Genomic DNA, 55,732 nt, shown 5'->3' on the forward strand with positions numbered 1-55,732 from the left:
TCGCGGTCCGGGCCGCGCACTCGGGCCCGGGCGACAGCCCCGGCAGCGGCGCGCTGAGCGTCCTCGCCGTGATCTGCGGGGTGCTCGCGCTCGCGGCGGCGCTGGACCTCGCCGTCGTGACCCGCCGTCTGCGGCGGGCGCCCGGCGAGAGGTCCCGGCGCCTGATGAGAGGTTCCGGCGGTCGGCCGGACCGCCTCAGCGGTTGACCGACCGCATCCCGGCCTCGTCGTAGCGCTCGCCCGACGCCTGCGGCAGCTCGGCGTCGATGCGGGCGAGGTCCTCCTTGGACAGCTCGATGTCCACCGCGGCCGCGTTCTGCTCCAGATAGGTGCGGCGCTTGGTGCCCGGGATCGGGACCAGGTCCTCGCCCTGGGCCAGCACCCAGGCGATCGCGAGCTGGGCCGGGGTCACGTCCTTCTCCGCGGCGATCTCCTTCACCTTCGCCGCCAGCCGCAGGTTCGCCTCGAGGTGGGCGTCGGTGAAACGGGGGCTGCTGCGACGGTAGTCGTCGGCGTCCAGCTCGTCGGGGGAGGAGAAGCGGCCGGCGAGGAAGCCGCGGCCGAGCGGCGAGTACGGCACGAAGCCGATGCCGAGCTCCCGGCAGGCCGGCAGCACCTCGGCCTCCACGTCCCTGCTCCACAGCGAGTATTCGCTCTGCACGGCGGTGACCGGGTGGACGGCGTTCGCCCGCCGGATGGTCTCCGCGCTCGCCTCGCTCAGCCCGATGTACCGCACCTTGCCCTCGGCGACGAGTTCTCCCAGGGCACCCGCCGTCTCCTCGATCGGCACCTGCGGATCGACCCGGTGCTGGTAGTACAGGTCGATGTGGTCCGTGCCGAGGCGCTCCAGTGAGCCGTGGACCGAGCTGCGCACATGCTCGGCGGAGCCGTCCTGCCGGCCCACCGAGCTCATGTCGCCCGGCACCGCGTCGTCCATCCGGTAGTTGAACTTCGTGGCGATCACAAACTCGTCCCTGTGCCCCCGGATCGCCTCGCCGACCAGGGACTCGTTGGTCAGCGGCCCGTACATCTGAGCGGTGTCGAGGAAGTCGACGCCCAGCTCGAGGGCGCGGCGGATGGTCGCGATGCCCTCGTCCTGGTCGGCGGTGCCGTAGAAGGCGGACATTCCCATGCAGCCGAGGCCGATGGCCGATACCTGGAGATCCCGCAGACTGCGCTGTCGCATGTGCTGTCCCAGCCTTTACGCACACTTCGGTCGGCGTCCGTACGGCCGTCACGGCCCACGGACGGAGAGAAACACCCCACCATTCAGCGACGGATCGGGCCGCCCGGCATCCCGTGGGGGACGCCGGGTGACACGGTCTCGCGCGGTGGGACGTTCATGACGCTACGACCTGAAGTGCGCTCGAACGCAAGCGCGGGGCGTCCAGGTGTCAGACGCCCAGCCGGACCGGCAGCTCGAACAGGTCGTTCTGCGTGACGACCGGCTTGTTGCGCGGCTCGGCCGCCGGGACCGCCGGCTCCAGGCCGGGGAAGCGGGCGTACAGCGCGGGCAGCGCCACGCCCGCCTCCAGCCGGGACAGCGCCGCGCCCGGGCACACGTGCGGGCCGTGCCCGAAGGAGATGTGGCGGTTCCTCGTCTCGCGGGTGATGTCGAACTCCCCGGCGTCCGGGCCGTGCGCGTTCTCGTCGCGGCCGATCGCCCCGTACGACACGATCAGCGCGTCACCGGCCGGGATCACCCGGTCGCCGACCGGTACGTCCTCGGTCGCGAACCGGATCAGCACGTGCGAGGTCGGGGTCGACCAGCGCAGCGTCTCCTCGATCACCGCCGACCGGTCCGCCTCGCCGGACAGCACCAGGTCACGCTGCCCGGGGTGGGGCGTGCGCGGCCGTGGCCACCGCGGCGCTGAGCACGACCGCCGCCGCGCCGGCGCCCCAGGCGAGCGGGGCCCGCACCGGACCGGGCGCCGCCGCCACCGCCATCCAGACGACAAGCGCCGACAGGGCGGCGGTCGCCGTGAGAGCGACGAGGAACGTGCGGGGGACGGGACGGTCGCCGGGAGGCGTGAGCGGGGTCATCGGTCCGGGGGGATCCTCGCGGCAGAGAGGGGCAAGGGAGGGCGGGCGGAGACGTCCGGGTGGCGGAAGAGGACACTCGAGGGTGAACTGCCGGTCACTATACGAGAGTTAGTGATCGGAAAGGAAGGAATCCGGGTGCGTTCCGGGTACCGGACGGTCACCGGCCTGGAGCAGCGACCGGTGCCGCCTGTGGCGCCGCCCACCTCGTCCGTGTGATGGTTCTCGCACGTCGAGACGTATGGGCACCCCCTAATGTTGCCGCGACGTACGGCAGGGCATGGCTGACACCATGGTGTTTGTCGCCGCCAGGCAGCTGAAGGGATCCAGGATGTTCCGCAAGGTGCTGGTCGCCAACCGTGGAGAGATCGCGATTCGGGCGTTCCGCGCGGGCTACGAACTCGGTGCGCGCACGGTCGCCGTGTTCCCGCACGAGGACCGCAACTCACTGCACCGGCTGAAAGCCGACGAGGCGTACGAGATCGGGGAACCGGGGCATCCCGTGCGGGCCTACCTCTCCGTCGAGGAGATCGTGGGCGCGGCCCGCCGGGCGGGCGCCGACGCCGTCTACCCCGGGTACGGATTCCTGTCCGAGAACCCCGAACTCGCACGCGCCTGCGAGGAGGCGGGCATCACCTTCGTCGGCCCGGACGCGCAGACGCTCGAGCTGACCGGCAACAAGGCCCGCGCGGTCGCCGCCGCGCGCGCCGCCGGCGTACCCGTGCTCGGCTCCTCCGCGCCCTCCAACGACGTGGACGAACTGGTGCGGGCCGCCGAGGAGGTCGGCTTCCCGGTCTTCGTCAAGGCGGTCGCCGGCGGTGGCGGGCGCGGTATGCGCCGGGTGGAGGACCCCGCCCAGTTGCGCGAGTCCATCGAGGCCGCCTCCCGCGAGGCCGCGTCCGCGTTCGGTGACCCGACCGTCTTCCTGGAGAAGGCCGTCGTGGACCCGCGCCACATCGAGGTGCAGATCCTCGCCGACGACGAGGGCAACGTCATCCACCTCTTCGAGCGCGACTGCTCGCTCCAGCGCCGCCACCAGAAGGTCATCGAACTGGCGCCCGCGCCCAACCTCGACCCGGAACTGCGGGAGCGGATCTGCGGCGACGCGGTGCGCTTCGCCCGCGAGATCGGCTACCGCAACGCGGGCACCGTGGAGTTCCTGCTGGACCGCGACGGCAACCACGTCTTCATCGAGATGAACCCGCGCATCCAGGTCGAGCACACGGTCACCGAGGAGGTCACCGACGTCGACCTGGTCCAGGCCCAGTTGCGCATCGCCTCCGGTCAGAACCTCGCCGACCTCGGCCTCTCCCAGGACACCGTCACCCTGCGCGGTGCCGCCCTGCAGTGCCGCATCACCACCGAGGACCCGGCCAACGGCTTCCGCCCGGACACCGGCCGGATCAGCGCCTACCGCTCCCCGGGCGGCTCCGGCATCCGCCTGGACGGCGGAACCACCCACGCGGGTACGGAGATCAGTGCCCACTTCGACTCGATGCTGGTCAAACTGACCTGCCGGGGGCGGGACTTCCAGGCCGCCGTCGGACGCGCCCGGCGTGCCGTGGCCGAGTTCCGCATCCGCGGTGTGGCCACCAACATCCCGTTCCTGCAGGCGGTCCTGGACGACCCCGACTTCCAGGCGGGCCGGGTCACCACCTCCTTCATCGAGCAGCGCCCGCACCTGCTGACCTCCCGGCACTCCGCCGACCGCGGCACCAAGCTGCTCACCTACCTCGCCGACGTCACCGTCAACAAGCCGCACGGCGAACGGCCCGAACTGCTCGACCCGGTCACCAAGCTGCCCTCGCTCCCGGCCGGCGAGCCCGCGCCCGGCTCCCGGCAGCGGCTGGTCGAACTCGGTCCCGAGGGCTTCGCCCGGCAGCTGCGCGAGTCGCCGACCATCGGGGTCACCGACACCACCTTCCGCGACGCCCACCAGTCGCTGCTGGCCACCCGGGTGCGCACCAAGGACCTCCTCGCCGTCGCCCCGGTGGTCGCCCGCACCCTGCCGCAGCTGCTGTCCCTGGAGTGCTGGGGCGGCGCCACCTACGACGTAGCGCTGCGTTTCCTGGCCGAGGACCCCTGGGAGCGGCTGGCCGCCCTGCGCGAGGCCGTGCCCAACATCTGCCTCCAGATGCTGCTTCGCGGCCGCAACACCGTCGGCTACACCCCGTACCCGACCGAGGTGACCGACGCCTTCGTGCAGGAGGCCGCCGCCACCGGCATCGACATCTTCCGCATCTTCGACGCCCTGAACGACGTGGGCCAGATGCGGCCCGCCATCGAGGCCGTGCGCGAGACCGGCACCGCGATCGCCGAGGTCGCCCTCTGCTACACCGCCGACCTCAACGATCCCGCCGAACGGCTCTACACCCTCGACTACTACCTGCGGCTCGCCGAGCAGATCGTGGAGGCCGGCGCCCACGTCCTGGCGATCAAGGACATGGCCGGACTGCTGCGCGCCCCGGCGGCCGCGAAGCTCGTCACCGCGCTGCGCCGCGAGTTCGACCTGCCCGTGCACCTGCACACGCACGACACGGCGGGCGGCCAGCTCGCCACCTACCTCGCCGCGATCCAGGCGGGCGCCGACGCGGTCGACGGCGCGGTGGCCTCGATGGCCGGCACCACCTCGCAGCCCTCGCTGTCGGCGCTTGTCGCCGCCACCGACCACTCGGAGCGGCCCACCGGCCTCGACCTGGGCGCCGTCGGCGACCTGGAGCCCTACTGGGAGGGCGTGCGCAAGATCTACGCCCCGTTCGAGGCGGGCCTCGCCTCCCCGACCGGGCGGGTCTACCACCACGAGATCCCCGGTGGTCAGCTGTCCAACCTGCGCACCCAGGCCGTCGCCCTCGGCCTCGGCGACCGCTTCGAGGACATCGAGGCGATGTACGCCGCCGCCGACCGGATCCTCGGCCGGCTGGTCAAGGTGACCCCGTCGTCCAAGGTGGTCGGCGACCTCGCCCTGCACCTGGTCGGCGCCGGGGTCTCGCCGGAGGACTTCGAGGCGACCCCCGACCGGTTCGACATCCCCGACTCGGTGATCGGCTTCCTGCGCGGCGAGCTGGGCACCCCGCCCGGCGGCTGGCCCGAGCCGTTCCGCACCAAGGCCCTGCGGGGCCGGACGGAGGCCAGGCCGGCCCCCGAGCTGTCCGCCGAGGACCGCGACGGGCTGGCCAAGGAGCCCCGCTCGACCCTCAACCGGCTGCTGTTCCCCGGCCCGACCCGCGAGTTCGACACGCACCGCCAGAGCTTCGGCGACACCAGCGTGCTGGACAGCAAGTCGTTCTTCTACGGCCTGCGCCCGGCCAAGGAGTACGCCGTCGACCTGGAGCCCGGTGTCCGGCTGCTGATCGAGCTGCAGGCGGTCGGCGAGGCCGACGAGCGCGGTATGCGCACCGTGATGTCCTCGCTGAACGGCCAGCTCCGTCCCATCCAGGTGCGGGACCGGGCGGCGGCCTCGGACGTTCCGGTGACGGAGAAGGCGGACCGGGGCAACCCCGGTCATGTGGCGGCGCCGTTCGCCGGTGTGGTGACGCTCGCGGTGTCCGAGGGTGACGAGGTGGCGGCCGGTGCCACCGTGGCCACCATCGAGGCGATGAAGATGGAGGCGACGATCACGGCGCCGAAGGCGGGCCGGGTGTCCCGGCTGGCCATCAACCGGATCCAGCAGGTGGAGGGCGGCGACCTGCTGGTGGAGATCGCCTGACGGCAGCGCCCGCTCGCCGTGACCGGATGTCCGGCCGCGGCGAGCGGGCGCCAGGGGACCGGCTCGGCGCCGGCCGGGAGGCGCCGGTCAGCTCGGGAGCGGGTAGCTCACGATCTGGTCGAAGCCCTCGGGCCGGGCGCCCTCGTAGGTGAGGGTGATCCGGGTGAAGCGCTTGACGCCCGGGTGCTTCTTCCACGGGGCCGGGCTGTCCAGCCGCACCGTCACCCGGTACGAGTGGAACTTGCCGGCCGCGCAGTACGGCTTGCAGTCGTTGACCGCGTTCAGACCCTCGGCCATGGCCGCCCGGGAGCCCCACTTGGTCCAGTTCAGGTCCAGCAGGCGGCTGTTGCCGTCGCCGCAGGCCAGGATGTAGTCGGCCGGGCGGACGGTGCGCTGGAAGGAGCAGTCGACCAGCACCGGCTGCGTGCGCCGGGCCTGCGGGGCCGACGTGTCCGGCGGCGTCGCGGAGGCCGTCGTCATGGCCGCCGTGAGCATGGCTCCCGCCGCGAGCGTGACTGCCGTTCCCACCATTGATCCGCGCATGGCCGCTCCCACTGCCGTTCCGTGTCCGACCGCGTGCACATCGACGCTACGACCGTACGCCCGGATGTACCAATCGCGCAGGTCGCGCCGCGTGTCCGCGGTGCGGACAGCCGTTCGACGTCAGGTTTGGACCGAACACGTCAAGCGGATCAGCAGGTGCCCTCGTCCTGCCAGGGACCCCACTCGGAGGCGCCGGGCACCTCGTTCTGGGTCCACCACTTGGCCTTCCAGTTGTGCTTGCCGTACGAGACCTCGTCGTCCTTGGTGTACACCGCCGTCGAGCTCCAGGCGGTCTTGCAGGAGGTGCCCGGGGTCGGCGTCGGAGTAGGAGTCGGGGTGGGGGTGGGTGTCGTGGTGGGCGGGGTGACGCCCGCGAACTTCACCGAGTACTTGGCGAAGTCCCAGGAGTTCTGCGCCACGCTCGAGCAAGTGCCCGAGGTGCGGCCGCCATTGTCGGCCGGTGTGCACTGGCGGTCACGGTTCAGGGACCAGAACGTGAAGCGGTCCATGTGGTGACCGGTGGCGTAGTCCAGCACGGTCTGGAAGTCGGCCGGTGTGAAGTACTCGCCGGTGTCGCTGCGGCCGTTCATGCCGGAGAAGCCCTCGTGGGCGTAGGCGGTCGCCTGGTCCCAGCCGAAGGTCGACCGGAGGATCGAGTTGAAGTTGGTCAGCGCCGTGGTCTGGCTCGCCGCCCCGTTGAAGCCGCCGTCGAACGGCATGATGGAGAAGTTGTTCGGGGTGAACCCCTGCGACTTGGCCTCCAGCAGCATCTGCTTGCCGAACCAGCCGGTGCCGTCCGCCGTGCCGGCGGTGGTCACGGAGACGTACAGCCCCGGGTTGTTCTGCTGGAGGATCTTCGCGGCACCGATCTCGTTCCTGATCGCGGCGCTGTTCTCGTACTCCGGCTCCTCCAGGTCGAAGTCGATGGCGTGCAGGCCGTACTTGGTGATCACCTGCTGGTAGGCCGCGGCCGTGGCGGCCGGGTCCGCGCACGCCTGACCGAGCTTGGTGCCGCCGTAGCCGCCGATGGAGACGGAGACGTCGCCGCCCTTGGCGCGGATGCCGCTGATGACCGACTGGACGGCCGTGTCGGAGGAGACGGGGGAGGTGCCGCCCCAGGTGGGGGAGCAGCCGCCGCCGTTCGGGGCCAGGACGAAGGCGAGCTGGAACGCCTTGAGGCCGGTGGCGTCCATGATGGCGGCCGCGTTCGGCGGGTCGTTGTCCAGCGGCATCAGATAGGGAGCCGCGGCGTACCACCGGTCGCTCAGCGCGGTGGTGGCGCCGGAGGCGCCGGTGGTGACGAGGGCGGTGGTGCCCGCGGCGGCCAGTCCGACGGCGGCCGCCGCGCCCAGACATGCGCGAAGAGGTCTCACTGCGTGCCTCCAGGGGGTGGGGGTGGGGTTGCCCAGCGGGGAGTCGCCCCAGCCTCCGGGAGCTGTTGCGGTCACGTCAATGAGTTGGTCTAGTCCAAAGAGGTCTTTGGACTAGACCATGCAATCTCTTTACTCATGGTGCGGGCGCGGCCGTGGGGACCGGGCTCAGGCCTCGCTCTTCCGCAGCACGATCTGGGTCTGTGTGGTCTGGCCGACCAGCCGGCCGCCGTCGTCCCGCAGATCGGTCTGCACCACCAGGAGGGTGCCGCCGACATGCAGCGGCCTGGCCGTGGCGTGCACGTGCCCGGCGGTGACCGCCCGCAAGAAGTTGGTCTTGGACTCCACGGTCGAGGTGCCGGTGGCCCCCGTCGGCAGGTTCAGATACGCGCACACGGCGCCGACGGTGTCCGCCAGCGCCATCAGCGCCCCGCCGTGCAGCGCGCCACCGGCCGTGCAGACCTCCGGGGACCAGGCGAGACTGCCGGCCGCGCGCTCGGCGGTGGCCTCGCGCAGCTCGATGCCCAGACCCGCCGCGAACGGCATGGCTGCCAGCAGGTCGGCGGGCCGCGGAGCGGCCGGCTCGGACAGGGACATGGGGTACCGCCTCTCGTGGGTGCCGTGCAGCTCCGCACGTCGATCAGGCAGTGTGCCGGCGGTGTCCGGCACGGGCCCGGATCATGGTCGTCATCGCGCCAGTCGGCCCCCGGCCGCCCGGACGGCCGTCCGGACACGGGTTCGGCGCCGTCCGCACGGACTCGTGCCCGATTTCGCGTACCCATGGCGGAGCGTCCGCCGCCGGAGGCACCCTTGACAGGGTGCGTACGGTTTCGCGAACTTTGAGCATCGGCGCACGGCGGGGACCCGCACACGGCAGCGGCGAATGGCAGGACGCGCCCGGCGCGTCATGGGGGGAGCGGTCGCCCATGCGATCCATGAGCCACGATCCACACACCTCACCGGCCCCAGCCCGGCCCGGCGGGCCACCGGCGGAGCGGGCCGAAGGGCGGTCGAGCTGAGGTGGACATCACCATCCACAGACCCGGGGACCTGACCTCCGCGCTGCGCGGGGCCTGGCACCGGGCGATGGACGAGTCGCCCGAGTACGCGAACCCTTTCCTGGCCCCGGAGTTCACCCTCGCGGTCGGCCGCCACCGCGGCGGCGCGCGGGTCGCGGTTCTGCGGGAGGACGGGCAGCCGGTCGGATTCCTCCCCTACGAGCGCGGCCCTCTCGGCACGGGCCGGGCCATCGGGCTCGGGCTGTCCGACTGCCAGGCCCTCGTGCACCGGCCCGGAGTCACCTGGGACGCCGGGGAACTGCTGAGCGCCTGTGGCCTCAGCATCTTCGAGTTCGACCATCTGGTCCAGGAACAGCGCCCGTTCGGCCCGCACGTCACCGGAACCTTCGCCTCGCCGGTGATCGACGTGAAGCCCGGCGACGGAACGTACGCCGAGTGGCTGCGCGGGGCCTATCCGGGGCTGGCCAAGACCACCCTGAAGAAGGAACGCCGGCTCGGGCGGGACATCGGCGCGGTGCGGTTCGAGTTCGACGAGCGCGATCCACGCGTCCTGCGCACCCTGATGCGCTGGAAGTCCGCCCAGTACCGCCGGACCGGGCGCATGGACCGCTTCTCGCGGCCCTGGATCGTCGACCTGGCCGACCACCTCTTCCACGTCCGCGAGGAGCACTTCACCGGAGTACTCTCCGTGCTCTACGCCGGCGACCGCCCGGTCGCCGCCCACTTCGGCCCGCGCTCCAGCACCGTACTGGCCGCCTGGTTCACCGCCTACGACCCCGAACTGCACTACTACTCGCCGGGGTTGATGATGCATCTGCGAACCGCGGAGGCGGCCGCCCGGCACGGGGTCACCCTCGTCGACCTGGGACGGGGCGACAAGGAGTACAAGGACTGGCTCAAGACCCGGGAACTGCGGGTGGGGGAGGGCTTCGCCGCGCGCCGGCACCCGGTGGCCGCCGCGCGGCGCCTGTGGCGGCGCCCGGTGCGCGGCCTGCGCAACACGGTCCTGGCCCATCCCCGGCTGCGCGAGCCCGCCGACCGGCTGCTGAGGACGGTGGGAGAACTGCGCACCCGCGGCCCGCGCCCCTGAAGGCTGCCGTCCCCTCACGGAAGCGACCGGATGTGGGCGTGCCGGTTTGCCCGCCCGGCCGTCCGTGGCGTAGCTCTGCCATCCGTCGGGGCACACGAACGGAACGGTGGGTGGTACCGATGGCACGCATTCTGGTGATCGGCGGCGGCATCGCGGGCACGGCGGCCGCGCTGGGCCTGCGCAAGGCAGGACACGAGGCCGCCGTCTTCGAGGCGCACCCCGACACCGCCGAGGACATCGGCGCCTTCCTGACCCTCGCGGCCAATGGCATGCGTGCCCTGGCCCAGATCGACGCCACGGACGCCGTCACCGCCATCGGTTTTCCGCTGACTTCCCTGCGCCTGCTCGACAGCGGGGGCGGCGAGGTGGCCCGCGCACCGCTCGCCGGTGCCGACGACCCCGCGCTGCGCTACCGGTGCCTGCGCCGCGGCGAGCTGAACGCGGCCCTGCAGGCCGAGGCCGTCCGGCGCGGAACGCCCCTGCGCCACGGTGCCCGGCTGGTGTCCGTGGACGACGGCGCCGACGGCGTGACCGCGCATTTCGCCGACGGCGGCAGCGCCACCGGAGACCTGCTGATCGGCGCCGACGGCCTGAACTCGGCCGTGCGCCGGCTGGCCGTGGCGCCCGCCGCCCGGCCCCGGTACGCGGGCCAGCGCGTCTACTACGGCTACACGGGCGCGGCACCCGCGCCGGGGCCGAACGGCGTCATCACCATGGTGCGCGGCAGCGGTGCCGCGTTCGGGTACGCGGTCTCGCCGGCGGGGGAGACGTACTGGTTCGCCCGCGTCACCGGCGACCCCCGGCCCGCCGGTGACGCGACGGGCCCCGCACCCGCGGGCCTGCGCGGCGAACTGCTCCCGCTGCTGCGCGAGGACACGACGCCCGCCGGGGACATCGTCGCGGCCTGCGGCGAGACCATCATGGCCACCGAGGCCACCGAGATGCCGCTGGGCACCCCCTGGCACACCGGCCGCGTCCTGCTCCTCGGTGACGCGGCGCACGCGGCGTCACCCGCCACCGGCCAGGGCGCCTCCATGGCCCTGGAGGACGCCGTCGTCCTCGCCAAGGCCCTGCGCGACCTGCCGGATCCACGGACCGCGTTCACCGCGTACGAGCGCCACCGCCGCCCGCGCGCCGAGCACAACATCACCGTCAGCGGCGCCATCTCGCGCGGCACCCCCACCCCGGCGCGCGACGCCTCCGCGGCTCCCGGCGCACCCCGCGAGGACGACACGCTGAACCGCCTGCTGGACTGGGAGACCCCGCTCGCGGAGGTAGCCTCCACGGAGCGCTGAACGAGGGCAACCGGCCCGACGGAAGCGGAAGTTCGGCCGACGGGGGCCCGGGCTATCCTGCCCGCATGGAGAAGATCGGCTCGGGGTCGGACGCCCACCTCGCCCGCAGGGCGGCGCAGGCGGGAGCCGCCGTGGTCCGCGAGATGTTCGGCGGGCGGCTGGACCGCTTCGAGAAGGGGGCCGGTGACTTCGCGACGGCGGCGGACCTCGCGGCCGAGGAGGCCGTCCTCGGTATCCTGCGCACCGCCCGGCCCGGCGACGCCGTCACGGGCGAGGAGAGCGGCAGCAGTGGCTCCGCGGGCGCCCGGCGCCGCTGGCTGGTCGACCCGCTGTGCGGCACCCTCAACTACGCCGTGCGGAACATGCTGGTGGGGGTGAACGTGGCCCTGCGGGAGGACGACGGGATCACCGCGGCCGCGACGGCCGACCCGTTCGGCGGCGAGGTGTTCTGGACCGACGGACACCGCGCCCTGGTCCACCGCGACGGCACGGACGAGGAGTTGACGCCGTCGCCGGACTCCCGGCTGGTGGACGTCAACCTCGACCCGCCGTTCCCGAACGCGCCCGGCTTCCAGGCGGTCCGGCTGCTGGCCGACCCCGGCTTCGGCCGGCGGTTCCGGCCCCGGGTGGTCTCCACCACCCTCGCGGTCGCCTGGGTCGCCGCCGGCCGCAGGGCCGCGTACGTCACCGACGGCGACCTGCGCGACAGCGTGCACTTCGCCGCCGGGATCGCCCTGTGCCGCGCCGCCGGATGCACGGTGACCGGCATCCACGGCCAGCCCCTGCACACCGGCGCCGGCGGTCTGATCGCGGCCGCCGACCCCGAAACCCATGCCGCGCTGCTGGACATGGCCAAGAACCAGACGCGCTAGCGGAGTTGGCGTACGGGCACCCCAGGTCGCGCGTATTTCAGGTTTTGACTTCCGAAGGCTTGCCGCCCGCTTGGCTCACCACTTAAATCAAAACATGAACTAAGCCATGGGGTCAGCTTCCTGACCTCCGCAGCCGCATGGAGCCACCACATGAGACTGAGATCCCTGGGCATCGCGCTGGCCGCCACGGCGGCGCTGATAGCCCTGCCCAGCACCCATCCACCCGCCGCCGCGGCCGAAACCCCGCTGTCGCAGGGGAAGACCGCCACCGCGTCCTCCGAGGAGAACGCCGGCACCTCCGCCGCCAAGGGCGTCGACGGCGACACCGGCACCCGCTGGTCCTCGGCCGCCACCGACGGCCAGTGGTACCAGGTCGACCTGGGCGCCACCGCCACGGTCAGCCAGGTGGTCCTCAACTGGGAGGCCGCCTACGGCAAGGACTACAAGGTCCAGCTCTCCAAGGACGGCAGCACCTGGACCGACCTGAAGTCCGTCACCGGTTCCGACGGCGGCGTCGACACCCTCAACGTCTCCGGACAGGGCCGCTACGTACGCATGCTCGGCGTACACCGGGCCACCCAATGGGGCTACTCCCTCTGGGAGTTCCAGGTCTACGGCACGGCCGGCGGCGGCCAGACCGGCTGCGGCACCGCGAACGCCGCGCAGGGCCGGCCCGCCACAGCGTCCTCCGCCGAGAACGCCGGCACCCCCGCCTCCGCCGCCTTCGACGGTGACACCGGCACCCGCTGGTCCAGCCAGGCCGCCGACCCGCAGTGGCTGCGGGTGGACCTCGGCTCGGTCAAGGACCTGTGCCGGATCGACCTCGACTGGGAAGCGGCGTACGGCAAGGACTTCCAGCTCCAGGCCTCCGCCGACGGCCAGAGCTGGACCACCCTGAAGAGCGTCACCGGCGCGAACGGCGGCACCGCCTCCTACGACGTCAGCGGCACCGGCCGCTACGTCCGGGTCTACGGCACCGCCCGCGGCACCGGCTACGGCTACTCGCTGTGGGAGGTCGCCGTGCACACCGGCTCCACCGGCGAACCACCCGTCCAGGGTGGCGGCGACCTCGGCCCCAACGTCATCGTGGTCGACCCCGCCACACCTAACCTGCAGCAGAAGTTCGACGACGTCTTCAAGCAGCAGGAGTCGAACCAGTTCGGCACCGGCCGCTACCAGTTCCTGCTCAAGCCGGGCACCTACAACGGCATCAACGCCCAGCTCGGCTTCTACACCTCGATCTCCGGCCTCGGCATGAACCCCGACGACACCCAGATCAACGGTGACGTCACCGTGGACGCCGGCTGGTTCAACGGCAACGCCACGCAGAACTTCTGGCGTTCGGCGGAGAACCTCGCCATCAGGCCGTCCAACGGGACCGACCGCTGGGCGGTCGCCCAGGCCGCCCCGTTCCGCCGCGTCCACGTCCAGGGCGGCCTCAACCTCGCCCCCAACGGGTACGGCTGGGCCTCGGGCGGCTACATCGCCGACTCGAAGATCGACGGCACCGTCGGCCCCTACTCCCAGCAGCAGTGGTACACCCGCGAAAGCTCGGTGGGCGGCTGGACCAACGGCGTCTGGAACATGACCTTCTCCGGTGTCCAGGGCGCGCCGGCGACCAACTTCGACAACGGCCCGTACACCACCCTCGACACCACGCCGGTCTCGCGCGAGAAGCCGTTCCTCTACCTGGACGGCTCCGCCTACAAGGTGTTCGTCCCGGCCAAGCGCACGAACGCCCGAGGCGTCTCCTGGCCGGCCAACGCGGGCACCTCCCTGCCGCTCGACCAGTTCTACGTCGTCAAGCCGGGCGCCACCGCCGCCACCATCAACGCGGCCCTCGCCCAGGGCCTCAACCTCCTCTTCACCCCCGGCGTCTACCACCTCGACCGGACGATCGACGTCACCCGCGCCGACACCGTGGTCCTCGGACTCGGCCTCGCCACCCTGGTCCCGGACAACGGCGTCGACGCCATGCACGTCGCCGACGTCGACGGCGTGAAGCTCGCCGGATTCCTCATCGACGCGGGCCCGGTCAACTCCGACACCCTGCTGCGGATCGGCGACCCCGGCTCGAGCGCCGACCACTCGGCCAACCCGACCACCATGCAGGACGTGTTCGTCCGCATCGGCGGCGCCGGACCAGGTCTCGCCACCAACTCGGTCGTGGTCAACAGCGACGACGTCGTCATCGACCACACCTGGCTCTGGCGCGCCGACCACGGCAGCGGAGTCGGCTGGGACACCAACCGCGCCGACTACGGCCTGCGGGTCAACGGCGACGACGTCCTTGCCACCGGCCTGTTCGTCGAGCACTTCAACAAGTACGACGTGTACTGGAGCGGCGAACGCGGCCGCACGATCTTCTTCCAGAACGAGAAGGCGTACGACGCCCCGAACGCCGCCGCCATCACCCACGACGGCATCGTCGGCTACGCGGCCTACAAGGTCGCCGACTCGGTCACCACGCACGAGGCGTGGGGCCTGGGCAGCTACTGCAACTACACGTCCGATCCCACGATCGTGCAGGGGCACGGCTTCCAGGTCCCGGCCACCTCGGGGATCAGGATGCACGACCTGCAGGTGATCTCCCTCGGCGGCAAGGGCCAGTACGCCCATGTCGTCAACAGCACGGGCGCGCCCACCTCGGGGACGGACACCGTTCCCTCCAAGGTGATTTCGTTCCCGTGACGCACGCCCCGCTCCCGCGCGCCCGCCCGGCGCGCGGGAGCGGGCTCACTCCCCGGCCAGCGCCAGACGGGGAGCGCGCCGGTAGGTCTGCCGGTACAGGGACGCGAAGCGGCCCGGGTGGTAGAAGCCCCAGCGGGCGGCGATGTCCGTGACCGTCGTCCCGTCGGTGGGATCGGCGGCGAGCAGGTCGTGATGGGCGTGCGTGAGCCGCACCCGGCGCAGATGGGCCAGCGGGGTCGTTTCCAGATGGCGGCGGAAGGCGTACTGCAGCCCCCGCACGGTGACCCGCGCCGCCCCGGCGATCTCCGCCACGGTGACGGGCCGGTCGGCGTGGTCGTCGATGTACGCCAGGGCGCGGCGCAGCATCGCCGGGTGCGCGTCCGCGCCGTCCGGGCCCGGGGAAGCGGCCAGCGCGGTGTTCGGGAAAGCCGACAGCACGCTCGCCGCCAGGTGCTGCGCGGCCGTGGACGCGACCAGGGGCCGGTCCGCGATGTCCGGGTCGGCGAGCACGTGGTCGCGCAGGTAGCCGATGGTGCGGCTCAGCCGCCGCGCGTCGTCCGCCGAATGCGGCCGGTACCCGGTCAGCCGGACCGGCCGCTCCCCGGGCCCGTCGGCCCCGGCCACCTGGGTGAGCAGATCCGGCTCCAGCATCGTGATGTTGTAGCGGGCGTTGCAGATCCGCCCCGAGTACGGCAGGTCGGGCGGCGCGAACATCACCACGTCACCCGGTCCGAAGGCGTCCTCGACGCCCCGGAAGGCGTGGTCGCGCACGGTGCCGTCGTGCACGACGCACAGACAGATCCTGCCCAGCGGAGTGACGGAGTAGCTCATCTCGAAGTCCAGGGCGAGTTCGTCGACGCTGAACGTGTCGGTGCTGCCCCGGTGGATCCGGGCGCGGCTCGACCCCGGCGTGCTGGTCCCGATGCGCATCCTCGCGTAGGCGTCGCTGAGGAAGGCCTCCGTGGCTGCCAGGTCCGCACTGTCGAAGTTGAGCGTGGCCATGAAGGGCGTATGCCCGCGTTCTCCGTCGGCATCCGCCCCTGACCAGGACGTTTTCGTTTCGTGGACAGGGGCCTGCGACGGCGTTCGCCTGATGGCTGGCGCGGGTGGAGCGGTATGCGCAAGGTGATCGTATGAGGGGACACGACGAACGGGCCGACCGGCTCACCGCACTTCAGGAGGAAGTGAGTCAGCTGCGGCACGCCGTTGTCTCGCATGCCGTCATCGACCAGGCGATCGGAGTGGTCGTCGCCGTCGGCGGCGTGAGCGCCGGACAGGGCTGGGAGGTACTGAGACGGATCTCGCAGCACACCAACACCAAGCTGCGGGAGGTGGCGCGCTGCCTGGTGGAGTGGCCCGCCTCCGGCCTGCTGCCCGAGCCGATCGACCGGGCGCTGGGCGACGCGGTGGAGCGGGTGCGCGACGCGACGGCCCTCGCTCCCGCCGACCGGTACGACGCATGGGCGGTGCGGTGCGGCTCCCCGGAGTGAACGGCCCCGGGGGCCCGGAGCACGTCGCCGCGGGGTTTGGAGCGGACGCCGGGTGCAACACGGTGAGTGCCGCACCGCCGTACCGCCACAACGCCGGCCGGACACCCGTTCACGGCTGCCCGGACACCGGGTCGGCGGGCGCGCGGGGCGTCACGCCCGCACCCGGATCACGAGGAGGACGGCCATGGACCACTCACGCGCACCCGTGCTGGAGGCCCTGCAGGAATTCCGGCGCCGGGGGGACGTGGTCTTCGGGCCGCCGGGCCACAAACAGGGCCGCGGGACCGACCCCCGCGTCGCCGAGGTCCTCGGCCTGGACGTCTTCCGCTCGGACGTGCTCAGCCTGAACGGCCTGGACGACCGGCGCGAGTCGCAGGGCGTCCTCGAACAGGCGCAGGAACTGATGGCCGACGCGGTCGGCGCCGACCGCGCCTTCTTCTCGACCTGCGGCAGCTCCCTGTCCGTCAAGACCGCGATGCTCTCCGTCGCGGGGCCGGGGGAGAAGCTGCTGCTCTCCCGCAACGCGCACAAGTCGGTCATCGCGGCCGTGATCATCAACGGGGTGGAACCGATCTGGGTTCACCCCAAGTTCGACGCCGAGCGGCACATGGCCCACCCGCCCGAGCCCGACGACGTGCGGGACCGGCTGCGGGAACACCCCGACGCCAAGGGCATGCTGCTGATCACGCCCACCGAGCTGGGCTCCTGCGCCGACATCCGCGGTGTGGCCGACGTCTGCCACGCCGCCGACGTACCGCTCATCGTGGACGAGGCCTGGGGCGCCCACCTGCCCTTCCACCCGGACCTGCCGGCCTGGGGCATGGACGCCGACGCCGACCTGGTGGTCACCAGCGTCCACAAGATGGGCGGCGCGATCGAGCAGAGCTCGGTCTTCCACCTCCAGCACGACCGGGTGGCGGCCGACGTGCTCAAACAGCGGGAGGACCTGCTCGGCACCACCAGCGCGTCCTCCCTGGTGTACGCGGCGCTGGACGGCTGGCGGCGCCAGATGGCCGAACAGGGGCACGAGCTGCTCCGAACCGCCCTGCGCCGCGCCGAGCGGCTGCGGGCCGCGCTCGACGAACTCCCCGGGCTGCGGGTGATGGGCGAGGAGATCGTCCGCGAGGGCCTGGCCGCGGAGTTCGACCCCTTGAAGATCGTCGTCGACGTACGGGACCTGGGCATCACCGGCATGCAGGCGGCGGAGTGGCTGCGGGCCGAGCGGCACGTCGACGTCGGCGGCTCGGACAGCTGCCGCATCAGTGCCTCGATCACCCACTCCGACGACGACGAGACCGAGAAGATCCTCCTCGATGCGCTGCGCTCCCTGGTGGACGGCGCCGACTCGATCGAACGGCAGCGCCCGGTCCGCCTGCCGGAGCCCCGTGCCCTCGAACTCGAACAGGCCGTCCTGCCCCGTGCGGCCTTCTTCGGCCCCGCCGAACAGGTCCCGGCCGAACGGGCCGTGGGCCGGATCTCCGCCGAGACGATCAGCCCCTACCCGCCGGGCGTCCCGGTCGTGGCGCCGGGCGAGGTGATCACCGAGGAGATCGTCGACTACCTGCGCAGCGGCATCGAGCACGGCTTCCTGGTCTCCGACGCGGCCGACCCCTCGCTCGAGTCGTTCCGGGTGCTGACCCGGCCCTGACCGGCGCCGGCCGAACTGCGCGGCCCGCGCGCAGCACCTAGGGTGGCGGGTGCGGGCGGCCGCGTGCCGGCCGCCCGCGGGTCAAGAAACGGCCCTCCTCCGAACCCGCTTTCGGCTGGGGGCGGTTGACCCCGCCGACGGTCCCCGGGTCCGGGCATGTCCGAAGGGCCGGACGCGCGGACGACACGCCGTGCTCCCCGACCCGACTTCACCCCACGGGACAAGCCGCGAGGCTCCCGGTTTCGGACGCCCCGGCCCGGGGACCTCGGAGTGCGGGGCCCCGCCGTGGACCTGGGCCGTGCCCCCCGCGCACCGCCGGTCGCCCGCCTCCCGGGCGTGGTCCGGCCTCCGTGCGCCGAAGACCGCGGACCGCCCGTGCCGGCACGGGCGCCCCAGCGACCAGCGAAGGAATGGTAGTGATGAGCGAGAGCATCCCCGGCAAGCCGGCCCCCGAGACACCGTCGGTCGCCGAGCCGGCCGAACCCCGCGAGCCGCTGCCCCCGAAGCCCGATCAGACCGGCCCGGACACCGTCTCGCCGACCGGGCAGCCCACCGGTTCCGACCAGGCACGGATGGCCCAGAGCGGCAGCTACCTCACCAACGCCCAGGGCACCCGGCTGCACGACACCGACCACTCGCTGAAGGCGGGCCCGCGCGGCCCCGTGCTCCTGCAGGACCACCACCTGCGGGAGAAGGTGATGCACTTCGACCACGAACGCATCCCGGAGCGCGTGGTCCACGCCCGGGGCGCCGGAGCGCACGGGGTCTTCCGGAGCTACGGCACCGCCGCCCGGCTGACCAAGGCGGCGTTCCTCGCCGAGGACGTCGAGACGCCCGTCTTCGTGCGCTTCTCCACCGTGCTCGGCTCCCGGGGCTCCGCCGACACCGTCCGCGACACCCGGGGCTTCGCGACCAAGTTCTACACCAGCGAGGGCGTCTACGACCTGGTCGGCAACAACATCCCGGTCTTCTTCATCCAGGACGCGATCAAGTTCCCCGACGTCGTGCACGCCGCCAAGCCGCACCCCGACCGGGAGATCCCGCAGGCCCAGAGCGCCCACGACACCTTCTGGGACTTCGTCACCCTGCACACCGAGGCCACCCACCACACCCTGTGGAACATGTCCGACCGGGGCATCCCGCGCTCCTACCGGACCATGGAGGGCTTCGGTGTCCACACCTTCCGGCTGGTCGACGCCGACGGCGGCACCACGCTGGTGAAGTTCCACTGGAAGCCGAAGCTGGGCGTGCACTCCCTGGTGTGGGAGGAGGCGCAGATCATCAACGGGGTGGACCCCGATTTCCACCGCAGGGACCTCGCCGACGCCATCGAGGCGGGCGGGTACCCCGAGTGGGAACTCGGCATCCAGACCTTCCCCGACACCCCCGAGCAGACCTTCGAGGGAATCGACCTGCTGGACCCGACGAACCTCGTCCCGGAGGAACTCGCCCCCGTGCAGCCCATCGGGCTGCTCACCCTCGACCGCAACCCGTCGAACTTCTTCGCCGAGACCGAACAGGTCGCCTTCCACGTCGGCCACCTCGTCCCCGGTATCGACGTCACCGACGACCCGCTGCTGGCCGGCCGGCTCTTCTCCTACCTGGACACCCAGCTCACCCGCCTGGGCGGCCCCAACTTCCCGCAACTCCCGATCAACCGGCCGCAGGCACCGGTCAACGACATGCTGCGCGACGGCATGCACCAGACGGCCGTGCACCGCGGCGTCGCCCCCTACCGGCCCAACTCCCTCGACGGGGGCTGCCCGTTCACCGCCGGCGCCGACATGGGCGCGTACATCGAGGCGCCCGTGCGGGTGCCGGAGGCGACCAAGGTCCGGGAGGCACCCGAGTCGTTCGACGACCACTTCAGCCAGCCCCGCCGGTTCTGGCTCAGCATGAGCTCCGTGGAGCGGGAGCACATCATCGGGGCCTACGCCTTCGAACTCGGCAAGTGCTACGAACAGGCCATCAAGGAGCGGGCGTTGCAGGTCCTCGCCAACATCGACCCGGAGCTGTGCGCGGCCGTCGCCGCGGGCCTCGGACTGCCCGCGCCCGAGCCCACCGTGCCCTTCGCCGACGTCGAACCCAGCCCCGTCCTCTCCCAGGTCGGCCGGACCTGGCCCACCGACGGCCGGATCATCGGCGTCATCACCGGTCCCGACGGTGACCTCGGCGGCGTCCGGGCCGTACGCCAGGCCGTGCTGGACAGCGGCATGGTCCCGTTGATCGTGGCGCCGAGCGGCGGCACCCTCGGCGACGGCGCGGACGCCCTGACCGTCCAGCGGACCTACTCCACCGCACGCTCGGTGGAGTTCGACGCCCTGCTGGTGGCCGGCACCCCCGGGGTCGGCGCCGACGCCTTCGGCGCCCGCGACGCCAAGGCAGGCCTGCCCACGGCCCCGCAGGGCACACCCGACCCCCGGGTGGGGCTGCTGCTGGCGGAGGCGTACCGGCACGGCAAGGCCATCGGCGCGGCCAAGGGCGGCGAGACCGCGCTGGAGGCGGCGGGCATTCCGCTCGACGCGCCCGGTGTGGTCGCCGGCGACGGCGCCCCCGCCGTGCTGCAGCAGCTCAGCGGGCTGCTCGGCGCCCACCGGGTCTGGGAACGCTTCCCCGCCGCCGCCTGACCTGCGCCGGTCTCCCAACGGCCTATCCCAACAGGCGGCCGACGTGCGCAGCCGGTGTGATGAGAGGGTCCCTACGTCAACCAGTGAGGCAACACACATGCGTATGCGCAGCTTTGCCACGGCGGCGGTTCTCGCGGGCTCCCTCGCGCTGGCCGGCACGACGGCCGCCCACGCGGCCGACCCGGACCCCACGACCGGCACCGCCAGCAACAGCCCGGGCGTCCTGTCGGGCAACGTCACCCAGGTCCCGGTCAACCTCGGCCTCAACCTGTGCGGCGACAGCATCGATGTCATCGGGCTGCTGAACCCGGCCGGTGGGAGCACCTGCACCGCGCAGTGACACCGTCGCGTGCGCCGGCCCCCTCGCGCGGGGGGCCGGCGCACGGCTGTTCACGTCACCGACGTGCGGCAGAGCAGCAGACAGACGTCGTCGTCGTGCTCGGAGTCGTGCAGCATCGGCTTCAGCAGCGACTCGGCCGCCGAGTCCAGATCCTCCAACTCCGCGGCGCCGAGCGTCTCCAGGGCCCGGGCCAGCCGGTCGATGCCCGCGTCGATCCCCGCCGCCCGCCGCTCCACGAGACCGTCCGTGTAGAGCGCCAGCGTGGACCCGGCCGGCAGCCGCACGGTGTGTTCCTCGTACTCGTACGCCAGGGGCACGCCCAGCATGATCCCCGGCTTGAGGTCCAGGACGCTCACCCCGCCGCCGGGATCCCGGGTGACGGCCGGCGGGTGGCCGGCCGCGGCCCACACCACGGCCGGATCGCCCGGGGTGAAGCGGGCGACCGCGCACGTCGCGTACAGCTCCGGCTGCTGGTGCCGGAGCATCCGGTGCAGCAGGGTGAGGATGCGGGCCGGGCCGTTGCCCTCGACGGCGTACGCCCGCAGCGCGGTACGCAGTTGCCCCATGATGACCGCCGCGCGCAGCCCGTGCCCCGTGACGTCCCCTATCACCGCGAGGACGCTGCCGTCGGGCTGCGGGAACGCGTCGTACCAGTCGCCGCCGATGTTCAGGCCCCGGGTCGCGGGCAGATAGCGCGCGGCCAGTGACACGCCCCGGACGTCGGGCAGTTCGGTGAGCTGGGCGCGTTGCAGCGCCTCGGCGACGTCCCGGTGCTGCTCGTACTGGCGGGCGTTGTCCAGCGCGATCCCCGCGCGCCGGCCCAGCTCCAGCAGCATCACGGTGGTGTCCGGGTCGAACCGCTCGCCCGGCGCGGTCAGCGTCAGCACGCCCTGCACCGTGCGCGCGCCCAGCGGGATGCACAGCAGCGGCCGGTCGGGGAAGAGGGCGGAGGGCGGCAGGTCGTCCACGCCCGGCAGCTCGCCCGGGTGCCGGGCCGCGTGCTGCGGGCGGCCCGTGCGGGCCGCGGTGACGGTCGCGGCCGCCCGGTCGCCCGAAGGCGTGCGCTCGTCGTCCGGGAGCCAGATGTCGACGTCGGCGGCGTACTCCGGGACGAGCAGGTCGGGCAGTCTGCGCAGGATGTCGTCGTGTTCGAGGGACGCGTTCAGGGCGGCGCTCGCGTTCGCCAGGAAGGTCAGCAGCTGCCGGGCGTTCTCCGCCGCGGTGCGTGCCGCCCGCTCGGCGTCCAGCAGTTCGTGCTGCGCCAGCGCGGCCGCCTCCAGCTCGGCGTGCAGCGCCAGCACCCCCTGGTTCGTCTGGTGGAGCTCCTCCCGGTGGAAACTGACCATCTCCTCCGTCTCGGCAAGGTTCTCCAGTACGGCGTCGGCGTCCGCGTCGGCGTCGAGCAGCGCCTCGGCGAGCCGTGCGCCGTCCAGCTCGGCGGGCGTGGGCAGCGGTGACGGCACCGGGCGGGGACAGATCAGGGTGTGCCGCCACGCTCCGGGCCGGCCCGGTTGACGTACCGCGATGTGCAACTGCCCGGAGGCGTCGGAGCGGACGGCGACCTCGGCGCCGCCGTCCTCGAGACAGTGGCGCAGCCGCGCGGTGAACGCGGTCAGGAAGCGGGCGCGGTCGAGCGCGGGCAGGCCCGCGTCCGACGTGAGCCGCGCGAGCACGGCCCGGGCGCGGGCCGCGTCGGCGGCCGAGTCGATGGTCCAGAGGTCACGGGCGGCTGTCATGGGAGCTGGTCCGGCGGTCGGGGGCCAGTACGGCCACACTGGTGTCGTCGCGTACGGGGCGGGCGGGACTGCTCGCGTCGCGCAGGATGGTCGCGGCCACCACCGACGGGTCACGGGCGAGCAGGCCGGGGTCGTCGGGGGGCGACCAGCGGCTGGGCAGCCCGTCACTGTGCACGACGAGCAGGCTGTCCGCGTGCCACGGCATCTTCCGCAGCGGAACGTGCGCCGGGAAGTACGCGCCGACGATGCCCGGATGGGAGATCAGTGACGTCCAGGTGTCTCCCGTGCGCAGCCGGGCGCCGGCGTTGCCCACCCCGGCGAAGAGCAGTTCCCGCCGCTCGGTGTCCACCTGTGCCACCACGGCGGCCACACCCCGGGTGCGCCGCAGGCTGGTGTGCAGGCGGCGCAGTATCTCCACCGGTGGCAGATGCGCGCCGGCGTGCAGCTCCTCCACCGCCGCGGTGGAGGCGTGGGCGGCCTTGGCGCCGTGCCCGAGACCGTCGGCCAGCAGCAGCGTCAGCAGGGAACCGGAGCGTGCCCAGCCCCAGGAGTCCCCGGAGTGCTCCGCCTGGTCGAGCGCGACGTTGATCCCGCCCGCCGGCACCTCCCGCGCCGAAGCGCCGGCGCGGGCGGCCTCGTGGTCGACACGGGCCGTCGCCACCGTTCCGCGGCCCGGGACGCTGTACAGATGGAAGGCGTTCGCGAGCCGGCGGCAACTGCCCAGGCCCGCCCCGAGGGACCCGTCGGCGGTGGTGAAACCGTCCCGCAGGGCCGTGCCGACGTCCGCGATGCCCGGCCCCTGGTCGAGCGAGCACAACTGCACCGACGGCGCGCCGCCGGCCGGGCCGTCCACCAGGTTCAGCACCATGCGGCCCGCGTCGGCGTACTTGAGCAGATTGGTCGCCAGCTCGGTGGCGACCAGCGCGGCCGCCGCGGTGCGCTCCTGGCCGAGGCCCGCGGCGGCGCTCGCGGCCTCGGCCGCGACCCGGACGTCCCGCACCCGTGTCGAGTCGTGCACCGGGATCTCCCACGCCCGCCCCATCACATCCCCGTCCTGGACGGCGGAACCGGAGTGACCCAGGCGACGGCCGTGACCGTGGTGCCCCGGCCGGGCTCGGTGTCCACGGCGAACTCCTGCACGAGCCGTCTGGCACCGCTCAGTCCCAGACCCAGGCCGCCGCCGGAGGTGTAGCCGTCGGTCATCGCCAGGTCCAGGTCCCGGATGCCCGGGCCCTCGTCGGTGAAGCGCATGCGCAGCCCCGGGACGCCACCGTGGTCCAAGGGGGTGATCTCCGCCCTGCCGCCGCCGCCGTGCACCAGCGTGTTGCGGGCCAGTTCACTGGCCGCGGTCACCAGCTTGGTCTGCTGCACCAGGCCGAAGCCGAGCTGCGCCGCGTACTGCCGCACCTGCTGCCGGACGAGGGCCAGATCGACGTCCGAGCCGATGGGCAGGCAGGTCGAGCAGGCCCGGTCGGACGACGCCGGGATCATTTCCCCTCCGGCGACAGAAGTTCCATGGCGCGGTCGACATCGAGAGCGGTGGTCAGACCGGGCAGCGTGAGCCCCAGTTCGACCAGGGTGATCGCCACCGCCGGCCGCATGCCGGCCAGCACCGTCCGGGCCGCCAGCAGCCGGGCCGTCGAGGCGATCTCCGCGAGCACCCGGCCGAGGAAGGAGTCCACGATGTCGACACCGGAGATGTCGATCACCACACCGGTCACCCTGCTGGTGGCGATGCGGCTGGAGATGTCGTGCTGGAGCTGTTCGGCCATGCCGTCGTGCAACTCGCCCTGCAGCGAGACGAGCAGCACGTCGCCCAGTGCCAGTACGGGCACCTGAGCCTGACCGGAAAAGGGCTGGCTCACCGCGCGCCCGCCCCGGCGTCCGTGCGGGCGGAGACCTCGATGCCCTGCCGGCCGAGCGCGTAGGCGAGCGCGTCGGCCAGCGAGGCGCGGGTGAGCACGGTCCCGAGGTCGATACCGAGCTGCACGATGGTCTGCGCGATCGCCGGCCGGATGCCGGAGACGATGCACTCCGCCCCCATCAGCCGTGCGGCGGCCACCGTCTTCATCAGGTGCTGCGCGACCAGCGAGTCCACCGTGGGCACACCGGTGATGTCCAGGATCGCGTACCGGGCCCGCTGCTCGACGATCGCCTCCAGCAGGGACTCCATGACGACCTGGCTGCGCGCGCTGTCCAGGGTGCCGATGAGCGGCACGGCGACGGTGCCCTCCCACAACTGGATCACGGGCGTGGCCACTTCGAGCAGTTGCTGCCGCTGCCGGTGGATCAGGTCCTCACCCGCGTGCAGCGCCGTCTCCATCACCACCAGACGCAGGGTGCCCATGATCAGGGTCAGGGCGAGCGCCCCTTCCTGCGCCTCGGGCCCTGCCGGGTCGGGGAACTCCTGGCGCAGCAGCTCCACCGCCGGGTCGCGCAGCGCGGCCACTTCGGAGGAGATCTGCGCCGGGCTCGATCCCGTACGGGACCGCGTCGCGGCCATCCGGCCCAGTTGCTCGCGCACCGTGCCGAAGCCGGGGGCGTCGATGTCCTCGAACCGGCCGCTCATCGCCACGTCCGAGAGCGCGTCCAGCACGGCCTTGCACGCCTCGACCGCCTCGTCGCGGGAGACGGTGAACACCGAGCGGAACAAGGGGGCGTCCGCCCAGCGCTGCGCGATCTGCTCCTGACGCCGCTCCAGAAAAGCGCTCACCACACGAGACGCCGACTCGGCCGCATCCTGCTCCGGCACGTACATCCTCTCCCTTCCGCACAGCCCGGTTCCGCCCCCGTCCGGCCGGTTCCGGGCCGATGGCCTCCATACGACAGACAGCAGGGCCCGTGCCGGCGAGCGGCCGAACCCCGGACGGCCCGGCGGCCGAAGCCGCCGGGCCGGTGTCGGAGGCCGTCTACCCCGGATCGGGGAGACCTCTCCGTACTGTTAGGCACATCACTCGTGCGTGCGACGGATCAGATCGCCCCGCCGCCCGGGCCGCCCATCTCGCCGCGCCACGCACCGGTCTCCCGGCCGCCGCGCTGCTCGATGAAGTCCTTGAACCGGTGCAGATCCCCGGAGACCCGCCGCTTGACGACACCGAGCTTGTCGCCGACCGTCTCGGCCAGGCCCTCGGGCTCGAACTCCAGTTGCAGCATGACCTTCGTGGTGGAGTCGTCGATGCGGTGGAAGGTGACGACGCCGGCCTGCTTCGCCTCGCCGTCGACGGTGGTCCAGGCGACCCGCTCGTCCGGCCGCTGCTCGGTGATCGCCGCGTCGAACTCCCGCCGTACCCCACCGACGTTGGTCACCCAGTGAGTGAGGGAGTCGGTGCGCTGCTCGATGCGCTCCACCCCCTCCATGAACTCGGGGAACGTCTCGAACTGGGTCCACTGGTTGTAGGCGGTGCGCACCGGGACGCCGACCCGCACGGATTCCTCGACCTGCGACATACAGGAACACCTCTCGTTCTCGTCGGCTGTACGAGGAGCGGGTTCCTCTTTGCCGCCAGGTCATGCACACGATCCCGCGAACGGGGGACATGCGGGCGGGCGGCGGGCCGCGGGCGGCGCCCGTCAGTCCCGGGCCGGGGCCGGCGTCTCCCGGGGTTCCGCGGCCGGTTCGCGCTCCGGTGACTCGCGGCCGGTGCGCCGGCGGCGCAGCAGCAGCCGTCTCGCGGGCCGCTCCACCGCCTCGTACAGCACCCAGGACAGCGTCAGTGACACGGTGAAGGCGACCGCCGTCACCCCCAGTCCCGCGAGCAGGCCGAAGTGCGGTTTGGTGCCCAGCAGTTGGGTGCCCGCGCGCAGAACCAGCAGGTGGATCATGTAGAAGGCGAACGACAGTTCCCCGAGCCGTACCAGCCGCCGGCGCCGCCACAGCGACGGCAGCCCACGCAGGTCCGCGACGGCCGCGGCCGGGATGAGCAGGGCGAACCCGGCGATGGTGCAGACGGTGGCCGGGTAGCCGGGCGTCACCTGGGACACCAGGAAGTAGCCGATGACCGCCAGCGCCAGCGAGGCCTCGAGTCCGGGCCCGCGCCACCGGCCGAGCAGCACCAGCCGGGCCGTGACGGCGCCGAGCACGAACTCCGGCAGCCGGGCGGCGGGCATCGAGTACAGGGCCTGTTCCGTCCAGTGGTGCGCGTCCGCCCGGGCCAGTACCAGCACGGCCACCACCGACAGTGCGCCCAGCGTCGTCGCGCCCCGGGCGCCCAGCCGGCGCAGCAGCAGGAACAGCAGCGGGAACGCGGCGTAGAAGAACGCCTCGCAGGCCAGCGACCAGCTCACCGGGTTCAGCGTCTGCCACCAGGGACGCCACCACGAGTGCACCAGCAGCAGGTTGGACAGCGCCTGTCCGGAGGTCGGTCTCGCCTGGTGGGGCAGCGCGTAGGCCATGAGCAGGGCGATGCCCAGGGTGACCAGGTGTACCGGGTAGACACGCGCGATCCGCCGCCGCCAGAAGGCCGGCGCGCGGTCGTGGGGCCGCGCGGACCACGTCAGCACAAAACCGGACAGCACGAAGAAGAACGACACACCCGTGGCACCCGCCCCGAAACCCCACAGGACGATACGGCCGGGCTCGCCCCCGAAGTAGCCGAAGTTGTTCACGTGCAGTCCGAAGACCAGCAGTGCCGCGACCCAGCGCAGCCCGGTCAGGGACGGCAGGGCGGGCCGGGCGGTCGGCGGGGCGGAGCCCGCCCTGGTCTCGCCGGTTCGTGCGGGCGGCGTCCGGGTCGTCCGGGGCGTCGCCGTGGTCATCACATCACCTGCCGCAGGAGGGTTGCGTGGGGCATAAAGGGGAACGTTGCCCGTTCGCCCCTTTGCAATCACATCACGTTGCAAACATCACACTGCTGCCGAACGACTGGACCCGCCGTATGCGACGGACGGCCGCACCCGGGCATCCTTACGAGTGAAGAGCCCGCGTCCCGGCGAAGCCGGCCGCGGGCCCGGCGGCGGTGCCGTGACCGGCGCGCCGGCGACCCGCGGCCTGCCGGCGGCAACGAGGCGCGGATGCACGTGAGTCGACCGCCTCGCCGGCTCCTGCTCGGCGCCGGTGCCGGCGGGGGAGTGGGGCGAGGCCGGCGTTCGTTCCGCCGACGGGCGAGCGGGAGCGGCGAGCGAGTGGGCGAGCGGACGCGCCGGGAAGACCGGCGGCCCGGGCGCGGGGGCGCGGCGGCGACGCGGCGATGGCATCGCGCCGGGGCCCGAGGCTCGGCTCACAGCGGCGGAGAGGGCAGGATTCGAACCTGCGTGGACCCCTGGCGGGGCCCGACCTCAAGACGTGCTCTCGGTCCCCGATCAGCCACTCCGGGCACCTCTCCCTGCTCCCGGCCCGGTCTCCCGCGCCGTTCACACGCATCACTGTGGCAGCGGCCGCTGACCGTGCCCTGACATTCCGCTGACGTCGATCGCCCCGCGCTCACCCGTTCGGAGGACCCGTCGGCTCGGCGCGCCGCCCGGCGAGCCGTACGGCCACATGATGCGTTTACACGACGCCACCGGAGACGCCGGGCAAAGCGACGCACGGACGAACACCGGGCGTCGGCACGAGACCAGAATTGCATCGTTCGTTTTATTGAACCGTTCGTGTTTACAGGGGTAGGTTCGGCCCATGACCGCATCCGGTACTCCGACCACCGCCGAGGATCTGCGCGGTGCCGGCCTGCGCGTGACGGCGGCCCGTGTCGCGCTGCTGGAGACAGTCCGGGACGGTGACCACCTCGGCGTCGAGGCGATCGCTTCCGGGGTCCGCGACCGTGTGGGCCACATTTCCCTGCAAGCCGTCTACGAGGCACTGCACGCGCTGACCGCGGCGGGCCTCGTACGGCGGATCGAGCCGGCCGGCAGCCCCGCCCGGTTCGAAGGACGCGTCGGCGACAACCACCACCACATCGTGTGCCGGTCGTGCGGTGCCCTCGCCGACGTCGACTGCGCGGTGGGCGAGGCGCCCTGCCTGACCGCGTCCGACGACCGCGGCTTCTCGATCGACGAGGCCGAGGTCGTCTACTGGGGCACCTGCCCCGACTGTTCCACCGGCCTTTCCTGAGTTCCTGAGTTCCTGAGCACAGAGTTCCGTTCCGTTCGGAAGGATTGCCATGACTGAGAACCACGACGCGATCGTCACAGACGCGAAGTCGGAGGAGACGAGCGGCGGCTGCCCCGTCGCGCACGGGCGTGCCCTGCATCCGACCCAGGGTGGTGGCAACCGTCAGTGGTGGCCGGAGCGGCTCAACCTGAAGATCCTTGCCAAGAACCCTGCCGTCGCCAACCCGCTGGGCGCGGACTTCGACTACGCCGAGGCGTTCAAGTCGCTGGACCTTCCGGCCGTGAAGCAGGACATCGCCGAGGTGCTCACCACCTCCCAGGACTGGTGGCCGGCCGACTTCGGCCACTACGGTCCCTTCATCATCCGGATGGCCTGGCACAGCGCGGGCACCTACCGCATCAGCGACGGCCGCGGCGGCGCCGGCGCCGGCCAGCAGCGCTTCGCCCCGCTGAACAGCTGGCCGGACAACGCCAACCTGGACAAGGCCCGCCGGCTGCTGTGGCCGGTCAAGAAGAAGTACGGCCAGAGCCTGTCCTGGGCCGACCTGCTGGTCCTCGCCGGCAATGTCGCCCTGGAGTCGATGGGCTTCGAGACCTTCGGCTTCGCCGGCGGCCGCGAGGACGTGTGGGAGCCGGAGGAGGACGTCTACTGGGGTCCCGAGACCACCTGGCTCGACGACAAGCGCTACACCGGCGACCGCGAGCTGGAGAACCCGCTCGGCGCCGTCCAGATGGGCCTGATCTACGTCAACCCGGAGGGCCCCAACGGCAACCCGGACCCGATCGCCGCGGCCCGCGACATCCGTGAGACGTTCCGCCGCATGGCGATGAACGACGAGGAGACCGTCGCCCTGATCGCCGGCGGCCACACCTTCGGCAAGACCCACGGCGCCGGCCCCGCCGACCACGTCGGCCCCGACCCGGAGGCCGCCGGCTTCGGGGAGCAGGGCCTGGGCTGGCGGAGCAGCTACGGCACCGGCAAGGGCGCCGACGCCATCACCTCCGGCCTGGAGGTCACCTGGACCACCACGCCCACCCAGTGGAGCAACGGCTTCTTCGACAACCTCTTCGGCTACGAGTGGGAGCTCACCGAGTCCCCGGCCGGCGCCAAGCAGTGGAAGCCGAAGGACGGCGCGGGCGAGGGCACCGTCCCGCACGCCCACGACTCCTCGAAGAGGATCGCCCCGTCGATGCTCACCACCGACCTGGCGCTGCGCCTCGACCCGGTTTACGAGCCGATCTCCCGCCGCTTCCACGAGAACCCGCAGGAGTTCGCGGACGCCTTCGCCCGCGCCTGGTACAAGCTGACCCACCGCGACATGGGCCCGAAGTCGCTCTACCTCGGCCCGGAGGTTCCCGAGGAGACCCTGCTCTGGCAGGACCCGCTGCCGGAGCGCGAGGGCGAGCTGATCGACGACGCCGACATCGCGGCGCTCAAGACCAAGCTGCTCGACTCGGGCCTGACCGTCTCCCAGCTGGTCACCACCGCCTGGGCGTCCGCGTCCACCTTCCGCGGCAGCGACAAGCGCGGCGGTGCCAACGGCGCCCGCATCCGCCTCGAGCCGCAGCGCGGCTGGGAGGTCAACCAGCCCGACCAGCTCGCGCTGGTGCTGCGCACCCTGGAGGGCGTCCAGCAGGAGTTCAACGCCTCCTCCGGCGCCAAGCGGGTCTCCCTCGCGGACCTCATCGTCCTCGGCGGTGCCGCGGCCGTGGAGAAGGCCGCCAAGGAGGGCGGCTTCCAGGTCGAGGTGCCCTTCACGCCGGGCCGGGTGGACGCCGGTGAGGAGCACACCGACGCCGAGTCCTTCGAGGCGCTGGAGCCGACCGCGGACGGCTTCCGCAACCATCTCGGCAAGGGCAACCGCCTGCCGGCCGAGTTCCTGCTGCTGGACCGGGCCAACCTGCTGACGCTGAGCGCCCCGGAGACGACCGTCCTGGTCGGCGGCCTGCGGGTGCTGGGCGTGGGCCCCGAGGGCTCGCAGCTCGGCATCCTCACCACGACGCCCGGCTCGCTGACGAACGACTTCTTCGTCAACCTGCTCGACCTGGGCACGACGTGGTCGGCGACCTCCGAGGACCAGACCACGTTCGAGGGCCGGGACGCCGCCACGGGCGAGGTGAAGTGGGCCGGCAGCCGCGCCGACCTGGTCTTCGGCTCGAACTCCGAGCTGCGCGCGCTCGCCGAGGTCTACGCGGGCGACGACGCCAAGGAGAAGTTCGTGAAGGACTTCGTCGCCGCCTGGGACAAGGTCATGAACCTCGACCGGTTCGACCTGGCCTGACCGATCCACCGAGGGCGCCCGGCCCGGCCCGTAGGGGTCGGCCCGGGCGCCCTCGGCGTGCGCGGCCCTGCCCCGCCCGCACCCCGGCCGCGCGGGTGCCGGCGACGAAGACCGTCGCCGGTACTGCGGTCACGGCGGTCGGGGTGCACGATGGTGAGGTGGCGATCCGGATCCCGATCCGGATCCTCCGGACGCCGAGCGGGCCCGCGCGTCCCGGCACGACGCGGCCGCCGGCAGGCGAGAGGAGGCGGCGGCCGATGACTCGGACACCTCCCATGACGGTGACCCGGGACCGGCTGTGGCGCTGGCGGCGCAACCCACTGCGCCGGCACAGCGACATCGTCGAGGGCTGGGTCGTGCTCGCCACGTGGATCCTCGCCCTGCTGGGCGCCGTCCTCGGGGGCTGGGCGGCGGCGCACTCCGTGGATTCGACGCTGACCGCACGGCGGGCCCAGGTGCACGCCGTCTCCGCGGTCCTCACCGACGGCGCGGTGAAGACCCCGGCCGCCGGCAGCGGCTACGACGACGGCCGGGTCTGGGCCACGGCCCGCTGGACGGGCCCGGACGGCAAGGTGCACATGGACCGGGCGAAGGTCCTGCCGGGCGCTCCGGCCGGAACCCAGGTCACGGTGTGGACGGACCGCACGGGCCGGGCGGTGCCCGCGCCCGCCTCCGCGGCCGAGGCCATGCTGCAGACGGTCCTCACCGGCGCCCTCGTCGCCCAGGTCACCGGCACGACGGTCTGGGCCGGCGGCTGGCTGGTCCGCAACGCGCTGGTGCGGCGCAGGCTGGCCGAATGGGACGAGGAGTGGAAGCGCGTCGGACCCGAGTGGCGCAACTACAGCGGCGGCCGAGGCTGACCGGCCCCGCGCACCGGCCCCTGCCCGTCCACGCCTCGCCCCGCGCCCCGGCCCGCGCCTGTCTCGTCCGCGCGTCGCCTGCCTTGGTCTGCCTGTCCGCGCCCCGCCCGCGCCTGCCCGTCCGGGCCTCGCTCCGCGCCCGCGTCTGCCCGGCCGCGCCCCGTCTGCCCGTCGGTCCCTCACCGCGTCCGTGCCTCAGCCGCGCCGTCCCCAACCGCCTCCGTGCCTCACTCGCGCGGCCTCTCACCCGCGCAGCGCCTCGAAGGCCTGGCGGGCGCCGATGCCGATAGCCAGATCGATGTCCGGCGCCTGCGCGGCCCGCCGGTCGGCCCGGGTGAGCGCGGCGACGGCCACCCGGGTCACGGAGTCCGCCTCGACCACACCGATCTCGTGCCGCAGATGCAGGAACGTGCCCGTCTTGCCGCTCAGCCGCAGGCTGTCGGCGCGCAGTTCGCTCGCCAGCCGCTGGGTGAAGACCTGATGGCCCATCAGCCGCCGCAGCTCGGCCGTGGCCCGGGGATGCGCCACCTCGTCGCGCCACACCCGCCCGAGCAGGCCGACCAGCGCCGAGACGGTGCCGAGGTTGGCGTGCGCGGGGTCGAGCGTCTCGATGGTGTGCCGGCCCGCCCGCTCGTCGCGGACGGCCAGTTCCAGGGCGAGGGAGAAGTCGTTGCCCGCGGCGCCGGCGGCGCACTCGTACATGTGGTTCATCCGGTGCCGCACCTGGATTCCGGCGCAGCCCCAGGCACGCAGCCGGGCGTCGACGGCGGCCACCGGCACCAGTCCGAACAGCGCGTCCGCGGCGGCGTTGTCACTCACCGAGAGCATGAGCAGGAGGAGGTCGCCGACGGCCACCGTGACCGGGTGCCGGAACGCCGCGATGCCGGTGGGGCCGACGCTGCTGGTGGCCGGGTCGACCGTCACGGGCAGGGCGGGGTCCAGGTCGCCGACCGCGATCAGGTCCAGCACGACCAGCGCGAACGGCACCTTCACCACGGACGCGAGGGGGATCAGCTCCTCGATGTCGAAGCCGAGCTGGTCGCCGCTGTCGATGTCGCGGGCGAGGAACGAACCGCGCACGCCGAGCGCCGCCCAGTCCCGGGCGATCTCCTCGGCGACGTCCAGCAGGGGGCCGTCACCGCAGAACCGCGCCGGACGGTACGCCGTGTCCCTGGTCATCCGCGTGCCGCCAGCCGCGACCTGGTGTCCGTGGACTCCGGCCGCCCGGCAGCGCGTACGGCGGTCTCGGCACCGGCCGCCGCCGCCAGCACCGCGGACAGCCACTCCGGCACGTCGCCGCTCCGCTGACGCGGGGTGCCCCGCACGTCGTACCCCCGGTGCAGCGAGGCGTCGGCCAGGGGCGCCCAGTCGGCCCCGTGGCGTCGGGCGAAGGGCTCGTCGCACAGCAGCATCGCCCGGCCCGCCAGCGTCTCGGCGAGCGCGGTGGCCGCCGGTCCGGCCGGCCGCACCAGCCGCTCCGGCAGCCCGGAGCGTGCCGCCGCTCTGCCCAGCCGGTCCCACGCACCGGGCGCCCCGTCCTCCGCCAGGGTCAGGATCGGCAGGGGAGCGGTCCGTGCCCCGGTGGCGGCGTCGCGGCGCGGCCGCAGGTCCTCCAGGTGGACCGGACGCCCCCGCCCGGCGGGGGCGGTGCGCGCCGGCCGCGCCGTGTCGAGGGGCGGCGCGCCGGCCAGGCCGAGCGGCACCCGGTACGCGGCGTGCTCGGGCTGGACGCGCAGCAGCGCGTAGGCGAGCGAGCCGTCCGCCAGCCGGTCTGCCCGTTCCTCGGGCGGCAGTTCGCGCACCCCGAGCGTGACGCCGCGCTCCGCCCCGGTCCGGATGACCCGGGCGAGCGCGGCCGGCGCACGGTCGGCGGGCACTCCCACGGTCCGGGTCCGGACCCGCTGGGCGGACCGGGCGGCCTGTTCGAGCCGCTGGGCCCGGTCCAGGACGTCCCGCGCGTAGGGGAGCAGCAGCATGCCCAGTTCCGTCGTCGCCACCTGCCGCCGGGAACGGTCGAACAACAGGCCGCCGAAGTGGGCCTCCAGCGTCTTGATACGGCGGCTGAGGAGCGGCTGGGCGATTCCGAGCCGGTCGGCGGCACGCGAGAAGCTCGTCTCGTCCACGGTGGCGACATACGCCTTGAGATGCGCGAGCAGATCCATCCAGCAGTCATATCAATTGGGTATGGAGCCTTCAAAGTTCACTCTTGGACATGAGCGGAGTCCTGCTGTTTCGCTGTCCCGGTCGACGAAGATCCACCAAGCCGATGCCCGATCACCGACGACCTGGGAGAACTCCGCACATGACCAGTGCCGCCCCGATGCCGCGCCGCCGCCTGTTCAAGGCCGGCGTCGCCCTCACCACCGCCGCCGCGGTGGCCCCCGCCCTGGCCTCCGCCCCCGCCTCGGCGGTTCCGCACGCCCTACCGGAGGAACTCCGGGACCGGTTCGTCGATCTGGAGCGCCGGTACGGCGCCCGGCTCGGTGTCCACGCCCGGAACGCGCGCACCGGCCGGACCGTGGCGTACCGGGCCGGGGAGCCGTTCGCGATGTGCTCCACGTTCAAGGCGTTCGCCGCCGCGGCCGTGCTGCGCGACCGCGGTGACTGCGCGCCGCTGGACAAGATCGTCCACTATCCGCAGCGTGACATCCTCGCCAACTCCCAGCGGTCCGAGGACCATCTGGCCACGGGAATGACGGTGGGCGAGCTGTGCGCGGCCGCGATCCAGTACAGCGACAACACGGCGGGGAACCTGCTGCTGCGTGAGATCGGGGGTCCGCAGGGGCTCACCCGGTTCTTCCGGTCGCTCGGCGACCGGGTGAGCCGGCTCGACCGCTGGGAGACCGACCTGAACACGGCGGTCCCCGGCGACGAGCGTGACACCACCACGCCGGAAGCCCTCGGCGGCAGCTTCCAGCGGCTGACCCTCGGGCGGGCCCTCTCCCGCGCCGACCGCGAGCGTCTCCTCACCTGGCTGAAGGGCAACACCACCAGCGGCGAGCGGTTCGGCGCCGGACTGCCGCGGGGCTGGGTCCTCGCGGACAAGACGGGCACCGGCGACTATGCGACCGCCAACGACATCGGCGTCGCCTGGACGAGCCGCGGGACGCCCCTGCTGCTCACCGTGCTGTCCACGAAGGACACCAAGGACGCGCCCGTCGACAACCGGCTGATCCGCGACGCGGCCGCCCTGCTGGCGGAGGTCCTCGCGCCCGGCGAGTAGGGCCGCCGGTCCCGCTCCCCGGGCGGGGGCGGCACCGATGAACGGGTCCATGTATCTGAACACTAAACAAGGACCGAACTGTTGACGCGCTCGTGGCGGTCTCTCTACGGTTCGGGAGAAAGCGCTTTCTCTCTGTGTGGCGCCTGCGGCTCGGCAACTGCCCCGAGCCGCAGGCGCGTTCACACACCGGAACGCCAGCATCGCACCACGGCTCCACGGCACCAAGGCTCCACGGCACCGCACCCGTCCAGCCGACCCCCACCATCCTGGAGACAAGCCGATGTACCTGAGAGCAGCCATCGCCTGCGCCTGTCTGACCGCCGGCACGCTCGTCGCGCTGTCCGGTCCCACGGCGCAGGCCGCCACCACCCGCTACGAGGTGGAGAGTTCCCCCGCCGTCTGCACCGGCACCATCGACTCCGACTGGGCGGGATACTCCGGCAGCGGATTCTGCAACGGCACCAACGCCAGCGGTGCCGCGGCCCAGTTCACCGTCAACGCCACGAGCGCGGGCACCGCCACCCTCAAGGTGCGATTCGCCAACGGCACCACCACGGCACGGCCCGCCACCGTCACCGTCAACGGGGCGACGGCCACCACGGCCTCCTTCGAGGGCACCGGGGCCTGGAGCACCTGGGCGACGAAGACGCTGACCGTGCCGGTGAAGTCCGGCGGCAACGTCATCCGGTTCAGCCCGACCGCCGCCGACGGACTGCCCAACCTCGACCACCTCGACGTCGACCTGGCCGGGGACACCACCCCGCCGCCTTCGGGTTCTGTGCTGTACGTCTCCCCGAGCGGCACCGACAGCGCGTCCGGCAGCCAGTCGAACCCGACCACCCTCACCTCCGCGCTCAGCCGCGTCACCCCCGGCGGCACCATCTATCTGCGCGGCGGAACCTACGCCTACGGGCAGACGGTCACCGTCCCCGAGGGCGGCGACGGCACCTCGGGCGCCCGCACCACGCTGAGCGCCTACCCGGGGGAGACCCCGGTGCTCAACTTCGCTTCGCAGAGCGAGAGTTCGTCCAACCGTGGCCTCCAGCTCAACGCCTCGTACTGGCATGTGTACGGTCTGGTCGTCGAGCACGCCGGTGACAACGGCATCTACGTCGGCGGCAGTCACAACGTCATCGAGCGCACGGTGACGCGCTTCAACCGGGACACGGGCCTGCAGCTCGGACGCATCGCCTCCAGTACGCCCAGGAGCCAGTGGCCGTCCGACAACCTCGTCGTGAGCGCCGAGTCGCACGACAACGCCGACTCCGATGGCGAGGACGCCGACGGCTTCGCGGCCAAGCTCACCGTCGGCACGGGCAACGTCTTCCGCTACGACGTCTCCCACCACAACATCGACGACGGCTGGGACCTCTACACCAAGACCGACACCGGCGCCATCGGCCCGGTGACCATCGAGAACTCCCTGTCCTACAGCAACGGCACCCTCTCCGACGGCACCGTGAACGCCAACGGCGACCGCAACGGCTACAAGCTCGGCGGCGACGACATCGCGGTCGACCACGTCGTCCGGCACAGCATCGCCTACCGCAACGGCCACCACGGGTTCACCTACAACAGCAACCCCGGTTCGATGCAGATCGCCGACAATGTCGGCATCGACAACGCCGAGCGCAACTACTCGTTCGACAAGGGCACTTCGGTGTTCCGGACCAACACCTCGTGCCGCTTCTCCAGTGGTGGGTCGAACGACAAGACGGTCGGCGACGCCGACAGCTCCAACCAGTTCTGGACCGGCTCGAACGGCTCCCGGTGCGCCTCCTACTCCGGCGCCCTCGGCTGGTCCTTCGCCTCGGCCGGCAGCCTCGTGGTGACCTTCGGCGGCAAGGTCGTCAACCCGTAACCGGTCCGCGCGGGCATCCGTGCCGCGGGACGCCGTGCGCCGGCGTCCCGCTCCGGCACGCCGACCGCGATTTTCCACTACCGCAAGTAACGTGATCACCTTCTCCCGGCTATACCAGTCAGTCAACTTTGCACGCCTGCGGGCGTGCTCCGCCCGGAGAAGTCCATGTCCTCTGAAGCCTTCGAGAACGCGCGCCTCACGTACGAGCAGCACATGCGGACCTGCCGCCAGTGCCATGCCGACACCGTGCCCTGCGCGGTGTCCAAGCACCTGCTGCGAATCTGCAACAACGCCCGCAGGGAGTTGCTGCGCTCCTCGGGCCACCGGTCCGCCCGGGCCTGACCCCTCGCCCCAGCGTCCCGGGCGCCGGCCGGGCGCCCCGGGGTTTCCGTTTCCGCAGGCCGGGGGCTTTCGGCCGGGGCTATCGGGGAACCCGGCCGGCTGTCCCGCCCGCCCGAGACGACGGAGGCCGACGTGAGCGACAAGCAGAGCCCGCAGCCCGACCCGACCACCCGGCACCCCCGACCGGACTTCCCCTCCCAGGACCAGCCGCACCCCGGCTGGACCGGCCCGATGGACCCGCCGCCCGACCACGGCGAGGAGTCCTACCGGGGCGCCGACCGCCTGAGCGGCTTCAAGACCGTGATCACAGGCGGTGACTCCGGGATCGGCCGGGCGGTCGCACTGGCCTTCGCCCGCGAGGGCGCCGATGTGCTGTTCACCCACCTCGCAGAGGAGAAGGACGACGCGCGCGAGACCGCCCGGCTGGTCGAGGACGCGGGCCGCAAGGCGGTCGCCGTGTCCTGTGACATCAGGGAGGAGGGCGAGTGCCGTGCGCTGATCGGGCGGGCGGTCGACGAGTTCGGGCACATCGACGTGCTGGTGAACAACGCCGCCTACCAGATGTCCCAGCCGGACGGTATCGAGGCGATCAGCACCGAGCAGTTCGACCGGGTGCTGCGCACGAACCTGTACGGCATGTTCTGGCTCACCAAGTTCGCGCTGCCGCACATCCCGGCCGGGGGCAGCGTCATCAACACCACGTCGGTGCAGGCGTACAAGCCCAGTCCGCACCTGCTCGACTACGCCATGACCAAGGGCGCGATCGTCACCTTCACCCAGGGACTGGCCCAGATGGTCGCCGAGCGCGGCATCCGGGTCAACGCGGTGGCGCCCGGCCCCGTGTGGACGCCCCTGATCCCGGCGACGCTGCCCGACACTGCCGAGTTCGGCAAGCAGAGCCCGCTCGGCCGCCCGGCTCAGCCCGCCGAACTCGCCCCGGCCTACGTCTATCTCGCCGCCGACCAGGCGAGCTTCGTCACGGCCGAGATCCTCAACGCCACTGGCGGCACCCCGCTGCCCTGACCTGGGTGCCCCGGCCGGCGTCCCCCGGCTACAGCGGGGGCTCCTCGGCGAGTTCCAGCAGCGAGCGGGCGCTCTCGGCGGTCAGGGGAGAGGCCTCGGCCGCGGACGGGAACAGACCGCCCCAGGCCCGGGCCCGCCCCAGGGCGCTCAGCCGCCAGGCCAGTCGCACGGCGCGCCGGAGCTCCGCCGCCGTGCGGCCGGCTCCCGTCCACGGCTCAAGGTAGGCGTCGCGCAGCCGCGGCAGTACGCCCGGCCCGTACCGTTCACAGGCCTTGCGGGCCGGGACCCGCAGGCTGCAGAACGGGTGGGAGACGGCCGCGTCGCCCCAGTCGAAGAAGGTGAACCGGCCCGGCTCCGGGTGGAACAACTGTCCGTCGTGCAGATCGACATGGTCGAGCGAGTCGGGTACGCCCAGGGAGGCGAGTTCGGCGCACCAGTCCGTCAGCAGGGGCCTCAGTTCCGCCAGCCGGGCGCGTTCGTCCGGCCGCAGTGCCGGGCTGCCGGCAAGCAACTCGTCGAAGACGCCGGGAAGTTCGGCGGTGCGGGCGCTCGGCACACCGAGCCGTTCGAGTTCCCGCGCGTGCGGGACCAGCGCGCACTGCATGCTCCCGTACTGGCGCAGCAGGTCCTCCCAGGCCGCCGGCTCGACGGGCTCCCGCTCGAGCACGTCCCGGAAGAGCGCGCCCCCGTCGGGCAGCAGCGACCAGGCACGGTCGGCGTCGATCGCGAGCGGAGCCAGAACGTGCCGCGGCACCCAGCGGGCGAGCGCGGCGGTGAGCGCGCCCTCGAAACCACTGGCCGGCGGATTCGCCTTGAACCAGACGGTCTCCCGGCTCGCGGCGGTCTCCCGGCCGGCGACGGGCACCCGCACCAGCACGGACCACGGCCGCAGCCGTACCCGCAGCCCGCCGGAGATCCGCAACCCGTGGGCGCAGAGCCCGTCCTCCAGCCAGCCGAGGGCCGCGGACCGCCAGCTCTCCTGCTCCCAGGGGGTCACCGCGTCCGGGTAGGCGCCCCGGTCCACGGTCAGTGACGCAACATCTCGCATCCGGCCATCCCAGCCTGGCTCATGCCGTGCGGCCAGCGGTTTTCCATATCGGCGAGCGGCGGAGAGGGCAGGATTCGAACCTGCGTGGACCCCTGGCGGGGCCCGACCTCGAGACGTGCTCTCGGTCCCCGATCAACCACTCCGGGCACCTCTCCCTGTTCCCGGCCCGGTCTCCCGCGCCGTTCACACGTACTACGTTGACAGGCCCCGCTGACCGCCCCCTGACGCCCCGCTGACACCGCGACGGCTCATGCGCGTCAGGCCGTCCACTTCCCGAGCCCGGCCCGATCCGTCGTCCCGCCCGCCCGCGGTCGCGTTCAACGCACCGGGAAGCCGAAGGAGTAGCCCTGCTGCTTCAGCCAGGGCAGCACGGTCCGCAGGGCGGCCACCGTCTGCGAGCGGTCACCGCCGGCGTCGTGGAAGAGCAGGGTGGGGCCGTTGGGCAGTTCCCGCTGGACGGTGGCGACGATGGCCTCGGTGCCGGGCCGCTCGAAGTCCTTGGAGTCGACGTTCCAGCCGAGCGGCCGCATGCCGTGGGAGGCCGCGAGATGCCGGCTGTACGGGGTGAAGGCACCGCCGGGGGCACGGTAGTACAGGGGGCGCACACCACCGGACGCCTTGGTGATCTGGCGTTCGGCGGTGACGATCTGCTCCGACTGGTAGGACTGCGGCTTCTTGTCCATGGTGGTGTCGTGCGACACCGAGTGGTCGCACAGCCGGTGCCCCGCCGCCACCACCTGCTTGACCAGGTCCGGGTGGGCCTCGGCCTGGGGCCCGACCATGCAGAAGGTCGCCTTCACACCGTTGTCCCGCAGCACCTGGAGCACCTGCGGGGTCCAGTTCGGGTCCGGGCCGTCGTCGATGGTGATGTTGACCGCGTGGTCGCCGCCGTCGGAGGCGTGGACGATGCCGGCGGACACGGGTGCCGCCTTCGGGGCGGCCGGCTTCGCCGCGGCCTGGTTCCCGCCCGCTGGGCCCGCCTGCGCGGTCCACACCGAGGTCGCGGCGGCCACCGCCGTCACGCCGACCGCCGCCGCGACCACCCGGCCGTACCATCCCCGCCCGCCGTGCCGTGCCATGTCCCGCCCCGTTCCCGCCGTGTTGGTGTCCCCGTGCACATGGCAGGACGGGCGGGAACGGCCGGAGGATCCCGCTGTTACCGATCAAGGACAATTCCGGGGTGCTTCCGGGACAACGAAGCGAGCGCCGGGACAGGAACTGCCGTCCGCCGCCCTGGCTGTCCCCGGCCCGGCGCGGCCCGCCCACTCGGGTCCGTGACCGCGTCAGGCAGCCGACGGGCGGCGCGCGTCCACCTCGATCTCGATCTTCATACGGGGGTCGGCGAGACCGCACACGAGCATCGTCGCGGCGGGGCGGACCTCGCCGAAGTGGCGGCGCAGCACCGGCCAGCAGGGCTCGAAGTCGGCGCGTTCGGGCAGGAGATAGCGCACCCGCACCACATCGGGGAGGCCGCAGCCGGCCTCGGCCAGCGCGGCCCCTATGTTGCGCAGGCACTGCTCGGCCTGTTCCACCACGTCGTCGGAGATGGTCATCGTGGCGTAGTCGAACCCGGTCGTGCCGGACACATGCACCCGGTCGCCGTCCACCACGGCGCGGGCGTACCCGATCTGCTCCTCGAAGGTGGAACCGCTGAGGATCGCACGTCGCATCGTCATGCGCCGCACGCTAAGTGACCTGCGCCGGTCCGGCCAACACCGGCCCGGCGCACGGGGTCCGGTCAACGGCCGTAGCGGCGGTCCCGGGCGGCGTACGAACGCAGGGCGCGCAGCAGGTCGATCTGACGGAAGGCGGGCCACAGGACGTCGACGAAGTGCACCTCCGCGTAGGCGGACTGCCACAGCAGGAAGCCGGACAGCCGCTGTTCGCCCGAGGTGCGGATGATGAAGTCGGTGTCGTCACCGGCCGGCGAGTACAGGTTGTCGCTGATGTGCTCCAGGTCGAACTCCGCGGCCAGGTCGCGGGGATCGCCGCCGGCGCCGATGTGCTTGTCGAAGGCAGCCCGGACGGCGTCGACGATCTCCCGGCGGCCGCCGTAGCCCACGGCGACGTCGACCTTGAGGCCGCCCCGGCCGGCGGTGCCCACCGCGGCCTCCTTCAGGACGCGGGCGGTGTTCCCGGGCAGCAGGTCCAGCGCGCCGATGATCTCGATCTCCCCGGGCTCGCCGGGAGCGCAGATCCGCTGGACGGTCTCCTCGATTATGGCGAGCAGCGGGCCGAGTTCGTCGGCCGGCCGGTGCAGGTTGTCGTCGGACAGCATCCACAGCGTGACGTGTTTGATGCCGGCGTCGGTGCACCAGTGCAGGAAGTCGGTGACCTTGGCGCCGCCGACGCGGTAGCCCTCGCGGACGTCGCTGTGTCCCGCGCCCCGGGCCCAGCGCCGGTTGCCGTCCAGCATGATCGCCACATGCCGTGGCCGGGGCAGGCCCTCCAGTTTGCGGTTCAGGCGCCGTACGTAGATCGCTTCCAACGCCGCACGCAAGGCCTTCATCGCCACACCGACATCCTTTCTCCGAGCCGTGTTGGAGGGCGCAACGATAGTCCCACGGCCGCCGCCCGGCACATCGCGGAAGGCCTGGCATCCGCGCCGCCGGGGAGCCGCTACGCTGCGGGCGTGACCGGTCGACCGATGAGCCGCCGCGGCCTGCTGCGGGCCGCGAGCCTCGGTCCGGCAGCGGCGGTCGCGGGCTGTTCCGGGGACAGCGGGCCCCGGTGGCGGCTCAGACTCGCCACGGGAGCGCCGGGAGGGCCGTACCACGCCTTCGGCCGGGCACTGGCGGCCGAGGCCGAACGCGGCGGCGCCCGGTCCCGCATCATCGCGCTCGGCACCTCGGCGAGCGTGGACAACCTGCGGATGCTCGCCGCGGGTTCGGCGGACCTCGGCCTCGCCATGGCCGACGCCGCCGAGGACGCCGTCCGGGGCCGCCCGCCGTTCACCCGCCCGACCGGGGTGACCGCCCTCGCCCGCGTCTACGTCAACTACGCCCACCTCGTCGTGCCGGCGCGCGGCCCCGTGCGGTCGGTGCGCGATCTGGCGGGGCTGACCGTGGCCACCGGCGCGGCGGGTTCCGGCGGGCAGGTGCTGGCCGGCCGGCTGCTGCGGGTCTCCGGGCTGACCGGTGAACGGTCGGTGCTGCAACGGCGGTTCGGGCTCGCCGCCTCGCTGGAGGCGCTGCGCACCGGCACGGTCGACGCCCTGGTCTGGGCCGGCGGCGTCCCCACCCCCGCGCTGTCCGCCCTGGCCCGCGAACTGCCGCTGCGCTTCCTGCCGCTGGCGGCCGCCGCGGGGACCCTGCGCGACACCTACGGCCCCGTCTACACGACCGTCACCCTCCCGGCCGGCGTGTACGGGCTCACCGCACCGGTCACCACCATCGGTGTGGGCAACTACCTGCTGGCCCGCCCCGGCGTGCCCCGGCAGGCCGTCGAGGACGTGCTCCGTGTGGTGTTCGACCGGTGGCGGGTGCTGCTGAGGGAGGTGACCGCGGGCGCCCGGCTCGAACCCCGGTTCGCCGTCGCCACGGGCGACGTACCCCTGCATCCGGGGGCGGTGGCCTACTACCGGTCGGTGTACGGCTGACCCGCGCCCCCGACGGAGCGCGCCACCGGATGTCGGACGGCAGGCAGCCGCAACTCCACGACCAAGCCGTGCGGTTGGCTGCGGGCCGTGCCGAGCCGGCCCCCGCTGAGCCGGGCGATCTCGTCGGCGATGGCCAGTCCGAGGCCGCTGCCGGGAAGGTTCTGGTGCTCGGGCGCCCGGGCGAAACGCCGGGTGAGCAGCGGCAGCCGGTCGTCCGGCACACCCGGTCCATTGTCACGGACACGCACCACGGCGTCGCCGTCCACCACGGTGGCCGCCACCTCGACGGCCCCGCCGGACGGGACGAACTTCACCGCGTTGTCCAGTGCGGCGTCCAGGATCCGGCCCACCGCGTCCGCCACCGCCGGCGCCCGCAGCGCCTCCGGCGGGCAACTGGCGGTCAGCGTCAGCCCGGAGGCCTCGAAAATCGGCCGCCACGCGGCCACCCGCTCGCGCACCGCACGCGTCACGTCCTGCTCCGTGCGCCGCACCGCGCCGGACTCCACACGCGCCAGCGCGAGCAGCCCGTCGAGGAGCTCCTCCAGGCGCTCCGCCTCGTCCAGGGCGCGCGCGTGTTCCTTCCGGCCGGGACCGGGCGGCAGGTGCGGCTCGACGTTCTCCAACTGCAGAACCAGGGTCGCCAGCGGATTGCGCAGCTGGTGCGAGGCGTCCGCGACGAAGGCGCGCTGGCGCCCCAGGGAATCGGCGACCGCCTCCGCCATGGCATTGAAGTGCCGCCGCAGGCTGCGCAGTTCGGGTGGCCCGGTATCGGACACGGCCCGCGTCCGAAGGCTGCCCGAGGCGAGAGCGGCGACCGCCCGGTCCAGATCGCGCACCGGGCGCATCAGCCAGCGGGTGATGCCGGCCGCGACCAGCGCGGCGGCCGTGAAGGCGGTGAGCGCTCCGCAGGCGATGAGCGCCCAGCGCACGGTCACGTCCCTGCGGGCGGCCGTGGTCGGCACGGCCAGCAGGACCGCCCCGCTGACCCGCTCGTCCCGCCCCACCGGCTCGGCGAGCACTGTCCGGTCCGGGCCCCAGGGCCGGACGGTGGGCAGCCGCTCGGTGGACCGGCCGGTCAGCGCCCGGTCCAGGACCTCGTCCGCCGCGGACCCGGAGACGACGGTCCCCGCCCGCGCCAGGGTCCGCCCCGCGGAGTCCACCACGGTCACCGAGGCGCTGTAGAGCCCGGCGTACCGGCGGATCTCGCCGGCCAGTTCGGCGCGGTCGGCCGCGGTCCGCGTCCGGTCGGCGAGGTCGGCGAAGCGCACCGCGTCGGAGCGTCGTTGCAGCAGCAGGTGCTCCGTGCGCCCGCTCGCGTACGAGCCGGCCAGCGGCGCGGACAGCAGCAGCGTCGCGGCCCCCATGAGCACCATCAGGACGGCGAGCAGCCTGCGCCTCATCGGCTCCCCGGTCCCGCCGCGGGCCCGCCCGGGGCGCCCAGCCGGTACCCGAAGCCCCGTACCGTGCGCACCAGTCCGGCACGGCCCGTCTTCGCGCGGATGCCCGCGACGTGCACGTCCAGGGACCGAGAGGCGGCGAGGAAGGCGTCGCCCCAGACCCGGTCCAGGATCTCCTCCCGGGAGTGCGCCTCGTCGGGCCGCGCCGCGAGGACGGCGAGCACGTCGAACTCCCGTCGGGTGAGCCGTACTTCGGTGCCCGCGACGGTGACCGTACGGCCCGCTACGTCGACCTCCACGTCCCCGGCGCGCACGGGACGCCCCCCGGTGCCGGCGCGGGACGGGGCCGCCCCGGTGCGGCGGCGTACGGTGTCGATCCGGGCCATCAGCTCGTTCATCCGGAACGGCTTGACCACGTAGTCGTCGGCGCCGGCCCGCAGCCCTTGCACGATGTCGCGTTCCTCGCAACGGGCCGTCACCACGATCAGCGGCGCGTCGCACACCGTGCGCAGCCGGCGCAACAGGTCCAGCCCGTCCAGGTCGGGCAGTCCGAGGTCGAGCAGCACGAACTGCGCCTCGTGGACGTGCCGAAGGGCGTCCAGAGCCCGGGCCGCCCGGCGCACGGTGTGCCCGCGCTGGGCGAGGGCCGTGGTCAGCGCCTGGGCCATCCGGTCGTCGTCCTCGACGAGCAGCGCGTGCATGGGAGTTCCTCGTGCCGTGGTGACCTGGGCGGCAGCTTACGCAGGCCACCCGGCCCAGGCCACCACCCGGTCGCCGCGCCCGGTCAGCGTACGGCCCGGGTGCGGTCGGGGACGGCGTCCGTGTCCGTCGCCGCCTCGGCGCGGCTGAGCACGGCGTCGCGGGTGTCAGGCATCAGGACGTAGGTGACCAGCGAGACGAGCGCACAGCCCGACACGTACCAGAAGAAGAGCTTCTCGTGACCGCCGTCCTTGAACCACAGGGCCACGTACTCGGCCGTGCCGCCGAACAGCGCGTTGGCGATCGCGTAGGGCAGCGCCACGCCGAGGGCGCGGACCCGGGTGGGGAACAGCTCCGCCTTCACGGCCGCGTTGATAGAGGTGTAGCCGGTGACGATCACCAGGGCGACCAGGGAGAGGCCCAGCGCCGGCCAGTACGAGGACGCCGAGCCGAGCGCGGTCATGATGGGGTACGTACCCACCGTGCAGCCCACTGCGAAGGTGATCAGCAGCGGGCGGCGCCCGATCCGGTCGGACAGGGCGCCGGCGAGCGGCTGGAGCAGCGCGAAGACGGCGAGCGCGGTGAAACTCACCAGCGTTGCCGTGGACTTGGCCATGCCGGCGCTGCCGATCAGGTACTTGGTGAGATAGGTGGTGTACGTGTAGTACGCCACCGTGCCACCCAGTGTGAGCGCCATGACGAGGCCGGCCTCGCGGCGGTGCTGCCACAGCACGGCGAGCGTGCCGCGCGCGCTGTCCGTACCCCCGTCCGCGCCGGACTCCTCGGTGAAGGCCGCCGTCTCCGTCAGCCGCCGCCGCAGCCAGTACACCACCACGGAGAACAGCGCACCGAGCACGAACGGGATGCGCCAGCCCCAGCTCTCCAGCTGTCCGGTGGTCAGCGTGTGCTGCAGTGTGATCAGTACGCCGAGGCCGAGGAGCTGACCGCAGGTCATCGACACGTACTGGAACGAGGAACCGAGACCGCGCCGGTTCCGGGCCGACGCCTCGGTCAGGTACGTGGCGCTGGCGGCGTACTCGCCTCCGATGCTCAGGCCCTGCAGCAGGCGGGCCAGCAGCAGCACCACGGCGCCGAGGTAACCCGCCCGGCCGTAGGTGGGGGCGAGGGCGATGAGCAGGGCGGCCACCGACATCAGGGTGACGGTGAGGGTGAGCGCGCTCTTGCGGCCGCGCCGGTCCGCCGCCCGCCCGAGGATCCAGCCGCCGACCGGCCGCATCAGGAAGCCGACGGCGAAGATCCCGGCCGTGTTCAGCAGCTTGGTGGTCGGATTGTCGCCGGGGAAGAACGAGTCGGCGAAGTAGATCGCGAAGCTCGCGTAGACGAACCAGTCGTACCACTCCACGAGGTTGCCCAGGGACCCGCCGACGAGGGCGAGGCGGCGGCTGCCGGGGGAGTGGCCCGGCGGTGTGCCGGGCATGGCGGCGGAGGATGACATGGCGGCTCCAGGTGGGGAATTCCGGTGGGAACGGGGAACGGGGCGGCCGCCCCCGGGACCTGAGTGCGCCCGAGCATGCGGGCGGCCGCCGCCCCCGGACAAGGACCGGCACGCAGATCTAACACGCCGCTAAGAAAGCGGCCTCGCCCGCCCGCGCCGAGGAGTACGCCCCCTGCTGTCGAACCGGGCCGTCCGACCCGGATTCGCCGGGTTCCGCCGCGACGTGGACCCGCGGTGCTACCTCGACGCGGCCCGGAAGCTGCCCCCGTTCACCCGGCCGGCCCTCGTCGACGGGGACGCGGACGACCACATGATGCCGGCGGGGGCCGAGGTGTGACCGGCCCCCACCGGATGCCTCGCTCACCCCTCCAGGGTCAGGTACAGGCGGGTGCCACGGGGCCGGAAGCCGACCCGTTCGTACACGCGGCGCGAGCCCTCGCCCGAGTACTCCAGCCACACGGACGACGTGCCACGGCTGAACGTGGTCGCGGCCAGGGCGGCGGTGACGGCTGCCGCGATGCCCCGGCCCCGGTACACGGGCCGGGTGCCGACGCCCGCCAGTTCCGCGGTGTCCTCGGCGGGCGCGGAGCAGAGGGCACCGCCGGCGCAGGTGCCGTCGGGCGCGCGTACGAAGCGGACGGCGCCGCCCTGTTCCTCGGTGCGCCGCAGGCGGGCCGCGCCCGCCTCGGAGGGGCCGAACTCACCGGCGAACGCCTCGGACAGGGCGGTGTCGACGGCCCGGTAGTCCTCGTCGGTGCGCGGCGCCCGGACGGCGAGACCTCCGTCCGGGCCGTCGCCGTTCGCCGGCACCACCAGGGTCGCGGGGGTGCAGACCAGGTAATCGTGGACCGCCTCGGTGCGGAACCCCGCCCGGCGCAGCGCGGGTTCGACGGCGGGCGCGGCGTCCGGGGCGAACTCCAGACGGGGCCGCAGACCGCGTTCACGGAACGCCCGGATCAGGGCGGTGACGTCCCGGTCGGCCGGCTCGGCACCGGGGAACGGGGTCGCGTAGTTGACGTACGGGCTGTCCGTCGCGGGATCGAAACCCGCGACGAAGCCCCCGGTCTCGACCGGCGCCGGACGGCGGAGCAGATGGGCGACGGCGAAGTTCTGCACGTTGTCGTGCACGATGATGTGGACCTCACGGTGAAGGGCAGCCGTCAGGGCTGCGGGACCGGCCGTGGCCGGGAACACGGGACATGCGTGGGGCCGCCGTGAGGAGACGCGAGGGCACCGGTCGCCGCCGTGGTGGCGGGCGGGGTCAGTGCCGACGGCGGCCGCTGTGGGACGCCGCGATCAATGGCTTCAGTCCTTCGCCGTGCGGAAGTTCGCGTGGATCAACTCGACGGATGCTGCCACACGCCGGGAGAGCCGCACAAGCCGTGGTCCGCCCGTTCCGGGCCCTCTCACAGCCGGACCACGACCAGGGCGATGTCGTCGTGGCCGCCGCTGGCCACACCGAGTTTGGTCAGCAGTGTGTCGGCGAGCCGTTCGGCGCCCAGGCCGCCGCACTCCGCTATCGCGCGCATCAGCCGGTCGAGGCCGGCGTCGATGTCCTCCCTGCGGCGCTCGATGAGCCCGTCGGTGTACAGCACCAGGGTGTCGCCGGGCGTGTACTGGATGCTGGCCTGGGGCCGCGGCACGTGCATCGGCCGCGCGCCCAGGGGCGGGTCGGTGGCCCGGTCCAGCAGCTCCGTACGGCCGTCCGGGTGAGCCAGCACCGGCGGTGGGTGGCCGGCGCAGCTGTAGGTGATCAGATGGCTGCGCCGGTCGACGATCGCCTTGACCGCCGTCGTGCCCAGGGCGCCCTCGATCGAGCGGGCGTACAGCCCCAGCACCTCCAGGGCCTGCGCGGGCCTCTCCAGGGCCCGGATGGCCGCCGACAGCGCGCTGCGCAGCATGCCCATCACGGCGGCGGCCTCCAGGCCGTGCCCGATGACGTCGCCGACCGCGAGGGCGAGCTGGTCCGGCGGAATGTCGACCACGTCGTACCAGTCGCCGCACACGTTCAGCGAGCCGATCGCGGGCAGGTAGCGCACCGCCACGTCGTGCGGATGGTGGGCCAGGTCGGGGGCGTGCAGCATGGCCTCCTGCAACGTGACCGCGATCTCCCGCTCCCGGGTGTTGGCCTGCCGCAGTTCCTCGTTCAGCCGCTGCAGCTCCCGCGCCCGGGAGTACAGCTCCGCCTCCAGCGCCTGGGCGGCCTCCAGACGCTGGCCGACCCGGACCCCGGTGGGGTTGCCGGCCTGGTGGGCCTTGACGAACGCGGTCACGTCCTCGACCCGGTGGATGATCCACGCGACCTGCCCGTCCGGCCCCATGACCGGGGTGTTCACCGGGGACCACCAGCGTTCCTCGAACTCTCCGGGCCGGCGCACGACGGGGATGTCGTACTTCTGCAGCGCCATCGTGTCCGGCTTGCGGGTGGACAGGACCCGGTGCAGGGAGGCGTTGAGATTCCGTGTCCCGTCGGCCTCCGGGTCGTTCGGGTTGTCCGGGAACGCCTGGAAGACGTGCTGCCCGATCAGGTCGTCGCGGGTCCGCCCGGTCGCCTCCAGATACGCCCGGTTGACATCCACGATCACCAGGTCCGGGCCCAGGACGAGGTACGGGCTCGGAGTGGCGGCGAACAGCGCCGCGTGATCGACCTCCGCCGGCATCCTCCGCTCCCTGTTCCACTGGTGGGCTGCACACCCAGGCTGCACCAGCCGGACGCGTCCCGCTCTTCCAGCGGCGCGCGGACACGACCGGGACACGAGCGAGGCACGACCGCGGCACGGGCCGTGTCCGGTCCGTGCCGCGGTCGTACTGTGCGGGTGTCCGTGCCCCGGGGCGCGTCAGACGGCGGGCCGGACGGCCTCCACCCCGGCCTGCCCGGCCGCGTGGGCCCGGCCCGGCAGCGTGAGCACGGCCGCGAAGCCGAGGACGGCCACGGCGGCGAAGAAGTAGAAGCCCCACGGGTGCCCGACCCCGGAGGCGACCAGCGCGCCGGTGATCGACGGGCCGACGATCGACCCGATGCGGCCGATGCCGGAGGCCGAGCCGAGCGCGGTGCCGCGCACGGCGGCCGGGTAGAAGTTGGTCACGTAGGCGTAGACGAGCACCTGCGCCGAGAAGACGAACACACCCGTCAGGAAGACCACCGTGTCGAGCAGCAGGTCGCTGTCCATCCGGATGCTGAGGCAGGCCAGCATCACCACCGAGACCGCGAACCAGCCGAGCGTGACCGGCTTGATGCCCCGACGGTCGGCGACGAAGCCGCCCAGCACCAGCCCGGCCACACCGCCGGCGTTGAGGATCAGGAGCTGGGTGACGGCCGTGGGGACGGGGTAGCCGGCCTCGTTCATCAGCTTGGGCAGCCAGGTGTTGAGGCCGTAGACCAGCAGCAGGCCCATGAAGGAGGCGACCCAGATGCCGATGCCCGCGCGCAGGTAGGCCGGCTTGAGCAGCTCGGCGAACGGCACGCGCTGGGCCCCGGTCGCCTTCCGGGCGCGCACGAACGCCTCCGACTCCGGCAGCCGGAACCACTGGACGACCGCCACGACGAGCCCGGCCGCGCCGAGGACGTAGAAGAGCACCTCCCAGTTGTCGGTCACCTGAAGGGCCAGCAGCGAGGTGATCACGGCACCGGTGTGGTAGCCGGTCATCGTCAGCGTGCTGGCGCGGGCCCGGCGCCGGGCGGGCATGTGCTCGGCCATCATCGTCAGCGACACCGGCATGCAGGCGCCGAGGCCGACACCGGCGATCAGCCGCAGCACGGCGAACATCGCCACGGAGGAGGCGAGCGGCACCAGCAGGGTGAAGACGGAGAACAGCACCACCGAGCCGATGAGCAGCAGGCGCCGCCCGAGCCGGTCGGCGAGCGGACCGACCAGGACCGCGCCGATGGCCACACCGACCAGCGAGAGCGTGGCGATGGTGGTGGCGTCCCCGGCGGTGATGCCGAGGTGCTTGGTCTTGATCAGGGTCGGGATGATGGCGCCGAGGACGACGAGGTCGTACCCCTCGAGCATGACGGTGATCCAGCACAGGACCACCGTCCAGAAGTCGCGGCCGGCGGCGCCGGTGCCCGCGGAGGTGTTGGACGCGTCGGACGCGTCGGAAGAGACGACGGATGCCATGGAGACATTCCCCCCAGAGCGGCTACGGGAGACGGATGTGGGTGAGCGGAAGCCGGAGCGGTCGCGCGGAGCTCCGGCGGAACGGGAACGCGGGGATCAGAACGGGTAGTCGGCGATGTCCGGCCGTACCGTGACCCACTGGGTCTCGGTGAAGGCCTCGATGTTTGCGGCGGCTCCGCCGAACCGGGACCCGGTGCCGGAGGCCTTGACCCCGCCGAACGGGGCGTGGGGCTCGTCGGCGACGGTCTGCTCGTTGATGTGGATTTTTCCGGAGTCGATCCGGTCGGCGAGTTTCATCGCCGTGCCGACGTCGCCGAGGATGCCGACGGACAGCCCGTACTCGCAGTCGTTGACGATCCGAGCGGCCTCCTCCGGCGTGGAGAAGCCGATGACGGGCGCGACGGGACCGAAGATCTCCTCGCGCCAGGCCGGCATGTCGGGGGTGAGGCCGGTCAGCACGGTGGCGCGGTATCCGGCGCCCACGATCTCGCCGCCCGCGGCCAGCTTGGCGCCCGCCGCGACGCTGTCGGTGACGATGCCGTGCACCCGCTCGAGCTGCCGCCGGTCGATGATCGGGCCCAGCGCCACGTCCTCCCGGGCCGGGTCGCCCACGGGCAGTGCCTCCGCCTTCGCGGCGAGCACCGCCGAGTACTCCTCCAGCAGCGACTCGTGCACGATGTGACGGCCGGTCGTCATGCAGATCTGCCCCTGGTGCAGATACGAGCCGAACGCGCCGGCGGAGGCCGCCTTGCGCACGTCGGCGCCGGGCAGCACCACCAGGGCGTTGTTCCCGCCGAGTTCGAGGTGGGCCCGCTTGAGCAGCCGGCCCGCCCGCTCGCCGATCGCGCGGCCGACCGGGGTGGAGCCGGTGAAGGAGACGACCCGCACCTCGGGCGCCTCGACGACCGCCTCGCCGACCGAGCCGTCGCCCGGGAGCAGGTGCAGCAGACCGGAGGGCAGCCCGGCCTCCTCGAAGACGCGGGCGATGACGACGCCACCGCTGACCGCGGTGCGCGGGTCCGGCTTCAGCAGGACCGCGTTGCCCAGCGCCAGCGCGGGCGCCACCGAGCGCAGGCCGAGGATGAGCGGGAAGTTGAACGGCGCGATCACGCTGACCACACCGGCCGGGCGGCGCCGGGCGAAGGACCAGCGGGCCTCCTCCGAGGCCAGCACCTCGCCCTGCGGATGCGTCGGCAGCGCCGCGCACTCGAAGCACTCGCCCAGGGCGAGCCCCACCTCGAAGGCCGCCTTGGACCGCACCGAGCCGGCCTCCCGCACCAGCCAGTCCTCGATCTCGGCGGCGTGCTCGGTGAACAGCTCGCCGGCGCGGCGCAGCACGGCCGCCCGTTCGGCGGCCGGGGTGGCCGCCCAGGTGCGCTGGGCCTCGGCGGCGCGGGCCGCGGCACGGCCGACGTCCCCGGCCGTGGCCAGGCCCACGGTGCCGAGCCGGTCACCGGTCGCGGGCTCGGTCACGGGCTGGTCGAGGGAGGCGTCCCGCCAGCCGTCGCCGAAGAGCCTCTTGCCCCAGACGGCGCTGTCCAGGAGTGTCATCGGTTTCCCTTCCGCCCCCGTCGGGGGGCGAGTTGTTCGAGAGGGGATGGGTGCCGGGAGGGTGGTCAGGACGGCGTGGTGAGCGCCGTGTCGACCTGGACCAGCCGGGGTCCGTCCGGGCGTTCGGCCAGCACGGCCCGCAGCTCGTCGACGCCGCCGACGTGCCGGGCGGGCACCCCGTAGCCCTCCGCGATACGGGTGAAGTCCAGACCCGGGATGTCCAGGCCCGGCGCGTCCGGCACGCCGAGCAGACCGCTGAACCAGCGCAGCGCCCCGTACGTCCCGTTGCGCAGCAGCACCACGGTGAGCGGGACCCGGTGCCGCGCGGCGGTCCACAGGGCGGTGATGCCGTAGTTGGCCGAGCCGTCCCCGATCACGCCGACGACCGGCCGGCCCGGCCGGCCCATGGCGACCCCGACCGCGCCGGGCAGCCCGAAGCCCAGGCCGCCGGCCGCCGGGAAGTAGTACGAGCCCGGCTCGCGCAGGTCCATCTGGCGCCACCACGCGGAGTTCGTCGAGGTCGACTCCACGACGTAGGCGGTGTCTCGGGGCTGCTCGTCCCGCAGGGCGGCGAAGACCTGCTCGGGGTGCAGGCGCGGTGCCTCGGCGGACGCCGGCTCGGGCGCCGGCCGGAACTCGCCGGTGGGCGCCGCGGGCGCGTCCAGCTCCTTCAGCAGCAGCTCGATCACCGCCGCCGGGTCGGCCACCAGCGCCTCGCCCATGGGGGCCCGCGCGGCGGCCGGTGCGTCCTCGGTCACCTGGATCAGCCGGGTGCCCTCCGGCAGGTACCGCCCGGGGACGTACTCGTGGTACCGGAACACCGGGGCGCCGAGCACCAGCACCAGATCGTGGCCCTCGAACGCCCGGGAGACCGGCTCGATCCCGGCCGGCAGCACACCGCGGAACAGCGGATGGCGGTTGGGGAAGGGCAGCCGGAACTGCGACGGCGCCGCCCACACCGGGCCGCCCAGCCGCTCGGCGAGGCGCACCGCGTCATGGAACAGTCCGGCGGAGTCGATGTCCCCGCCCAGCACCAGCGCGGGCCGCCGCGCCGCGGCGACCTGCTCGGCCAGCCGGCGTCCCTGCTCCGCGCCGGGCGCACCCGCGAGCTCCACCCGCCGGTCCAGCACGGCCTGGGAGTTCTCGCCCGCGTCGGCCGCCCAGTCGTCGTACGGCACGGAGAGGTAGGTCGGGCGGCGCTGCAACCGGGCCTCGAAGACCGCCTGGGCGAGCGCGCGCGGCACGTCCTGCGCACACGCCGGTTCGGCGGCCCAGCCGACCAGCGGCCGCATCAGCGCGGGGGCGTCGACGTTGGCGAGGTTGGCCTCGGGCCCGATGGCCGGCCGCACCTGCTGACCGGCCACGACCACCAGGGGCGTGCGCGAGGCCACCGCGTTCGTCAGCGCGCCCATGGCGTTGCCGGAGCCGGACGCGGCGTGCAGGTTGACCAGGACGGGACGGCCGGTCGCCTGGGCGTAGCCGTCGGCCATGCCCACCACGGCCCCCTCGTGCAGACCGAGGACGTAGCGGAACCCGTCCGGCAGGTCGGCGAGGAAGGGCAGCTCGTTGGAGCCGGGGTTGCCGAAGACGGTGGTGAGCCCCTGACGCCGCAGGAACTCGTGGGAGACATGACGCACGGATGGCACGGGTGCTTTTCCCTTCGGAAGTGACGCAGCACACGCTAAGGAGCCCACGACATGGTCACCAATAGATGTTGTCCGGCCCCGATATAGACTCCGTCGATATGAGCAGCTTCGACCTCAACCTCGCCCGTGTCTTCGTGCTGCTCTACGAGACCGGCAGCGTCACGGCGACCGCCGAGACCCTGCACGTCACCCAGCCCACCGTCAGCTACAGCCTGGGTAAACTGCGCCGCCACTTCGGCGACGACCTGTTCCGCCGGACCGGCCGGGGCCTCACCCCGACCGCCGGTGCCCGCCGCCTGTACGAGCCGCTGCAGCGGGCCCTGGCCGACATCGACGGGGCCATCCGCCAGTCCGACGACTTCGATCCGGCGGTCATGGGGGGCCGCTTCACCGTCTCCTTCTCCGACCTCGGTGAGGTGACCCTGCTGCCGCGCCTGGTGGCGGCGGCGCGCGAGCGCGCGCCCCGGGTGTCCTTCGCCGTCCGTTCCCTGGACGTGGACGACGCCGAGAGCCAGCTCCGCAGCGGCGAACTCGACGCCTTCGTCGCCACACCGGTGCTGACGTCCCACCGCACCGTGCGCATCCCCCTCTTCCACGAGCGCTACGTCGGCATGGTCGCCGCCGACCACCCCCGTGTCCGCGGTGCCTGCGTCACCCTGGCCGAACTCGCCGCCGAGCACCACGCGTCGGTGTACGGGCCCAGCGGGCACGTCGTCCCGCGGTCGCTGCTGGCCACCCATGGGCTGCTGGACCGCGTGGCAGTCGACGCGACCCGCTTCTCGGTGCTGCCGTACCTGCTGGAACGGACCGATCTGATCGCCATCGTCCCCGAGTACGTCGGCGAGGTCTTCACCGCCTCGCACCGCCTGCGGCTGGTCCGTCTGCCGTTCGACACCGAGCCCATCGAGATCGCGCTCTACGCCCGGCACGAGGCGTCCCGCAGCCCCTCGCAGCGCTGGCTGGTGCACTTCATGGCCGAGGTCCTGGGCGAACTGGTCAGCCCCGCGCAACTGCCGCCGACCGCCATCCGGTAGGGCGCGCTCTTCTGGCGGTGCGGCGCTGTCTCGCGCACCGTGGAGGGGATGGACCGTCCAGGCGGGCGCACGTTCCGCGAGAGAGGTGGGACACGTGGACAGCAATGTCTCCGGGCCGAAGGTCGTGGTCGGTGTCGACGGTTCGCCGTCCTCGTACGCGGCGCTGCGCTGGGCCGTGCGCTACGCGGACCTCGTCGGCGCCACCGTGGACGTCGTCACCGCGTGGGAGCTGCCGGGCCTGTACGGCTGGTCGGGGCCCGCGGTGGACATGGACGTCGACCGGGACGAGGCCCGGGAGCGGATGCGGCAGGAACTCACCGACGTGCTCGGCGCGGACGCGGCCGGCTCGGTGCGGACCCACGTGGTGCACGGCAACCCCGCCGATGTGCTGCTGCGGGCCGCCGAGGGCGCCGAGGCGCTGGTCGTCGGCAGCCGGGGCCGGGGCGGCTTCACCCGGGCCCTGCTCGGTTCCGTCGGCCAGCACGTGACACAGCACGCGACCTGCCCGGTCGTACTGGTGCGCCCCGAGCCGAAGTAGGACCGGCCGGGGGCGGTCACTCGGTGGCGACGCCCTGCCCGGCCACCGCGCCACGGCCGTCCGGCGGCAGATCGAACCGCACGTCGACCACGCCCTCCACGGCCCTGACCAGCCGGGCGGCCACGGGGACCAGGGCGGTGTCGCGCACCCGGCCGACGAGCGTCACCACCCCGTCCTCGACCACCACGTGCAGGGACGAGGCCGGCGGCGGGAAGAGGTAGGACACGATCTCGCGCCGGACCTGCTCGGCGATGTCCTCGTCCCCGCGCAGAAAGACCTTCAGCAGGTCGGCGCGGCTCACCACGCCCTGCAGCAGCCCGAGTTCGTCGACCACCGGCAGCCGCTTCACCGCGGCCCGCGCCATCACGCGGGCGGCCTCCGCGAGGGTGGCGTCCGCCCGTACGGTCACGGCGGGCGAGGACATCAGGTCCCCGGCGCTGAGCGCGCCGGCCTTGGCCAGGTCGGCGGGGCGGCGCAGCCGCGTGTACTCCTCGGCGGGGTCGTCCCGCAGTTCCTCCGTGGGCAGCAGGTCGGCCTCGGAG

The 55,732-nt window shown here is 72.9% G+C and carries 48 protein-coding genes and 3 pseudogenes (2 of these 51 cut by a window edge); 20 read left to right on the top strand and 31 right to left on the bottom strand.

Annotated elements, in window-relative coordinates:
• Positions 1–206, top strand: partial view of a DUF6343 family protein gene (locus tag ABZ478_RS16570; RefSeq protein WP_359549697.1) — the 3' portion only. Its footprint begins 196 nt before the window's first position; the window shows 206 of its 402 coding nt (coding positions 197–402); its start codon lies off the left edge, out of view; the stop codon is at positions 204–206.
• On the opposite strand, the gene ABZ478_RS16575 is transcribed toward ABZ478_RS16570, so the two are convergent.
• From ABZ478_RS16575 to ABZ478_RS16585, 3 genes and pseudogenes are all read right to left on the bottom strand, one after another.
• The gene (locus ABZ478_RS16575; protein WP_359549700.1) at positions 196–1,185 is read right to left on the bottom strand and encodes an aldo/keto reductase; all 990 of its coding nucleotides are present in this window, start codon (positions 1,183–1,185) and stop codon (positions 196–198) included. The genes ABZ478_RS16570 and ABZ478_RS16575 overlap by 11 nt on opposite strands.
• Before the next feature lie 208 nt (positions 1,186–1,393).
• Positions 1,394–1,840: pseudogene (locus tag ABZ478_RS16580) on the bottom strand (cytochrome P450); the annotation flags it as partial.
• Entirely contained in the window at positions 1,824–2,042 is a 219-nt protein-coding gene (locus ABZ478_RS16585; protein WP_359550045.1) for a hypothetical protein, read from the bottom strand. The pseudogene ABZ478_RS16580 and the gene ABZ478_RS16585, both read right to left, overlap by 17 nt.
• A gap of 328 nt (positions 2,043–2,370) precedes the next feature.
• Between ABZ478_RS16585 and ABZ478_RS16590 the strand changes: the two genes are divergently transcribed.
• The gene (locus ABZ478_RS16590; protein WP_359550017.1) at positions 2,371–5,745 is read left to right on the top strand and encodes a pyruvate carboxylase; all 3,375 of its coding nucleotides are present in this window, start codon (positions 2,371–2,373) and stop codon (positions 5,743–5,745) included.
• Between the two features lie 87 nt (positions 5,746–5,832).
• On the opposite strand, the gene ABZ478_RS16595 is transcribed toward ABZ478_RS16590, so the two are convergent.
• From ABZ478_RS16595 to ABZ478_RS16605, 3 genes are all read right to left on the bottom strand, one after another.
• Positions 5,833–6,276 (bottom strand): hypothetical protein, encoded by a 444-nt coding sequence (locus ABZ478_RS16595; RefSeq protein ID WP_359549702.1) that lies wholly within the window; start codon positions 6,274–6,276, stop codon positions 5,833–5,835.
• A 161-nt stretch (positions 6,277–6,437) separates the two neighbouring features.
• Positions 6,438–7,661: a carbohydrate-binding protein gene (locus ABZ478_RS16600; RefSeq protein ID WP_359549705.1), complete on the bottom strand. Its 1,224-nt coding sequence runs from the start codon at positions 7,659–7,661 to the stop codon at positions 6,438–6,440.
• 165 nt (positions 7,662–7,826) lie between these two features.
• A complete protein-coding gene (locus ABZ478_RS16605; RefSeq protein WP_359549708.1) occupies positions 7,827–8,255 on the bottom strand; it encodes a PaaI family thioesterase in 429 nt (142 codons plus the stop codon).
• A gap of 423 nt (positions 8,256–8,678) precedes the next feature.
• Here ABZ478_RS16605 and ABZ478_RS16610 point away from each other — a divergent pair, with 423 nt between their 5' ends.
• The 4 genes from ABZ478_RS16610 (at position 8,679) to ABZ478_RS16625 (ending at position 14,625) form a co-directional block, all read left to right on the top strand.
• A complete protein-coding gene (locus ABZ478_RS16610) occupies positions 8,679–9,767 on the top strand; it encodes a GNAT family N-acetyltransferase (protein WP_359549711.1) in 1,089 nt (362 codons plus the stop codon).
• A gap of 119 nt (positions 9,768–9,886) precedes the next feature.
• Complete coding sequence (locus ABZ478_RS16615; protein ID WP_359549713.1) at positions 9,887–11,062, top strand: FAD-dependent monooxygenase; 1,176 nt, start codon at positions 9,887–9,889, stop codon at positions 11,060–11,062.
• Positions 11,063–11,127: 65 nt separating this feature from the next.
• Positions 11,128–11,934: an inositol monophosphatase family protein gene (locus ABZ478_RS16620; RefSeq protein WP_359549716.1), complete on the top strand. Its 807-nt coding sequence runs from the start codon at positions 11,128–11,130 to the stop codon at positions 11,932–11,934.
• A 150-nt stretch (positions 11,935–12,084) separates the two neighbouring features.
• Complete coding sequence (locus tag ABZ478_RS16625) at positions 12,085–14,625, top strand: discoidin domain-containing protein (protein WP_359549718.1); 2,541 nt, start codon at positions 12,085–12,087, stop codon at positions 14,623–14,625.
• Positions 14,626–14,670: 45 nt separating this feature from the next.
• Here ABZ478_RS16625 and ABZ478_RS16630 read toward each other — a convergent pair whose 3' ends face one another.
• Positions 14,671–15,627 carry a helix-turn-helix transcriptional regulator gene (locus tag ABZ478_RS16630; protein WP_359549720.1) on the bottom strand — a complete coding sequence of 319 codons (957 nt, stop codon included), beginning with the start codon at positions 15,625–15,627 and terminating at the stop codon, positions 14,671–14,673.
• Between the two features lie 131 nt (positions 15,628–15,758).
• Here ABZ478_RS16630 and ABZ478_RS16635 point away from each other — a divergent pair, with 131 nt between their 5' ends.
• The 4 genes from ABZ478_RS16635 (at position 15,759) to ABZ478_RS16650 (ending at position 20,730) form a co-directional block, all read left to right on the top strand.
• Positions 15,759–16,115 carry an ANTAR domain-containing protein gene (locus tag ABZ478_RS16635; RefSeq protein WP_359549723.1) on the top strand — a complete coding sequence of 119 codons (357 nt, stop codon included), beginning with the start codon at positions 15,759–15,761 and terminating at the stop codon, positions 16,113–16,115.
• A gap of 184 nt (positions 16,116–16,299) precedes the next feature.
• Positions 16,300–17,763, top strand: a complete 1,464-nt coding sequence (locus ABZ478_RS16640) for an aminotransferase class I/II-fold pyridoxal phosphate-dependent enzyme (RefSeq protein ID WP_359549726.1) — start codon at positions 16,300–16,302, stop codon at positions 17,761–17,763.
• 419 nt (positions 17,764–18,182) lie between these two features.
• Positions 18,183–20,390, top strand: a complete 2,208-nt coding sequence (locus tag ABZ478_RS16645; RefSeq protein ID WP_359549728.1) for a catalase — start codon at positions 18,183–18,185, stop codon at positions 20,388–20,390.
• Positions 20,391–20,493: 103 nt separating this feature from the next.
• Positions 20,494–20,730, top strand: coding sequence for a chaplin (locus ABZ478_RS16650; RefSeq protein WP_359549731.1), 237 nt, complete (start codon positions 20,494–20,496; stop codon positions 20,728–20,730).
• Between the two features lie 50 nt (positions 20,731–20,780).
• Here ABZ478_RS16650 and ABZ478_RS16655 read toward each other — a convergent pair whose 3' ends face one another.
• The 8 genes and pseudogenes from ABZ478_RS16655 to ABZ478_RS16690 all read right to left on the bottom strand — a co-directional run bounded on the left by ABZ478_RS16655 (position 20,781) and on the right by ABZ478_RS16690 (position 27,787).
• A complete protein-coding gene (locus ABZ478_RS16655) occupies positions 20,781–22,466 on the bottom strand; it encodes a GAF domain-containing SpoIIE family protein phosphatase (protein ID WP_359549732.1) in 1,686 nt (561 codons plus the stop codon).
• Positions 22,450–23,508 (bottom strand): ATP-binding SpoIIE family protein phosphatase, encoded by a 1,059-nt coding sequence (locus tag ABZ478_RS16660; protein ID WP_359549734.1) that lies wholly within the window; start codon positions 23,506–23,508, stop codon positions 22,450–22,452. Before ABZ478_RS16660 ends, ABZ478_RS16655 begins: the two co-directional genes overlap by 17 nt.
• A complete protein-coding gene (locus ABZ478_RS16665) occupies positions 23,508–23,957 on the bottom strand; it encodes an anti-sigma regulatory factor (RefSeq protein WP_359549735.1) in 450 nt (149 codons plus the stop codon). The genes ABZ478_RS16660 and ABZ478_RS16665 overlap by 1 nt, the downstream gene beginning before the upstream one ends.
• On the bottom strand, positions 23,954–24,331 hold the full coding sequence (locus ABZ478_RS16670; RefSeq protein WP_359549737.1) for an STAS domain-containing protein: 378 nt from the start codon (positions 24,329–24,331) through the stop codon (positions 23,954–23,956). Before ABZ478_RS16670 ends, ABZ478_RS16665 begins: the two co-directional genes overlap by 4 nt.
• Complete coding sequence (locus ABZ478_RS16675; RefSeq protein WP_359549739.1) at positions 24,328–25,224, bottom strand: STAS domain-containing protein; 897 nt, start codon at positions 25,222–25,224, stop codon at positions 24,328–24,330. Before ABZ478_RS16675 ends, ABZ478_RS16670 begins: the two co-directional genes overlap by 4 nt.
• Positions 25,225–25,436: 212 nt before the next feature.
• Positions 25,437–25,913 (bottom strand): SRPBCC family protein, encoded by a 477-nt coding sequence (locus tag ABZ478_RS16680; RefSeq protein WP_359549742.1) that lies wholly within the window; start codon positions 25,911–25,913, stop codon positions 25,437–25,439.
• Positions 25,914–26,036: 123 nt separating this feature from the next.
• The gene (locus tag ABZ478_RS16685; protein WP_359549744.1) at positions 26,037–27,221 is read right to left on the bottom strand and encodes an acyltransferase; all 1,185 of its coding nucleotides are present in this window, start codon (positions 27,219–27,221) and stop codon (positions 26,037–26,039) included.
• Between the two features lie 470 nt (positions 27,222–27,691).
• Positions 27,692–27,787, bottom strand: a pseudogene (locus ABZ478_RS16690).
• Between the two features lie 290 nt (positions 27,788–28,077).
• On the opposite strand from ABZ478_RS16690, the gene ABZ478_RS16695 reads away from it, so the two are divergent.
• The 3 genes from ABZ478_RS16695 (at position 28,078) to ABZ478_RS16705 (ending at position 31,653) form a co-directional block, all read left to right on the top strand.
• Positions 28,078–28,512: a Fur family transcriptional regulator gene (locus ABZ478_RS16695; RefSeq protein WP_359549746.1), complete on the top strand. Its 435-nt coding sequence runs from the start codon at positions 28,078–28,080 to the stop codon at positions 28,510–28,512.
• Positions 28,513–28,561: 49 nt separating this feature from the next.
• Entirely contained in the window at positions 28,562–30,793 is a 2,232-nt protein-coding gene (katG, locus tag ABZ478_RS16700; protein WP_359549748.1) for a catalase/peroxidase HPI, read from the top strand.
• Between the two features lie 257 nt (positions 30,794–31,050).
• A complete protein-coding gene (locus tag ABZ478_RS16705) occupies positions 31,051–31,653 on the top strand; it encodes a hypothetical protein (protein ID WP_359549750.1) in 603 nt (200 codons plus the stop codon).
• 243 nt (positions 31,654–31,896) lie between these two features.
• On the opposite strand, the gene ABZ478_RS16710 is transcribed toward ABZ478_RS16705, so the two are convergent.
• Complete coding sequence (locus ABZ478_RS16710; RefSeq protein ID WP_359549753.1) at positions 31,897–32,832, bottom strand: serine hydrolase; 936 nt, start codon at positions 32,830–32,832, stop codon at positions 31,897–31,899.
• Positions 32,829–33,815, bottom strand: coding sequence for a LysR family transcriptional regulator (locus tag ABZ478_RS16715; protein WP_359549755.1), 987 nt, complete (start codon positions 33,813–33,815; stop codon positions 32,829–32,831). The genes ABZ478_RS16710 and ABZ478_RS16715 overlap by 4 nt, the downstream gene beginning before the upstream one ends.
• Positions 33,816–33,955: 140 nt before the next feature.
• On the opposite strand from ABZ478_RS16715, the gene bla reads away from it, so the two are divergent.
• From bla to ABZ478_RS16735, 4 genes are all read left to right on the top strand, one after another.
• Entirely contained in the window at positions 33,956–34,876 is a 921-nt protein-coding gene (bla, locus tag ABZ478_RS16720; protein WP_359549757.1) for a class A beta-lactamase, read from the top strand.
• A gap of 280 nt (positions 34,877–35,156) precedes the next feature.
• Positions 35,157–36,737 carry a carbohydrate-binding protein gene (locus ABZ478_RS16725; protein ID WP_359549760.1) on the top strand — a complete coding sequence of 527 codons (1,581 nt, stop codon included), beginning with the start codon at positions 35,157–35,159 and terminating at the stop codon, positions 36,735–36,737.
• A 165-nt stretch (positions 36,738–36,902) separates the two neighbouring features.
• A complete protein-coding gene (locus tag ABZ478_RS16730; RefSeq protein ID WP_359549762.1) occupies positions 36,903–37,079 on the top strand; it encodes a hypothetical protein in 177 nt (58 codons plus the stop codon).
• A 132-nt stretch (positions 37,080–37,211) separates the two neighbouring features.
• Positions 37,212–38,102, top strand: a complete 891-nt coding sequence (locus tag ABZ478_RS16735) for an SDR family oxidoreductase (RefSeq protein WP_359549765.1) — start codon at positions 37,212–37,214, stop codon at positions 38,100–38,102.
• Between the two features lie 28 nt (positions 38,103–38,130).
• On the opposite strand, the gene ABZ478_RS16740 is transcribed toward ABZ478_RS16735, so the two are convergent.
• From ABZ478_RS16740 to ABZ478_RS16760, 5 genes and pseudogenes are all read right to left on the bottom strand, one after another.
• Complete coding sequence (locus ABZ478_RS16740) at positions 38,131–39,150, bottom strand: aminoglycoside phosphotransferase family protein (protein WP_359549768.1); 1,020 nt, start codon at positions 39,148–39,150, stop codon at positions 38,131–38,133.
• 59 nt (positions 39,151–39,209) lie between these two features.
• Positions 39,210–39,305, bottom strand: a pseudogene (locus ABZ478_RS16745).
• Between the two features lie 162 nt (positions 39,306–39,467).
• Entirely contained in the window at positions 39,468–40,229 is a 762-nt protein-coding gene (locus tag ABZ478_RS16750) for a polysaccharide deacetylase family protein (RefSeq protein ID WP_359549770.1), read from the bottom strand.
• Positions 40,230–40,433: 204 nt separating this feature from the next.
• On the bottom strand, positions 40,434–40,826 hold the full coding sequence (locus ABZ478_RS16755) for a RidA family protein (RefSeq protein ID WP_359549772.1): 393 nt from the start codon (positions 40,824–40,826) through the stop codon (positions 40,434–40,436).
• Positions 40,827–40,888: 62 nt separating this feature from the next.
• The gene (locus tag ABZ478_RS16760; protein ID WP_359549774.1) at positions 40,889–41,659 is read right to left on the bottom strand and encodes an isoprenyl transferase; all 771 of its coding nucleotides are present in this window, start codon (positions 41,657–41,659) and stop codon (positions 40,889–40,891) included.
• A 123-nt stretch (positions 41,660–41,782) separates the two neighbouring features.
• On the opposite strand from ABZ478_RS16760, the gene ABZ478_RS16765 reads away from it, so the two are divergent.
• The gene (locus ABZ478_RS16765) at positions 41,783–42,748 is read left to right on the top strand and encodes a TAXI family TRAP transporter solute-binding subunit (protein ID WP_359549775.1); all 966 of its coding nucleotides are present in this window, start codon (positions 41,783–41,785) and stop codon (positions 42,746–42,748) included.
• Here the strand turns inward: ABZ478_RS16765 and ABZ478_RS16770 are convergent.
• From ABZ478_RS16770 to mdlC, 8 genes are all read right to left on the bottom strand, one after another.
• Entirely contained in the window at positions 42,727–44,148 is a 1,422-nt protein-coding gene (locus ABZ478_RS16770) for a HAMP domain-containing sensor histidine kinase (RefSeq protein ID WP_359549777.1), read from the bottom strand. The two genes, ABZ478_RS16765 and ABZ478_RS16770, sit on opposite strands and share 22 nt — an antisense overlap.
• Positions 44,145–44,846, bottom strand: coding sequence for a response regulator transcription factor (locus ABZ478_RS16775; RefSeq protein WP_359549780.1), 702 nt, complete (start codon positions 44,844–44,846; stop codon positions 44,145–44,147). The genes ABZ478_RS16770 and ABZ478_RS16775 overlap by 4 nt, the downstream gene beginning before the upstream one ends.
• An 83-nt stretch (positions 44,847–44,929) precedes the next feature.
• The gene (locus ABZ478_RS16780) at positions 44,930–46,282 is read right to left on the bottom strand and encodes an MFS transporter (RefSeq protein WP_359550018.1); all 1,353 of its coding nucleotides are present in this window, start codon (positions 46,280–46,282) and stop codon (positions 44,930–44,932) included.
• Between the two features lie 378 nt (positions 46,283–46,660).
• Positions 46,661–47,428: a GNAT family N-acetyltransferase gene (locus tag ABZ478_RS16785; RefSeq protein ID WP_359550020.1), complete on the bottom strand. Its 768-nt coding sequence runs from the start codon at positions 47,426–47,428 to the stop codon at positions 46,661–46,663.
• Positions 47,429–47,706: 278 nt separating this feature from the next.
• The gene (locus ABZ478_RS16790; RefSeq protein WP_359549782.1) at positions 47,707–48,960 is read right to left on the bottom strand and encodes a SpoIIE family protein phosphatase; all 1,254 of its coding nucleotides are present in this window, start codon (positions 48,958–48,960) and stop codon (positions 47,707–47,709) included.
• Between the two features lie 177 nt (positions 48,961–49,137).
• Positions 49,138–50,421 (bottom strand): aromatic acid/H+ symport family MFS transporter, encoded by a 1,284-nt coding sequence (locus ABZ478_RS16795; RefSeq protein ID WP_359549784.1) that lies wholly within the window; start codon positions 50,419–50,421, stop codon positions 49,138–49,140.
• A gap of 96 nt (positions 50,422–50,517) precedes the next feature.
• Positions 50,518–51,972: a benzaldehyde dehydrogenase gene (locus ABZ478_RS16800; protein WP_359549787.1), complete on the bottom strand. Its 1,455-nt coding sequence runs from the start codon at positions 51,970–51,972 to the stop codon at positions 50,518–50,520.
• 65 nt (positions 51,973–52,037) lie between these two features.
• Complete coding sequence (gene mdlC / locus ABZ478_RS16805; protein WP_359549790.1) at positions 52,038–53,618, bottom strand: benzoylformate decarboxylase; 1,581 nt, start codon at positions 53,616–53,618, stop codon at positions 52,038–52,040.
• A gap of 98 nt (positions 53,619–53,716) precedes the next feature.
• Between mdlC and ABZ478_RS16810 the strand changes: the two genes are divergently transcribed.
• Complete coding sequence (locus ABZ478_RS16810; RefSeq protein WP_359549792.1) at positions 53,717–54,652, top strand: LysR family transcriptional regulator; 936 nt, start codon at positions 53,717–53,719, stop codon at positions 54,650–54,652.
• A 94-nt stretch (positions 54,653–54,746) separates the two neighbouring features.
• Entirely contained in the window at positions 54,747–55,190 is a 444-nt protein-coding gene (locus ABZ478_RS16815; protein WP_359549794.1) for a universal stress protein, read from the top strand.
• Positions 55,191–55,206: 16 nt separating this feature from the next.
• Here ABZ478_RS16815 and ABZ478_RS16820 read toward each other — a convergent pair whose 3' ends face one another.
• Positions 55,207–55,732 carry the 3' portion of a CBS domain-containing protein gene (locus ABZ478_RS16820; RefSeq protein WP_359549797.1) on the bottom strand. It continues 158 nt past the right edge of the window, so 526 of the gene's 684 nt are visible here — the last part of the coding sequence; the start codon falls outside the window, past its right edge — the gene reads right to left on this strand; its stop codon occupies positions 55,207–55,209.

Source organism: Streptomyces sp. NPDC005706, assembly GCF_040631045.1.
Lineage (GTDB): Bacteria > Actinomycetota > Actinomycetes > Streptomycetales > Streptomycetaceae > Streptomyces.

What these genes read in the sequence shown, in the direction of transcription:
- ABZ478_RS16810 (WP_359549792.1), top strand. Translation starts at nt 53,717, where the DNA reads ATGAGCAGCTTCGACCTCAACCTCGCCCGTGTCTTCGTGCTGCTCTAC.
- ABZ478_RS16630 (WP_359549720.1), bottom strand. Translation starts at nt 15,627, where the DNA reads ATGGCCACGCTCAACTTCGACAGTGCGGACCTGGCAGCCACGGAGGCC.
- katG (WP_359549748.1), top strand. Translation starts at nt 28,562, where the DNA reads ATGACTGAGAACCACGACGCGATCGTCACAGACGCGAAGTCGGAGGAG.
- ABZ478_RS16605 (WP_359549708.1), bottom strand. Translation starts at nt 8,255, where the DNA reads ATGTCCCTGTCCGAGCCGGCCGCTCCGCGGCCCGCCGACCTGCTGGCA.
- ABZ478_RS16665 (WP_359549735.1), bottom strand. Translation starts at nt 23,957, where the DNA reads ATGATCCCGGCGTCGTCCGACCGGGCCTGCTCGACCTGCCTGCCCATC.
- ABZ478_RS16710 (WP_359549753.1), bottom strand. Translation starts at nt 32,832, where the DNA reads ATGACCAGGGACACGGCGTACCGTCCGGCGCGGTTCTGCGGTGACGGC.
- ABZ478_RS16625 (WP_359549718.1), top strand. Translation starts at nt 12,085, where the DNA reads ATGAGACTGAGATCCCTGGGCATCGCGCTGGCCGCCACGGCGGCGCTG.
- ABZ478_RS16575 (WP_359549700.1), bottom strand. Translation starts at nt 1,185, where the DNA reads ATGCGACAGCGCAGTCTGCGGGATCTCCAGGTATCGGCCATCGGCCTC.
- ABZ478_RS16715 (WP_359549755.1), bottom strand. Translation starts at nt 33,815, where the DNA reads ATGGATCTGCTCGCGCATCTCAAGGCGTATGTCGCCACCGTGGACGAG.
- ABZ478_RS16695 (WP_359549746.1), top strand. Translation starts at nt 28,078, where the DNA reads ATGACCGCATCCGGTACTCCGACCACCGCCGAGGATCTGCGCGGTGCC.
- ABZ478_RS16780 (WP_359550018.1), bottom strand. Translation starts at nt 46,282, where the DNA reads ATGCCCGGCACACCGCCGGGCCACTCCCCCGGCAGCCGCCGCCTCGCC.
- bla (WP_359549757.1), top strand. Translation starts at nt 33,956, where the DNA reads ATGACCAGTGCCGCCCCGATGCCGCGCCGCCGCCTGTTCAAGGCCGGC.
- ABZ478_RS16645 (WP_359549728.1), top strand. Translation starts at nt 18,183, where the DNA reads ATGAGCGAGAGCATCCCCGGCAAGCCGGCCCCCGAGACACCGTCGGTC.
- ABZ478_RS16660 (WP_359549734.1), bottom strand. Translation starts at nt 23,508, where the DNA reads ATGGGGCGGGCGTGGGAGATCCCGGTGCACGACTCGACACGGGTGCGG.
- ABZ478_RS16590 (WP_359550017.1), top strand. Translation starts at nt 2,371, where the DNA reads ATGTTCCGCAAGGTGCTGGTCGCCAACCGTGGAGAGATCGCGATTCGG.
- ABZ478_RS16795 (WP_359549784.1), bottom strand. Translation starts at nt 50,421, where the DNA reads ATGGCATCCGTCGTCTCTTCCGACGCGTCCGACGCGTCCAACACCTCC.
- ABZ478_RS16685 (WP_359549744.1), bottom strand. Translation starts at nt 27,221, where the DNA reads ATGACCACGGCGACGCCCCGGACGACCCGGACGCCGCCCGCACGAACC.
- ABZ478_RS16790 (WP_359549782.1), bottom strand. Translation starts at nt 48,960, where the DNA reads ATGCCGGCGGAGGTCGATCACGCGGCGCTGTTCGCCGCCACTCCGAGC.
- ABZ478_RS16680 (WP_359549742.1), bottom strand. Translation starts at nt 25,913, where the DNA reads ATGTCGCAGGTCGAGGAATCCGTGCGGGTCGGCGTCCCGGTGCGCACC.
- ABZ478_RS16595 (WP_359549702.1), bottom strand. Translation starts at nt 6,276, where the DNA reads ATGGTGGGAACGGCAGTCACGCTCGCGGCGGGAGCCATGCTCACGGCG.
- ABZ478_RS16655 (WP_359549732.1), bottom strand. Translation starts at nt 22,466, where the DNA reads ATGACAGCCGCCCGTGACCTCTGGACCATCGACTCGGCCGCCGACGCG.
- ABZ478_RS16725 (WP_359549760.1), top strand. Translation starts at nt 35,157, where the DNA reads ATGTACCTGAGAGCAGCCATCGCCTGCGCCTGTCTGACCGCCGGCACG.
- ABZ478_RS16615 (WP_359549713.1), top strand. Translation starts at nt 9,887, where the DNA reads ATGGCACGCATTCTGGTGATCGGCGGCGGCATCGCGGGCACGGCGGCC.
- ABZ478_RS16585 (WP_359550045.1), bottom strand. Translation starts at nt 2,042, where the DNA reads ATGACCCCGCTCACGCCTCCCGGCGACCGTCCCGTCCCCCGCACGTTC.
- ABZ478_RS16800 (WP_359549787.1), bottom strand. Translation starts at nt 51,972, where the DNA reads ATGACACTCCTGGACAGCGCCGTCTGGGGCAAGAGGCTCTTCGGCGAC.
- ABZ478_RS16760 (WP_359549774.1), bottom strand. Translation starts at nt 41,659, where the DNA reads ATGAAGGCCTTGCGTGCGGCGTTGGAAGCGATCTACGTACGGCGCCTG.
- ABZ478_RS16775 (WP_359549780.1), bottom strand. Translation starts at nt 44,846, where the DNA reads ATGCACGCGCTGCTCGTCGAGGACGACGACCGGATGGCCCAGGCGCTG.
- ABZ478_RS16650 (WP_359549731.1), top strand. Translation starts at nt 20,494, where the DNA reads ATGCGCAGCTTTGCCACGGCGGCGGTTCTCGCGGGCTCCCTCGCGCTG.
- ABZ478_RS16740 (WP_359549768.1), bottom strand. Translation starts at nt 39,150, where the DNA reads ATGCGAGATGTTGCGTCACTGACCGTGGACCGGGGCGCCTACCCGGAC.
- ABZ478_RS16750 (WP_359549770.1), bottom strand. Translation starts at nt 40,229, where the DNA reads ATGGCACGGCACGGCGGGCGGGGATGGTACGGCCGGGTGGTCGCGGCG.
- ABZ478_RS16620 (WP_359549716.1), top strand. Translation starts at nt 11,128, where the DNA reads ATGGAGAAGATCGGCTCGGGGTCGGACGCCCACCTCGCCCGCAGGGCG.
- ABZ478_RS16730 (WP_359549762.1), top strand. Translation starts at nt 36,903, where the DNA reads ATGTCCTCTGAAGCCTTCGAGAACGCGCGCCTCACGTACGAGCAGCAC.
- ABZ478_RS16640 (WP_359549726.1), top strand. Translation starts at nt 16,300, where the DNA reads ATGGACCACTCACGCGCACCCGTGCTGGAGGCCCTGCAGGAATTCCGG.
- ABZ478_RS16770 (WP_359549777.1), bottom strand. Translation starts at nt 44,148, where the DNA reads ATGAGGCGCAGGCTGCTCGCCGTCCTGATGGTGCTCATGGGGGCCGCG.
- ABZ478_RS16755 (WP_359549772.1), bottom strand. Translation starts at nt 40,826, where the DNA reads ATGACGATGCGACGTGCGATCCTCAGCGGTTCCACCTTCGAGGAGCAG.
- ABZ478_RS16705 (WP_359549750.1), top strand. Translation starts at nt 31,051, where the DNA reads ATGACTCGGACACCTCCCATGACGGTGACCCGGGACCGGCTGTGGCGC.
- ABZ478_RS16675 (WP_359549739.1), bottom strand. Translation starts at nt 25,224, where the DNA reads ATGTACGTGCCGGAGCAGGATGCGGCCGAGTCGGCGTCTCGTGTGGTG.
- ABZ478_RS16635 (WP_359549723.1), top strand. Translation starts at nt 15,759, where the DNA reads ATGAGGGGACACGACGAACGGGCCGACCGGCTCACCGCACTTCAGGAG.